The following is a 57,671-nucleotide window of genomic DNA, read 5'->3' as shown; positions in this document are numbered from 1 at the left end:
TCAGCCAAACGTACTGGCGCTGCCTTACATCGAACCCCACAACACCAGCGCCTGGGCGCAATACACCATTCGTGTCCAGAAACGCGATGCAGTGCAGGAAAAGCTCAGGCAGGCCGGTATCCCCAGCGCTGTGCATTACCCGATTCCGCTGAACAAGCAGCCAGCTGTGGCCGACAGTGCCACCTATTTGCCGGTGGGCGATAAAGTGGCCGAACAAGTGATAAGTTTGCCGATGAGTCCCGGTTTGACAGCATCGGAGCAGCGCCATATTGCGCAGAGCCTCGCAGCTAACGGGGCCAGCTTGCAGTGAACCCTCAGAACAGGCTTTTCGGCAACTCGGCGATTTATTTTGGGGCCAACATCCTCAATGCCGGAATTCCGTTCCTGCTTTTGCCGATTTTGACCCGGGTGCTCACGCCAGCCGACTACGGCATCGTAGCCATGTTTGGCATTGTGCTCAGCGTGTTTGGCGCATTCACCGGCCTGAGTGTGCACGGCGCCATAGGGGTTCGCTACTTCCAAATGGAGAAAAAGGAACTGGCCGAGTATGTCGGCACCTGTGTCGGAATTTTGGTGATTAGCACGTCCGTGCTCTTCCTGCTGATTGCTGTATTTGGGTCGTGGCTGGCAGGGGTCTCCGGCGTGCCCTCTGATTGGCTCCTGGCGGCGGTTGTGCTTTCCGGCTTCCAGTTCCTTGGCAATATTCGGCTTTCACTTTGGCAGGTTTTTGGGGAAGCAAAAAAATACGGGACGTTCCAGATAACTCAAAGCTTGCTTAATGCGGCTGTTTCGCTGGTCTTGATACTAATAGTTGGAATGGCTTGGGAAGGACGGGTTCTGGGCCAGTCTGTGGCAGTCATGCTGTTTGGGATAATTGCTCTGTGGTGGCTATTAAGGGATGGTCTGCTGCGGTTTCCCGGCGGCTGGCATGTGCACTACCGCGATGCCTTGAAATTTGGTGTTCCGCTGATACCTCATGTGATTGGCGGATTATTGATAGTCGCCGCTGACCGGTTTATTATTGTCAGGCTGCTCGATGTAGCTCACGCTGGCATATACATGGTTGCATTGCAGGTTGGGCAAGCTCTGGGCCTCGTAACTGAGTCTTTCAATAAGGCTTACGCACCCTGGCTCATGAAAAATCTATCAAAACCAACCGAGGCTTTGCGTGTAGCGATTGTCAGAGGGACCTATCTTTATTTTGTCTTGGTGTTTGCGGCCGCCGCAGCTTTTGGTCTCTCGGCGCCGATGTTTCTTGGTTTTCTGGTGGGCGAGTCTTTTCGGGCAGCAGGAGAGCTCGTAATTTATATCGCCCTGGGCTTTGCATTTGGTGGCTGTTATTACATGGTTACCAACTACGTTTTTTTTGAGAGCAAAACCAAGGTTCTTGCTGCGGTTACCTTTGTTTCTGGTCTTGTAAACATTCCTTTGATGTTCATTCTCGTTGAGCATAACGGCCTTGCTGGCGCGGGGCAGGCGTTCATGTGGACACATGCGCTTAGTTTTATTGGTACGTGGTGGCTTGCTCATAAAGTACACCCAATGCCTTGGTTGAAAGCACTCCGGTCAACGGCCGGCTGACGACCGCGTCTATACGAATTATTTAATACGACTCATGAAAAAAATCCTGATTACCGGCGCCGACGGCTTCATCGGCTCCCACCTTACTGAAGCGCTTGTGCGCGCGGGCTACGATGTTCGGGCATTCGTACTCTACAACTCGTTCAACTCCTGGGGGTGGCTCGACCACTGCGGGGCAGACGTCAAAGGCAAGTTTGAAGTGTTCGCTGGCGACGTGCGAGACCCCAACGGAGTGCGTACTGCCATGAAAGACTGCGACGCGGTGCTGCACCTCGCAGCTCTGATCGCCATCCCGTATTCGTACCATTCGCCCGACACCTACGTCGACACCAACATCAAGGGCACGCTTAACATCATCCAGGCGGCGCGCGACCTTGGCGTGAGCAAGGTGGTGCAGACGTCGACGAGCGAGGTGTACGGCACGGCGCGCTTCGTGCCGATAACCGAAGATCATCCGCTGCAAGGCCAATCGCCTTATTCGGCTAGCAAGATTGGTGCCGATCAAATTGCCATGTCGTTTTATTCATCGTTTGGTACACCAGTTACGCTGTTGCGGCCCTTCAACACCTACGGCCCACGCCAGTCCGCTCGTGCCGTGATCCCGACCATCATCACCCAGATTGCCCATGGGCAGCGTCAGATCAAACTCGGTGCGGTGTCGCCCACACGCGACTTCAACTACGTGGCCGACACAGTGGCTGGTTTTATCGCCGCCCTGGAGTCAGACCGTGGCGTTGGTGAAGTCATTAACTTGGGCAGTAATTTCGAAATATCTATTGGCGACACTGCCCACGCCATCGCAGAGGCCATGGGCACAACCATCGAAATCATTACGGACAAACAACGTTTGCGTCCTGAGAAAAGCGAAGTTGAACGCCTGTGGGCATCCAACACCAAAGCACGAGAACTTCTGAGCTGGCAACCCCAATACGGTAGCCGCGAAGGATTCTTGCGCGGCCTGACAGAGACCATCGCTTGGTTTCGCGAACGCGCCAACCTGTCGGCTTACAAAGCCGACCTCTACAACCTATGAGCCCCGTGGATATGCAACGCGATCTTCCTCAAGAAATCGTGCAAGCCATCTCCGCCGTGGTAGGCAATGGGCCGCTTGCCCTGCACGAGCCGCGTTTTCGCGGCAATGAATGGATCTACCTGAAGGAATGTCTCGATTCAACCTTTGTATCCTCGGTGGGCAAGTTTGTTGATCGTTTCGAAGATGACCTAGCGGCGTTTACCGGCGCCAAGCGTGCGGTAGCCGTGGTCAACGGCACAGCCGCACTGCACGTGGCACTGCGCCTGGCGGGAGTAGAAGCTGGGGACGAGGTGCTGTTGCCCGCGTTGACCTTCATCGCCACCGCCAACGCCGTGGCCTATTGCCAAGCAACACCGCATTTTGTTGACAGCGAGGAGCGCTCGCTCGGCATGGACGCCCACGCACTGCGAGACTACCTGTCGGCCACGACCGAGATGCGCGACGGCCACTGTATCAACCGCAGCACCGGCCGGATCATTCGCGCGATGGTGCCAATGCACACTTTCGGGCATCCCGTTGACATTGAAGCGTTGCTCGCGGTGGCGCACGACTTCCGCCTGCAACTCATTGAAGACGCCGCCGAATCGCTGGGCAGCACCGTGGGCGGACGCCACACCGGAACCTTCGGCCTGATGGGCACCTTAAGTTTCAATGGCAACAAAACCATCACGACTGGTGGCGGGGGCGCCATCCTCACCAATGACCTCGAATTGGGCGCACGCGCAAAGCACCTGACCACCACGGCAAAACTGCCGCATCGCTGGAACTTTCTGCATGACGAAGTGGGATACAACTACCGGCTGCCCAATCTGAATGCTGCGCTGGGCTGTGCCCAGCTTGAGCAGCTGCCTGGCTTTTTGAGAGAAAAACGTCATTTGTTCGATTGTTATCAGTCGAGTTTCGCCGGTATTCCAGGTGTTAGCCTCGTCGCTGAACCAGCGGGGTGCTGCAGCAACTACTGGCTGCAGACGCTGTTGCTCGACGAATCCCTTTCTGACCAGCGCGATGCTGTGCTGGCCGCCACTAACGACGCCGGCCTGATGACACGCCCGGTCTGGACGCTGATGCATCGTATGCCAATGTACTCCAGCACTCCGAAAGCGCCTTTGCCAGTGGCTGAATCGCTGGAGAGGCGCTTGATTAATATCCCTAGCAGTTCCGGTCTGGTTCCTGTCAACTCATGAGCAAACCAAAAATTATCTTGATCGGTGCCGGTGGCCACGCCCATGCGTGTATTGATGTGATCGAGCAGGATGGCGGATACCAGATCGCTGGGCTGATCGGCGTACCAGAGGAAATGAATACCCAACACCTCGGTTATCCGGTCATCGCCACGGACGGTGATTTACCGCAACTGACCAAAGATTATCAATATGCCTTTATCACCGTAGGTCAGATACAGACGCCCGACCACCGCATCCGCCTCTTTCAGCAAGCCATCGAACTCGGGTTTCAATTGCCAGCCATCATTGCGCCTAGCGCTCATGTCTCCTGTCACGCTACCATTGGCGCAGGTGCCATCGTGATGCACGGCGCCATTGTCAATGCTGGCGCCAGGGTAGGTAACAACTGCATCATCAATACCCGTGCGCTGCTTGAGCATGGTGCGACAGTCGAAGACCACTGCCATATCTCCACCGGCGCCATCCTCAACGGCGATGTGCATATTGGCGCAGGCAGCTTTGTTGGCAGTGGCAGCGTCATTAAAGAGGGCATTACGCTTGGGGAGCGCTGCATTGTGGGGATGGGTCTCTCTGTGCGGCACAACCAGGCAGCTCACGCCCGCTTTGTGGGTAACGATAACTCATGAAAAACCGAACACTCATCATCGCCGAAGCCGGTGTCAACCATAACGGCGACCTCGACTTAGCCAAGAAGTTAATTGATGTGGCGGCTGAGGCTGACGTAGATATCGTCAAGTTTCAAACTTTTAACGCCAACCGCCTAGTCACTCGTACCGCCGAAAAGGCTGCCTACCAGACCCAGACTACAGACAGCCAAGAATCACAACATGAAATGCTTCGCCGCCTGGAGCTCAGCGCTGACATGCACAAAGTTCTCATTGATCACTGTGCGTTGCGTAACGTAGGTTTTTTCTCCACTGGCTTTGATATCGAAAGCGTCGATCTACTGCTGAGTCTTGGCCAGGACCATTTCAAGATTCCTTCCGGAGAGATCACCAACCTGCCCTACTTGCGTCATATCGGCCAACTTGGCAAAAACGTTATCCTTTCCACTGGCATGGCAACGCTGGGCGATATAGAAGCTGCTATTGACGTACTGGAGCAGGCGGGCACAGCACGCTCCCAAGTAACGGTATTGCACTGTACAACCGAATACCCCACACCTATGAATGAGGTAAACCTGCGCGCAATGCAAAGCATTCATGCGGCCTTTGGTGTAGCGGTGGGCTATTCAGATCACACGCAGGGTATCGAGGTGGCGATTGCCGCCGTGGCCATGGGCGCTTCTGTCATTGAAAAACACTTTACCCTTGACCGCAGTCTGCCCGGCCCCGACCACCAAGCCAGCCTTGAGCCAGAAGAACTCAAAGCCATGGTGGCTGCCATTCGGAATATAGAAATCGCGCTGGGCGATGGCATCAAGCGCCTCACCCCGAGCGAAGCCAGGAACAAACCGGTCGCCCGTAAATCACTGGTGGCCAGCCAAGCTATAAAGGCCGGCGAGGTCTTTAGTGCGCAAAACATCACCACCAAGCGCCCCGGTACTGGCGTCTCTCCAATGCGTTGGGATGAAGTCTTGGGTAACGTCGCGCCACGCGATTTTGTGGCAGACGAGTTGATCGAGCTATGACCCGCAAAATTTGTGTCATCACCGGCACCCGAGCCGAATACGGCTTGATGCGCTGGGTCATGCAAGGCATCAAGGATGATCCCGAGCTAACACTACAGATTATTGCGACCGGTATGCACCTGTCGCCTGAGTTCGGCCTCACCTATCGCGAGATCGAGAAAGACGGCTTCCAGATCGACCGCAAGGTTGAAATGTTGACCAGTTCAGACACTCCCGTGGGCATCGCTAAATCCATGGGCCTAGGGTTGATCGGTTTTTCCGATGCATTGAACGAATTGCAGCCCGATCTGATCGTGGTGCTTGGCGACCGCTTCGAAATTTTTTCGGCGGTGACTGCCGCCTTGGTTGCCCGCATACCGGTGGCGCACTTGCATGGCGGAGAGAGCACTGAGGGGGCTTTTGATGAGGCGCTTCGTCATTCGATCACCAAGATGTCACACCTTCATTTTGTTGCAGCAGAAGAATACCGTCAGCGCGTTGTCCAACTTGGCGAACAGCCTGAACGCGTGTTTCTTGTCGGTGGCCTGGGCGTTGACAACATCAAACGCTTAAAAATTCTTGACCGTGCAACGCTAGAAGCGTCGCTCAACTTCAAACTCGGTCAAAAAAATCTGCTGATTACCTTTCATCCAGCCACTCTTGAGGCGACAACCGCCGTGGACCAGATGGCAGAACTACTGGCAGCCTTGGCCCCGCTAAGGGACACGCAACTTATTTTCACCATGCCTAACGCTGATACCGATGGCCGGGAGCTGATCAGGATGGTGGAGCAATTTGTTGCACAACACCCAAACGCCCGCGCCTACATTTCCCTTGGGCAACTGCGTTATTTATCGTGCATTGCCCAAGTTGATGGCGTGGTGGGTAATTCTTCCAGCGGCTTGACCGAAGTACCTAGTTTTAAGAAGGGAACAATCAACATCGGTGATCGCCAGCGGGGCCGATTGCACGCTGAAACTGTCATCAATTGCGAACCTAACCGATTAGACATAACTGCGTCTCTGCAAAAACTTTACTCCCCCGAGTTTCAAGCAAGTTTGAACCATGTTGCCAACCCCTACGGAGAGGGTGGTGCAAGTAAGCGAGTGGTTGAAACCATAAAGCAATATTCCATTGATGGCATAGCCAAGAAAGCTTTTTATGACCTACCTGAATGTTGACTTGGGGCGCAAAAAGTGAGCTCAACTGAAGAACGCTGGCGCGAGGCCATTCTCCCCGCTAATGCCACCATACAGCAGGCGATACGTAACCTCGACCAAGTCTCGATCAAGATCGTCTTGGTCGTCAACGACAGGGCGGAGCTAGAGGGTACGATTTCTGACGGCGATATTCGGCGTGGCTTGCTTAAGAGACTGGATCTCGATAGCCCGATCGCAAGCGTCATCCATCGCAATGCGCTGGTGGTGCCGCCTGAAATGGGGCGTGACATGGTCATGCAGCTCATGGTTGCGAATAAAATCCAGCAGATTCCCGTGGTCGATGAGCACCACCATGTCGTGGGCTTGCATCTCTGGGATGAAATCACCACCTTACCAACGCGTTCCAACCTGATGGTCATCATGGCCGGTGGGATGGGTACGCGACTACGCCCGCACACGGAAAACTGCCCCAAACCCTTGTTACCTGTGGCAGGCAAACCCCTTCTGGAGCACATCATCGAGCGTGCCAAGTTGGAGGGCTTTAGCCACTTTGTGCTAGCCATTCATTATCTGGGGCATATGATTGAAAATCACTTTGGCAATGGCGAGCGTTTGGGCGTACAGGTCGATTACCTGCGCGAGAAGTCCCCCTTGGGCACGGCCGGCGCACTGGGCTTGCTCAATCCATGTCCTGATGCTCCGTTCGTGGTCACCAACGGCGATGTTATTACCGATATCCGCTACGGCGAACTGCTCGATTTTCATATGCGCTACGACGCAGCCGCCACCATGGCCGTGCGTGTGCACGAATGGCAGCACCCCTTTGGCGTGGTGCAGACTAAAGGTGTCGAAATTGTCGGTTTTGAGGAAAAGCCCGTGGCCCGCAGCCATATCAATGCCGGCGTTTATGCCCTTGACCCGGGCGCGCTGAGTGTCTTGATTGATGATGCCCATTGCGATATGCCCACCCTGTTTGAGCGCCTCCAAGCGAAGGCCAAACGCACGGTGGCCTACCCAATGCATGAACCCTGGCTGGACGTGGGCAGGCCTAGTGATTTCGAGCTAGCCCCTCATGTGTTATCGAACTCAAGGTCCTGAGTTGGATAAGCGGGAACCCTTGTGGGTTGATATAGCAGAGTCAACAAGATTTTCGTACAGTCGTACGTCCGCTGGAAAATCCTTCGTTCACACATTGTGAAGAACGAATTCATAAGAAACTAAGAGGTACTACATATATGACAAGTTTTCCATTGCTGAGGCGCTGTGTGAAATGCGGTTTGCCTGAAACGTATGAAACAATCGAATATGACACGCGGGGCATATGCAATATCTGCCGTGGCGCTGCGCACAAGCAACAAGTAATCGATTGGGATGAACGAAAGCGACTTCTGGATAAATTAATCGAGAAATATCGTGGGAAAGCTGACTACGACTGCATTATCCCGTTTTCGGGTGGAAAGGACAGCACGTTTCAGTTGTACTATCTAATGAAAGAATATAATCTTAAACCCCTTGTGGTGCGTTTCAACCATGGCTTCATGCGACAAGTCGTGGAAGAAAACAACCAGCGGACGTTCAAAAAACTAGGCGTCGACGTGATCGACTTCCAGCCAAACTGGAAAATAGTCAAGCGTTTGATGCTCGAATCATTTATCCGTAAGACTGATTTCTGTTGGCATTGTCATACAGGCATTTACTCGTACCCTCTCCGGGTGGCCCTGATGTACAAGGTTTCTCTTGTATTCTGGGGCGAGACGCAGTCCGAGATTACCGCGTATTACGATTATCTTGATGATGAAATCGAATACGAAGACGACAAGAAATTTAATATGTTGCGGACACTGGGTATTACCGCTGAGGATATGCACGGCATGATTGATCGTCCGGATAGTCCGGTTGACAAACGTGACCTTATTCCTTATACCTATCCCGATGTCAAGGAGCTAAAAGCGCTGAATTATTGCTCAGTTCCTCTCGGAAGCTTCATTCCCTGGGATTACACCAAGAACACGGAGATCATCAAGCGTGAGCTCGGTTGGCAGGTCGACGAGATTGAGGGAGTGCCTCGTGAGATCAATGATCATGGTGAAAAAATAGAATGTTTTATGCAGGGTACGCGAGACTATATTAAGTTTCTCAAACGCGGCTATAGCCGCGTGGCGCAAATCAATGCATTTCATGTGCGTTCCGGTAGGATGGAGCCGGAAGAGGCTCGCCGTCTTAATGAGGAATTTGATGGGCGGAAGCCACCCTCACTAGAGGTTTTTCTTGAATATATGGGTCTTACGGAGCAGGAGTTCAATCAGTTCGTTGGGCAGATGGTGATTCCGCCACACCAGCCGAATTTTTCGAACATTCCGTTAGCCAAGCAATCTTGGGATTTTGCCCAGTGGTATCGGGAAGATAATCGGTAAAAACCATGATTGCAATCGTGGATTACGGTGTCGGAAACCTGGCATCTGTCCGAAATGCTTTCGATCATCTCGGATATCAAGCACATATCTGCAACGACCCGGAGAGGGCGCTGGAATTTGAGAGGTTGATTCTCCCGGGCGTGGGTTCATTCGGCGCGGCAATGGCGACGCTTGTTAACACCGGTTGGGCCAATTCTTTGAGGAAGTATGCTGCTACTGGTCGACCAATGCTCGGCATCTGTCTTGGCATGCAACTGTTGTTTGATCGTGGCGAAGAGCACGGGCCAACGCCCGGTTTAGGCCTGATTGGCGGTGCAGTTGTTCGCTTAAGGCCGTCTCCACCGAACAAGGTCCCACACGTGGGTTGGAACAATCTTTCTCGAATTGAGCCACATCCCGTATTTCGCGGGATCAAGCAGCATGTTGACTTCTATTTCGTTCACTCCTATCACTGTATTCCGGATAACCCGGACGACGTCATTGCAATCTGCAATTTTGGTGGTGACATCGTGGCGAGTGTGGCCAGTGGCAATGTAGTCGGCATGCAGTTTCATCCGGAAAAAAGTCAACCCTCTGGATTGCGGATCCTCAAGAATTTTGTCGAGTGGAATATGGAATGCTGAAGAAGCGCGTTATCCCGGTCTTGCTTCTGCGCGATGGCCGAATGGTCAAAGGCGTGCAATTCGCCAACTATCGAGATACGGGCAATCCTAAAACCGCTGTTCGCATCTACAGCGCACAGGATGCGGATGAGTTGGTGTTTCTTGACATTGCGTCCAGTAGGTATTCGAAAAAAAAACTTATTGATATCGTTAGAGAAGCTGCGACCGAGTGTTTCATGCCACTAGCTGCAGGCGGTGGTATCGAATCGATCGACGATGTGCGCCAACTTTTGTTGGCCGGCGCGGACAAAATTGTCGTGACGACAGCAGCAGTAACCAACCCGAGTTTAATCAGTGAAATTGCTGAACGCTTTGGCAGTCAATGTGTCGTTGCAGGTATTGACTACCGCCACGGTGAAAACGGTGCTCGAGTCTGGATTCGGTGCGGGACTGAAGCCACAGGCATCGACCCCGTAGACCATGCTCGTCATCTTGTGGCGTTGGGTGCAGGCGAGATTTTTCTAAATTCGATTGATCAGGACGGCGTAATGCAAGGCTATGATCTTGAGATTGCAGCGCTAATAGCGTCCGCAGTTCCCGTGCCTGTAATCGTATGCGGCGGCGCAGGAAACTTTATGCACTTGGTGTCACTTCTGAAGAATACGGCTGCATCTGCGGCGGCTTGTGCCAGCATTTTTCACTTTGGTGACAACAATCCGATACGCGCACGCTCCTACTTGCGCAATCTCGATATCCCTATGCGGATGCTCAAATAAAATGCAGTCTAGCTTGTCGCAAGCCAACCTACAGAGATATGTGATGCAGCTTCTTGCCCATCATCTGCCTGACGGCTATGTGAGCGATGCGGCGGATGCGAGACTGTTTGGGCGAGCGCTGGAGAGAGTTGCGCATTGCTTCGCACGCATAGAACGTAAATACTACCAGCGCGACAAAGCGGTACTGTTCGACCATCTCAACGGCGACCACATGGCGATACTGCTGTACTTCTTTGCCAATACGGTGTGGCGCGAGAATGGTGCAACTGAGCTGCCTACCCGTCTGTTCTATCTCAACAAAATACTGCATGGTCTGGACCTGTTCTATTCAGTGGCAATGCCGGATATTTTCATGCTGGTGCATCCACTGGGAACAGTGCTGGGGCATGCGCGCTACCAGGACTATTTAGTCGTTTACCAGAACTGTACGATCGGCGCAGTCACAGATGTTTATCCGAAATTTGGTACTGGAACAATTCTGTACTCGCGCACCAGCGTACTCGGCAACTGTAGGCTGGGCGATGACGTGGTGCTGGCAGCAAATTGCATGATTGTCAATCTTGACGTTCCTTCATCCACCGTGGTGGTCGGACAATATCCAGATCAACGCTTCCTGCATAACGAGAAATCTGTGCGCACACGCTGTTTTGATGCGCCTGCAAACTGATCTAAACGGAGATTATTTTGATTGAAAATTTGAAGATTCTTGGGTTGGTGACTGCACGTGGCGGATCGAAGGGTTTGCCTGGAAAGAATGTCCGCCTCCTAAGCGGTAAGCCACTGATTGCCTGGACCATCGATGCCGCCAAGGCGGCGGGGTGCTTAGATGCGATTGTGGTTAGCACCGATGACCCTGCCATTGCTGACGCAGCGCGGCAGGCCGGTGCCGAGGTGCCGTTCATGCGCCCGGAAGAGCTGTCTGGGGACACAGCTTCATCCATCGATGTTGTATTGCATGCGATGGACGTCTTAGCGGCGTCCGGCCGCCACTTCGACATCGTCGTTCTGCTGGAACCAACCTCACCATTGCGTGAACCGTCCGATATTGATCAAGGTTTGGCGCGCTTGGTCGAGTCTGGTGCTGGCTCGATTGTCAGCGTTTGCCGGGTGGAAAGCATGCATCCGGCTTTCATTTTCCGCCGTGAGGACAGTGACCGTTTGAGGCCGTACCTAGAGCGCCAGCCGACTGGCTTGCGTCGACAGGACATTGAGCCGCTGTATTTTCTAGAGGGCACGCTCTATGCATCTTATATCGACGTGCTGCGTGCGCAGCGCTCGTTCTATCATGCGGACACCATCGGCTACGAAGTGCCAAAGTGGAAATCATTGGAAATTGATGATATTGATGATTTTAAAATGCTGGAAGCTTTAATTGAAATGAAAGGGCTTAGCAAATGAATTTCCAAGAACGACTGCTCAAAGCTATACCTGGTGGCGCACATACCTATTCGCGTGGCTACGACCAATATCCTACTAATGTTCCGGAAATTTTGACTCGGGGTAAAGGTTCATATATTTATGACCATGAGGGTACTAAATATCTGGATTACGGCATGGCATTGCGTGCAGTAAATATAGGCTACGCTGAAGATGAAATTGATTCTGCCGCCATTTCCCAGATCAGAAACGGTAACAATCTGACGCGACCATCGATGATTGAATTGGAGGCATCGGAGTTGCTGATTGATTTGATCGATTCCGTGGATATGGTGAAGTTCACCAAGAATGGTTCCACTGCTGTTTCTGCCGCAGTCAAGCTTGCGCGTGCGTATACAGGAAGAGAGTTGGTGGCACGTTGCGCAGAGCATCCATTCTTTTCGTATGACGACTGGTTTATAGCTTCGACGCCGCTCACGCGTGGCATACCGCAAGAAACCATCGAGAAGATCAAGACGTTCCGCTACAACGACATCGTCTCATTGGAGGCATTGATAGCGCAGCACCCTGAGAAGATTGCCTGTGTAGTCTTGGAACCGGCTGCTATCGAAGAGCCCAAGGATGGTTTCTTGCAGCGAGTGCAAGAGCTATGTCGGGCGCACGGTATTGTCTTTGTGTTGGATGAAATGATCACAGGGTTCCGCTGGCACATGAAGGGAGCGCAACATACTTATGGTGTTACCCCGGATTTGTGCACCTTTGGTAAGGCAATGGCCAACGGTTTTTCGGTGGCCTGCATCGCGGGCAAACGAGAAATCATGGAGCTTGGTGCTATTGAGTTAGAAGGACGAGAGCGGGTATTCCTGTTGTCCACAACGCATGGCGCCGAGATGTGTGGCTTGGGCGCTTTTATTGCTACGATCCGATTCATGCAAAAGCATAAGGTCGTTGAACACTTGTGGGACTACGGTCGTAAACTAACCGCCATGATGCAGCGACAGGCGGAAGCTCATGGCATCGGACATAGCTTTAAGATTGGCGGTATAGCCTGTTCCCCTTACTACTTAACTTTGGATGAATCCGGCGCGAACTCGTTGGACCTTCGGACACTGTTCTCGCAGGAAATGATCCGTAACGGTGTGCTTATGCCTTGGATCGCTTTATGCTATCGGCACGATGAAGATGAGCTTGCTGTTACTGAACGTGCCATCGAACAATCTTTCAAAATCTATCGACTCGCACTTAACGAGGGTGTCGAAAAATATCTCAACGGTCCTGCCATCAAACCGGTTTTCAGGAAATACAACTGATGAATCTTGCAGTGTTATCACTTAATAGGCTGCTGAAATACCTCGGAGCGAAGTCCGCCGAGATGGTGCCTCAAGCGTTTATCTGAGGCAGCCTTTTTTTTTCACCAGATATAAGCCAAGTGATCACCATGCGCGGAGCCGACACTTTCACCGAACGCCTGTTTACGATGCGCCACCTGGAAGACTTCGTTCCAGCCGATCATCCTTTGCGGCCCATACGCCAGATGGTCAACGAGGCCCTGGTGAAGATGGATGCGCTGTTTGCCGGAATGTACGAGGCCGATATCAAAGGCGGCCGGCCCAGCATCGCCCCCGAGAAACTGCTGCGCGCCATGCTCTTGCAGGTGTTCTACAGCGTGCGCTCGGAGCGCCAGCTCATGGAGCAGACCCGGTACAACTTGCTGTTTCGCTGGTTTATAGGTCTTGCCATGGACGATGCCGTCTGGGTGCCCACAGTCTTCACCAAGAACCGCGAACGCCTGATAGCGCATGACGCGGTCATTGAGCTGTTCAACCATGTGCTCGAAGTCGCCGACAAACAAGACTGGCTCTCGGGCGAACACTTCAGCGTGGACGGCACACTCATCCAGGCCTGGGCGGGCCACAAGAGCTTTGTGCGCAAAGACGGCAGTGACGATCACCACGGCGGTGGCAGCTTCAAAGGCCAGACTCGCAGCAACGAGACGCACGAATCGACGACTGACCTTGACGCCCGGCTCTACCGCAAGGGCAAGACGGGCAGCGAGCTTCGCTTCATAGGCCATACCCTGACGGACAACCGCCATGGGCTGATAGCCAACGCCGTGGTGACCACGGCCGACGGGCACGCTGAGCGAGAAGCGGCCAAGGCGATGATCCATGATGCAAGCCAGGCAGCAGGCGATGCGAAAGCCGAGATCACGCTGGGCGCAGACAAAGGCTATGACGCGCAAGAGTTCATCGAGGCCTGCCTGGAGATGAAAGTAACGCCGCATGTGGCGCAGAACACTTCAGGCCGGCGCTCGGCAGTGCCCGATGCCATTGCACAGACAGACGGCTACGCCGTTTCGCAGCAAAAGAGAAAACTGATCGAGCAGGGCTTTGGCTGGGCCAAGACCGTGGGCCGGATTCGGCAGGTGATGGTGCGCGGGCTTGAGCGGGTCGATCAGATGTTTGTGCTGACGATGGCCGCGTACAACTTGACGCGTATGCGCACCCTGGGGCAAATCCGTCTGCAGGCGCAGTGAGGGGTAAAAACGGCGGCAGCAGAGCTTCAAACCAATAACAAAAAGCTCAAAAAGCACTGGAATCTCAAAATATGAAACAGAACCGCAAAAATAAACCGCTTCGAGTCAGCTGCTGCGCTGGCGCAGCAGGTATTTCAGCAGCCTGTTAAGCAGGTTTTAAAAATAACGATCTCGATATTAATGTAGGTGGTTTATTTATCCAAAATGCGAGAAAAAATGTTAAAAAACAAAGTCGTTATTATCACGGGCGGAGCGGGATTGATCGGCCAAGAATTTGTAAAAACGATAACAGAACAGCAAGGCATAGCGATTATTGCGGATATCAATGAAGAACTTAGCGTTCGAGTGAAAGAGAAACTCAGTCAGGAACTTCATTCATCTCGCATCGACTCTATCCACCTTGATATCACTTCCAAGGCGTCGATAACGGCAATGATTGAGAGGTTGCAGGATCGTTATGGACGAATCGATTCACTTGTAAATAATGCTTATCCTCGAAATAGAAATTATGGGCGTCATTTTTTTGACGTTGATTTCACTGACTTCTGTGAAAATCTAAATCACAATCTGGGTGGATACTTTCTGACAAGCCAGCAGTTAGCACGTTTTTTTCAGAAACAAGGTCATGGGAACATCGTCAACATCGCATCAATTTATGGTGTCGTGGCGCCAAAATTCGAGGTTTATGAAAACACGTCGATGACTATGCCGGTTGAATATGCGGCGATCAAATCGAGCATCATCCACCTGACAAAATACATGGCAAAATATTTTAAAGGCATGAATATCCGCGTCAACACACTCAGCCCGGGCGGTATTTTTGATAATCAACCAATGCCATTTCTTGAGGCATATCGTAAACAATGTATTAACAAAGGTATGCTTGATAAATCGGATATCTGCGGAACGTTGGCATATCTGTTAAGCGATATGTCAGCGTACGTGAACGGGCAGAATATTGTTGTTGACGACGGATTTGGTCTTTAATCGTAAGGGAAAAATGACGCAAATCAACAGCCTAGAAGCGAATCGTTCGCGGGATGAAATTTCGCTCAATGATATTTTACGGATTGAAGATTCCGCCGAGGTGTTGGGAATTTGCTGCCCCGATACTGGTATACCGCTGTGGTCGACGATACGGTCCACATTCATACGTCTGATGATGGGCGATCTGCTCTACGGGACGCCTCTCGTTGTCGAGGGGGGGGCGCTACGTTCTCGATCAAGGCTAAGAACCGCAGCAATGATCTCTCGTTCCTTTGCGCATAACGCTTTACATCTCTGGTCGCTCAATCACCATCCAATCGTGCTGATGGCGACCGGTGCACGTCTGATCGAACGCAATGGATCATACTTTAATTGTTTAAGTGATTATTTTGTCGCAGCAGCTCCAAATCAGACTTTTGTGATTGAGGATTTATTCGGCTGGAAATGGCCTTTTCCTCGCCATCACACCAATGTATTACTGCATACTCCTTTGCGGGTCGAGGGGGCGTTGAGTGGACGGCTAAGAACTGGCGGCTATCGGGAGTCAGCTCGGGCATTGGTCAATTTGGTCAGTCAACGAGCAGAAAATATGCTCGGTTGGAATATTAACGAAGTGCGACGCCAATGGCTTCAAAATATCTGCACCAGTGGTGCTGCTTCATTATTGCCGCGTTACCGAACCTATCGATCTTTTTTCAAAAAAACAAATGCGCATCTGCTGATTAAGGAAGAGGCCTGTTACGGCAGTGCGGATAATGCGAGCGCCATTCTTGCAGCTAGGCATTTAGGTATGGTGACGGCCGAGTATCAGCATGGCGCGGTTTCCGCAGGGCATGATGCTTATAACTACGCGCCTGCTATTTTGAATGATCATCGTTATAGACAGATATTTCCCGACTATTTTTTAACGTTTGGATCCTGGTGGGGTGAGCAAATCAATGCGCCCGTGCAAAAGGTTGTAATTGGCAATCCCCATCGATCTGAGACGCTCGGAGCTTCGGCTTGTGTATCAGAAAAGGAACAGCATATTCTGGTGCTCGGCGATGGACGAGAGACTATCCGTTACTTGGAGTTCTGTGAGCGCCTCACTGCCACATTGGGGAGCATCGCTGAAGTGGTGTTTCGGCCCCATCCGGAAGAGCGCGCCAGCGTTTGGGCCAAATATCCGGATGGGTTCGCGGGGAACGTTCGGGTTGACGCCCACCAGGATATTTACAGCTCTTTCCGGGAGGCGGGATCGGTGGTGAGCGAGGTTTCTACTGGATTGTTTGAGGCTATTGGTCTGGTTCCCAAAGTGTTCATTTGGGACACACCCAAGGCCCGGTTCGGCTTTCCCGTGCACCCATTCCAGGGTTTTTCGGATGTGAATGAACTGGCGCGCTTGGTACTCGACGAAAATGCGGGGCGGGTTAGCACACAGCAGATACAGAATATCTGGGCACCCAACTGGCAGCGCAATTATCTTGATTTCATTGAACAGGCGGTTCGGTAATGATCTCTGTTCTTGATTATGGCGCTGGTAATGTTGGCTCTGTTATTCGTATGATCGAACGCGCGGGCGGCACGGCGCAGCGCATCGCCTCACCCGAGGAGGTGCTGGCAGCGCGAAAGTTGGTGATTCCTGGTGTAGGAGCCTTCAACCATGGTATGGCGCAGCTAACCTCCCGCAAGTTGCTTACGGCATTGAGTTCGTCCGCGCTTGAGGCTCGTATTCCGATTTTGGGGATTTGTCTCGGCATGCAGTTGATGTGTCGATCAAGCGAAGAAGGAGCTTTGCCCGGGTTGGGCTGGATCGACGCCGAAGTTCGGCGTTTCCCTGCGTCGGAAGCACGGGAATTGCGGGTGCCGCATATGGGCTGGAATACCTTACGAGTGCTTCGGGAGAATCCCCTTGTTTCTTCGGACGATGAGGAGCAGCGCTTTTATTTCGTGCACTCGTATCGAGTGAGCTGCAATGACTCCGCCGACCCGATCGCGTTGACACATTATGGCGATGATTTTGTCGCCGCCTTTCAGCGCAATAATATTTTTGGCGTTCAGTTCCATCCCGAGAAGAGTCATCGCTTTGGCATGGCGTTGATGCGCCGCTTTGTGGAGTTTGAAGTTGCTTAAACATCGAGTCGTCCCAGCCCTGCTCTTGCGAGATGGCGGCCTGGTAAAGACGCGTCAGTTTAGGGACGCCAAGTATGTTGGCGACCCGATCAATGCTATCCGCATCTTCAACGATAAGGAAGTCGATGAATTGATGGTTCTTGATATCGTCGCCTCCAAGCGCGGCCAGGAGCCTGATTACGCCATGATCGAGCTGTTTGCCGGGGAGTGCTTTATGCCGCTTTGCTACGGCGGCGGTGTGCGCTCGGTGGAGCAGGCCGCGCGGATTTTCGATCTTGGGGTAGAGAAGATTTGTCTACAGTCCGCCGCGCTGGATGACATGACTCTCATCTCGCGCATTGCAGAGCGCTTTGGCAGCCAGAGTGTGGTCGCATCGGTAGATGTGAAACGAAACTGGCTGAAAAGGCCTGAACTGTACGAAAGTCGCTCGGGTAAGGTCCACAAGCTGGCTTGGCTGGATTTCGCCCGGCAAGCGGTGACGGCTGGCGCAGGGGAGGTATTGATCAACGCAGTTGATCGGGATGGCGAAATGAAAGGTATGGATATTGACCTGATTCGTGAAGCCGGCACCACGCTTTCAGTACCCATGATTGCTCTTGGCGGCGTTGGCAGCCTTCAAGACATCAAGGCCGGCGTCAGCGCGGGGGCGAGCGCGGTTGCGGCCGGTGCATTTTTTGTATTTCACGGGCCGCACAGGGCTGTGCTGATTACTTACCCCCTTTACCAAGAACTCGAAATTTTGTTAAGTAATCAATGAAGAACAAATCGTATCAAGTATGCACACGCTGTGTGATGGACACCTCAGCATCTGACATTTATTTCGATGAACACGGCGTATGCGATTACTGTACAGAGTTCTTGGCGCGCTCCGGTCATATATTGCACAAAGACCCGTTCCAACGCACGCAAGAACTAGATGCTTTTGTAGCCAAAGTCAAAGCAGCAGGAAAAGGCAAACCTTACGATTGCGTCATAGGTGTTTCCGGTGGCGTGGACAGTTCATGGGTCTTGGTTCAAGCGGTCAAACTTGGCTTGCGACCCCTTGCTGTGCATATGGATAACGGCTGGAACTCAGAATTGGCGCAGAACAATATCGCCAATTTGGTGCGCGGGTTGGGCGTTGATCTTTATACGCATGTTATCGATTGGAGCGAGTATAAAAGATTAATGCAGGCCTTTTTCGATGCCAATGTGATCGATGTAGAGTTGCTCTACGATAACGCAATGCTTGCCGTCAATTACCAGCAAGCGGGAAAGTACAAAACAAAATTCATATTATCGGGATCGAACCAAGCGACTGAGGGTATGCGAATGCCGGAGGGGTGGAATTGGCTAAAATTCGACAAAAGACATATTAAAGCTCTGGGAAAGCGAGGCGGGGTGACACGACTCGAAACATTTCCGACGATAGGTACGATGAACTTTATATGGTTTGAGTTTGTGCGCAGAATCCATTGGACACCGTTTCTGGATTATTTTGACTTTAATAAAAACTCAGCTATGGAGGCACTGCAAAGTAACTATGGCTATAAACCCTACCCGTACAAGCACTACGAGTCCATCTTTACTCGTTTTTACCAAGGCTATATCTTGCCCAACAAGTTTTTGGTTGATAAACGAAGACTTCACCTAAGCACGCTTGTTGCGTCTGGTCAAATGAAAAGGGATGAAGCTTTGACAGGTTTGGAGGGAATTCCTTACCCATCGGCGGAGTCATTGGAAGAAGACAAACGGTATTTTCTTAAGAAAATGGGGTGGCAACAAGAGCGACTGGAAAAATATATTGCAAACTCCAATGTCCAGCACTCTGAATATTCATCCGAAAAACCTGTTTGGGACTTTTGCTTAACAGTCTATAAAATGGTTAATTCACTCGTCAAAAAAAACTAACTGCCGTTTGGTGCTTTTACATTGGAAAAATACTTTACTGACTTTCTATGTACAAATATCTGATTGCTTTGGTTCTTGGGACGCCACTAATTGGAATTTGGTTGGTTGAACGCGGTGAATACGCTTTATCGGTAGGCATCGGGGGTTATCCCAGTGGTGCCACAGTTGCTTATGCGCTGTACGTTGTTAATATTTTAGTGGTTGCACTAATGTTTTCTTTCTTTTGTAATAAACAGAATACTGTTAGTCGGCCTCCAACTACGGCTAAAGCCGAAAAAGTTTTTCGCCAATTTTCAAAATTATTTCTAATATTAACATTGCTCTTTTTGCTTCTAATGTTATTCGGCTTTGGCGCGATTAATGTTTGGATTGGGAGTATTCCAAAGGGCGAGTTTCGTGCTGGGCTTGGTACCTTTGGTGCCTTCCCAAATCTAATGACGAAGTTTATTGTTCCTGCATTACTCGCTTATTCGACATTATTGTTTTTACGGACCACAAAAAAAAACTCGAACAAGATTTACTTATTTTCAAATATGGCAGTGGCTTTTTTAATTGGATCGACGTGGGGATTTAAAACAACATCTGCGGCGATGTTGTTACCGGCATTCTTGGTGATGTATTGGAGTATTCGGATAGTGACAATGTTAAAGCTTGCGGGTTTTGTTGTTTTTACGATGTTGATTTTTTTCTTCATATTCGATTCTGAAATTGAAGGCTCCACTGATGTATTCAGTTATCTGCTAAGTAGGGTGACCGTAATTCAAGGTGATGTTTCTTGGTATATTTGGACTATATATGCTGATGGCGAGGAGTTTCCGAGATATTTTCCAACATTGCTAGCTGCTATTGGTGATACCACTCTTACGTTATTTGGGCTGGATAGAAATGACCAATATAATTGGATGCTTTTTCACTACGATTGGATGATTAGTTATCTCGCTGGTATCCCGTTGGAAATAATAGCAGCTGGACACAGCATAACGGGGACTCCATTTTCGGAAGGTCTTGTTGCAGGTGGTGTGTTTGGTGTTTTTGTCATTTCTTCTGTTGCCGGGGCAATTGTGGGACTTATGTATCGCTGGTTGGGGCATCTTCTGCATAATGGAAATGATATTGGGGCCACGATTTGTGCAACGTACTTTTGCTTCAATGTGCTCCCTTGGCTGAACGGTGGCGCTATAACACAGTTATTCCATATATCAAACATAGTCGGGTTGATTGCAACAGTCTTGCTTATTCTGATCATGCAAAAAAGAAAAACTATTTTAAATAATAGAGACGCCCCCCGTGGGAGAATTGCAGTTTGAATATATTATATATTCATCCAATAGGAGCGTTTGGCGGTGCCTCAAGAAGTTTGCTTGAATTGCTGAGGGCACTTTCTGGTGGTTTTGTTCAGCCGTATGTTGTTTCCCAAAAGGGGCAGTTTGCAGCCATTCTAGAAAAAGAGAACATTTCAGTTGTCACAGCCGCTGGGCTAACACAATTTGACAACACCTTCTTTAGCTATTACCGAGGCTTGAGGTGGTTAGTGCTAATGCGTGAGCTGGCTTTTTTGTTACCGACCTTCATTGCGTTGCGAGCCGCAAAACGGAAGTGGGGCGCCGTTGATATTATTCATGTGAACGAATTAACTGCGATACCCGCGGCAATCATGGCTAAGCGTTTGTTTAAGGCTCCAATTGTCATGCATGTGCGCTCAGTGCAACGGCCAATGACAGATGGACTACGCGGAAGATTATTGAAGCATCTGATACGTCGCTACGTTGATCAAGTAGTGGCGATTGATTGCACGGTTCGAGAGAGTTTGCCAAAGGACTTATCCGTCGAAATTGTACGCAATGGCTTTCCTTTGTCTGACGTTCCACGCACTAGCAGTAGTCAAAACTCCTATCGGAGATTTTCTCCGGAGAAACCACTACGTGTGGGCTGTGTGGGAGGTCTTCTGAAGTTAAAAGGCGTTTACGAATTTGTTGAGACCGCGCGTCTTTGCACTCAGGCCGGTCTCGCGGTGGAGTTTCTCCTGGTAGGAGAAAACCCAAGAAAACTGCGAGGGATTAAAGGTTATCTATTAAAACGATTCGGATTTGCTGCAGACGTACGCGCGGAACTGGAATCTATGATTAATAAATATGGCTTGGGTGAAAGTGTAAAGATCAAAGGCTTTACGGCTGACGTGAAAAGAGTTTACGATTCTATCGATATATTATGTTTTCCTTCACACCTGAATGCTTGTGGACGTCCCGTTTTCGAGGCCGCATTTTCACGTGTGCCCAGTATTGTGGCCGTAGACAATCCATTAGAAGATACGATAGTAAATGGTCAGACGGGTATTTGTATCTCTGCTAAAGATCCGTTGGCAATTGTTGACGCCGTCACCTTTTTTTACACTCATCCAGAGGAATTGGATCGCATGGGAGAAGCTGCCTATCAACTGGCTGTAAAAAACTTTGATATCGCTGCAAATGTAGTAAAGATGGTTGATATCTATAAGCACCTTATCAGCAAGAGTGCTTCGCACGATATATGGGGGGATTGTTCAGAATTTTCCGAAAAAGATGCCTGCGAAAGACTGAGGTCATAGGCCGGCCATGAGAGTCCTGGTCTTGAGTCAGTATTTCTGGCCGGAGACATTCCGCATTACCGAGGTCGTGCAGTCGCTGCGCGACACCGGTTGCGCCGTGACAGTGCTGACCGGGCAGCCGAACTATCCCGATGGTGTAGTCCCGCCCGGCTACTCGGCGGCGGCACTACGCACACAGATCCGCGACGGTCTGACGATCCACCGCGTGCCCCTGGTGCCGCGCGGCAGTGGCTCCGCACTTCGCCTTGCACTGAATTACTTGTCGTTCGTGGTGTCGGCTGCCGTGTTTGGGCCCTGGTTGTTGCGTGGTCAACGCGTCGACGCGATTCTCGTTTACGCACCTTCGCCAATCCTGCAGGTGATACCGGCCGTGTGGCTGAGGTGGATCAAAGGGGCCAAGCTGGTCACTTGGGTACAGGATCTCTGGCCAGAGAGCCTGAGTGCGACAGGGTTTGTTCGTAACCAGAAGGTCCTGGGCGCCGTGTCGGCGATCGTGCGTTGGATTTACCGGAAGAACGATTTGTTGCTGGTGCAGTCGCAGGCCTTCGTCGAGCCGGTGGTGCGGATGGCAGGCTGCACGCCAGTGGCTTACCACCCGAACCCGGGCGAATTGGCATTCTCGAAGCCCGACACAGATAGCGCGTGCCCACTACAACTTGAGCCCGGATTTAATGTCGTTTTCGCGGGCAACCTGGGTACCGTGCAGGCGCTTGATACTGTGCTCGCCGCTGCACAGTTGCTGCGCGAAGAGTCAGATGTGCGGTTTGTACTGGTCGGTAGCGGTAGCCGCAGCGAATGGCTGCAGCAGGAGACTCGGCGGCTCGGTCTGGACAATGTCGGGATGCCCGGCCGCTACCCACCGTCGGATATGCCAGGCATTCTGGCCCAAGCATCGGCCGTTTTAGTCAGTTTGGTCCGAGACCCTATCATGAGCCAGACGGTGCCGAGCAAAGTACAGGCCTATCTGGCTGCGGGACGGCCAATTATTGCCTCGCTGGACGGTGAGGGCGCGCGTGTGGTGGTAGAGTCCGGCGCCGGCGTAGCCTGTCCGGCGGAGGATGCACAGGCTTTGGCAGAAGCAGTGATACAACTGCGTGATGCTTTGCCCGAAGAAAGACAACGAATGGGGAAGTGTGGGAGCTTGTATTACGAACAGCATTTCGAGCCGAAGTTGCTCGCCCGGCGACTGGCTCAAACTCTTTCCGAAATTGTGAGCGAGAGGCTGGCGGCTGGCACAGAGACAAAAAATGGTTGAACAGAAAAGAACTATGTCAGATAAGAAGACCAAGGTGTTGGTGCTCGGTGCCTCAGGCATGCTGGGCAACGCTGTGCTGCGCTTGTTTGCACAAAGTCCGGGGTATGAGGTGTTGGCGTCGGCTCGCTCAACCAGCGCCCTTCGATTGTTGCCGGAAGAACTGTCCGATCGTGTGATCTTCGGGGTGGATGTGGAAAACATGGACAGTTTGATCGGCTTGTTTGCCAAGGCGCGGCCGGATGTGGTCATCAACTGCATTGGCTTGGTCAAACAGCTCGCCGAAGCGGATGACCCGCTGGCGGCCATTCCCATCAATTCGTTGCTGCCGCATCGGCTGGCCCGGCTTTGCGATGTGGCTGGCGCCCGGCTGGTTCACATGAGTACGGATTGTGTGTTTTCTGGTGCCAAGGGTATGTACACCGAGGCTGATATGTCTGATGCCAAGGATCTGTACGGGCGGAGCAAGTATCTCGGCGAGGTGGATTACCCGCATGCCATCACGCTGCGCACCTCCATCATCGGTCATGAGTTGAGCGGCGCGCACAGCCTGGTGGGATGGTTTCTGGCGCATCAGGGTGGTGTCAGAGGGTTTCGGCGTGCGATTTTTTCTGGCTTGCCCACGGTGGAGTTGGCGCGGGTGATTCGGGATCATGTGCTTGTGCATCCCGAATTGCATGGTGTCTATCATGTGTCTGCGGAGCCGATCAACAAGTTCGACCTCTTGACATTGATAGCCAAGGCTTACGGCAAAACCATAGACATCACGCCAGATGACAGGCTTGCAATTGATCGTTCCCTCGACTCATCCAGGTTCCGGGAAGTGTCCGGTTACCAGCCCCAGCCCTGGCCGGAACTGGTGCGTCGGATGCATGAATTCGCTTGATCAAGATTAGCTACAGAGGAAAGAATGTTCAAGGACAAGGTATTGCTTATCACAGGCGGAACGGGTTCATTCGGCAATGCGGTGCTCAACCGTTTTTTGCATTCGGACTTTGCCGAAATTCGCGTTTTCAGTCGCGATGAGAAAAAGCAGGAAGACATGCGCATTGCGCTCAAGAGCGACAAGGTCAAGTTCTACATTGGTGATGTACGGGAGTACGACAGCGTGCATGACGCGCTGCGTGGTGTGGACTATGTGTTCCACGCCGCTGCTTTAAAACAGGTTCCATCGTGCGAGTTCTATCCCATGGAAGCACTGCGTACCAATGTGCAAGGTGCTGAAAACGTGATGCGGGCCGCCATCGCCAATGAGGTGGAGCGCTGCGTGGTGCTCAGTACTGACAAGGCGGTGTATCCGATCAACGCCATGGGCATCTCCAAGGCCATGATGGAGAAGGTGATGGTGGCCAAGTCGCGCCTGCCGGGCAAGACGGTATTGTCGGCCACTCGCTATGGCAACGTCATGGCTTCACGTGGTTCAGTGATTCCGTTGTTCCTTGATCAGTTGCAATTGGGCAAGCCGCTGACTATCACCGATCCGAACATGACGCGCTTTCTGATGTCTCTTGATGAGTCCGTTGATCTGGTGTTGTATGCCTTTGAAAACGCAAAGCCAGGCGATATCTTTGTGCAAAAGGCACCGGCGTCTACGGTGGGCGATCTGGCGCAAGCCATGAAGGAGCTCTTGCGTGACACCAACGACATCAAGATCATTGGCACCCGTCATGGCGAGAAACTTTATGAATCACTGGTGTCACGCGAGGAAATGGCGCGCGCCGACGACTTGGGGGGCTACTACCGGATTCCTGCCGATTCGCGCGACCTGAACTATGACAAGTATTTTGTAGAAGGTGAAACCGAAATTTCCGAAATTGACGATTACACCTCGCACAATACACATCGCCTGGATGTTGAGCAAGTCAAAAAAGTGTTGATGAAGCTAGAGATTATTCGCGAGGCCGTTCATGCGTAAGCTCAAGGTCATGACGATTGTGGGTACCCGGCCCGAAATCATCCGTCTGTCGCGTGTCATCGATAAACTGGATCGGCACTGCGAGCACGTACTAGTGCATACCGGGCAAAACTACGACTACGAGCTCAATGAAGTGTTTTTCAGTGACCTGGGTATTCGCAAACCCGACGCATTTTTGGAGGCTGCAGGTGCTTCAGCGGCTGAGACCATTGGTCAGGTGATTATTGCGGCCGATAAAGTAATGCAGGCGCACGTGCCCGAGGCTTTGCTGCTGCTTGGCGACACCAACAGTTGCCTCGCTGCCATTTCAGCCAAGCGCCGAAAGATTCCCATCTTTCACATGGAGGCCGGTAACCGCTGTTTTGACTTTCGGGTTCCCGAGGAAATTAACCGGCGCATTGTTGATCACACTTCAGACATTAATCTCACATATAGCGATATTGCGCGAGAGTATTTGCTCCGCGAGGGGTTGCCACCTGATCAGGTGATCAAGACCGGTAGCCCGATGCGCGAAGTGATTGAGTATTACCGTTCGGGAGTAGAAGCGTCTACCGTCCTGTCCCGCCTCGACTTGAGAGAGGACCAATATTTCCTGATCAGTTCGCACCGTGAAGAAAATGTGGATGCACCGGAAAACCTGCGACGATTGTTTAATGTTTTGAATGCGCTAGCGGGGCAGTTCCGCTTGCCGGTGATCGTGTCTACCCACCCCCGCACCCGAAAGCGCATGGACGCCATGGGGCTCACTGCCAACGCCTTGGTGCAGTTCCATAAGCCGTTTGGTTTTCTCGATTATGTTCGGCTCCAAACGGGAGCGCGCGCGGTGTTGTCAGACAGCGGCACGATCACAGAAGAATCTTCAATTCTTAACTTTCCGGCTCTGAATTTACGCGAGATGCACGAACGGCCTGAAGGATTCGAAGAGGCTGCTGTCATGTTTGTGGGCATGGATGTTGACCGCATGCTGCAGGGGCTGGACGTATTGGCGACTCAGCCGCGCGGGGCACAGCGCGTCTTGCGCATGGTGAATGACTATGCGCCAGAAAACGTATCAGACAAGATTGTTCGAATTATTTTGAGCTACACGGATTTTGTGAACAGAAAAGTATGGAGGAAGGCGTGAATCCCGGCGAGGGTATCCGGGCATGATTCTTGTAACTGGGGCGACAGGCTTTGTCGGCAAAGCAGTGGTGCGGCGCTTGCTGGCTGAAGATGCGTCGCGGCGCGTGGTCGTTGCTTTGCGGCGAGATAACCAGCAGTGGCCAGAGAGAGTGCTTCCCCGAGTGACGGGTGACTTGGAACCCTCTACCGAGTGGTCCGTTGCGCTTGAGGGCGTTTCTGCTGTTGTGCACTGTGCTGCGCGCGTGCATGTGATGGCTGATACGGCTGCCAATCCGCTGGACGAGTTTCGCCGGGTCAATGTGCAAGGCACCTTGAATCTGGCCCGGCAAGCTGCCGCAGCCGGTGTGCGGCGGTTTGTTTTTGTCAGTTCCATCAAGGTCAATGGCGAGGCAACTCAGCTTGGGCGTTCGTTCACGGCAGACGATGCGCCTGCACCGCTGGACGCGTATGGGGTTTCGAAGATGGAGGCCGAGCAGGGTTTGCATGAGATTACTTCGCAGACGGGCATGGAAGTGGTTATCATCCGCCCGCCCTTGGTCTACGGTCCAGGGGTCAAGGCCAATTTTGCCGCCATGATGCGCTGGCTTGCGCGCGGTGTGCCCCTGCCACTGGGCGCCGTTCATAACCAACGTAGTCTGGTGGCGCTGGACAACCTGGTTGATTTGATCGTGACGTGCCTCACGCATCCTGCTGCGGCCAACCAAACCTTTCTGGTATCCGATGGTGAAGATGTTTCCACCACCGAGCTGTTGCGTCGCATGGGCCAGGCCATGGGTTGCCCTGCGCGTTTGATTCCTGCGCCGGTCAGTTGGCTGAAATTGGCGGCAGCTCTGGTGGGAAAGCAGGATGTGGCACAGCGACTGTGCGGGTCTTTGCAGGTGGATATTGAGAAAACACGGCGATTGTTGGACTGGACGCCGCTGTCGCTGGACGAGGGACTCAGAAAAGCAGCAAAAGGATGTGGGCGTGAAGCGGGTCTTTGATTTGTTGCTGGCCTTGGCCGCCGCTGTGGTTTTAGTCGTACCGGTATTGCTGGTGTGGGTGATGGTACGTTTGACGTCTCCCGGCCCCGCTTTGTACTGGTCCGACCGGGTAGGGCGCCACAACAAAATTTTCAAAATGCCCAAGTTCCGCAGCATGCGGGTGGGCACGCCGGCGGTGGCCACGCATTTGCTGGCCGACCCCAAGGTCCATCTGACGTTGATCGGCAGTTTTTTGAGGAAGAGCAGCCTCGACGAGTTGCCCCAGCTGTGGAGCATCCTGGTCGGCGACATGAGTTTTGTCGGCCCCCGGCCTGCGCTGTTCAACCAACATGACTTGATTGCGTTGCGCACGCAGCAGGGTGTGCATGAGCTGGTGCCGGGGCTGACGGGGTGGGCGCAAGTCAATGGCCGCGACGAGCTGCCCATACCCGACAAGGTAAAGCTTGATGTTGAGTATCTCCAGCGTCGATCACTTTGGTTTGACGTGCGTATTGTCTGGCTCACTTTTGTGAAAGTGCTGCAGCGTGACGGCGTATCGCATTGAAGGCAAACCGTTGATACTGAAAAGCCCCGGAATGCGCCTGGCTCTGGTGTGTCTGGTTGCCGCGTCGGTGGGGCTGTCTATGGCCATCATCAGCATCAGCAAGGTCTTGCTGGTTGTGACTTTGCTGGTCGTGCTGTTGCGGGGCAACCGGGCGGCCTCAAGCGGTGCAGCCTTGCAGCACATGTGGACTCCGCTGTTGGCGACTGTCGTTGTACTGGTTTTTGCGGTCAGTCTTCTGTGGACTTCTGCCCCCCTGGACAATGCGCTTGGTGCGATCGGCAAGTACGGAAAATTTCTGCTTATTCCTGCACTTTTAGCATTGATTCAGACCCGCCGTGAGGCTGTTTATGCATTGATCTTCTTTCTGGGGGGACAAATATTCTTGCTTCTTGGTTCTTGGGCACTGCATTTTCATGTGCCGGTTCCATGGGCCACTTCAAACATGGCGACAACTGCCTCTGCTGTCTTTTCCAGCTATCTTGACCAGAGCATCATGAGCGCGGTGGTGGCGGCCGTTTTCTGGCATCTAAGAACCTTTGCACCGAATCGTTTTTTGTTTTACGCAGCCATCACGGTATCGGCACTGGCCTTGGGGTGCGTGTTTGTTGTTTTTACCGGGCGCACCGGGCATGTCGTAGGAATAGCGGTGTTGTCGCTGGCCATTTTTTTTGCTTTGCCCAAAAGGTATCGGTTCGCTTCCCTGTTGGTGCCGCCGTTGGTGCTGGTGGTGGTATTTCTCAGCTTTGACAAAGTGGCGCAAAGATTGTCTGCTGTCAAGTCGGAGGTAGTAGCTTATTCCGCCAAGACTGGACAGGAGAGCTCATCCGGCACCAGATTAAAGTTCTGGACAACTTCTGGGGAAGCGATTTCCCAGAAACCCCTGATGGGTTCCGGTGCTGGGAGCTGGGTGACGGAGTACAACAGAATCGAGCAGCTGAAAAGTCCCCTTCATCAGAGCTTTGGTGCTCAATCACACGGCAACCCTCATCAGGAGTTTCTTTTGTGGGGTGTGCAGCTGGGGGTGGGCGGAATACTCCTCTTGTTCTCATTTTTTGGGGCGATCTTGTTTGACCTGCGCAAGATGGACCGTCCCATTGCCCGTGCAGGTCAGTCGGTATTGCTGGCTCTCGCCGTGTCCTGCCTGTTCAACTCATCCCTGTACGATGCCTACATCGGCGATTTTTTCTGTGTGTCGCTGGGTGTCCTGTTGGCTTACGGCTTTCATGGTCGTGAGGTAACACTAGGGCAGCATAGCGGGGACGTGCAGCACGCTAAATATGAAGATCGGTTGATAAAAACATGAAATCAGGGAAGCGAGCTTGGGCGTGGGAGCCGGTTGGGGTACGTCGAAAGCGCCCTTTTCTCCAGCCTGTGTCGGGCAATGCTCATGCGTAGCCAGGTGCTTAGTTGGTCGCGCGTGACCAAATGGTTATTGGTCATGCTGCTTGATGTTGCAATGGCTCTGACTGCCATGTGGATGGCGTTTTCGCTGCGGCTGGACACGCTGCACTGGCCCTCAGGAATGCAGTGGGTGGCCTACGCTTTGGCGCCTGTGCTGGCCGTTCCGGTGTTCATCAAATTCGGGCTTTATCGCGCCATTTTCAGGTACACCGGCCTCGCTACTCTGGTGGCGACTGCGCAGGCGGTCGCGGTGTATGGCGTCTTGCTCTTTGCCTTGTTGCTATGGCAGCAGTGGCCAGGCATACCGCGCACCATTGGCGTGTTGCAGCCCGTGATTTTTCTGGTGCTGGTGGGCACCAGCCGCGCGCTGGCGCGGTTCTGGTTGTCGGACTCTGGCCGCATGGCCCGCCAGGTGGAAGGGCGTCTGCTGATTTATGGCGCGGGCAATGCCGGCGTGCAGACGGCCACCGCGATTGGCATCACAGGGCAATACAAACTGGTGGGTTTTATTGATGATGATGCCTCGAAGATGCGGCGCAGCATCAATGGTGTTCCGGTGTTTGGCCTGATCGACGTACCCGCGGTTGTGGCCCGGCATCAGGTGACTGACATCTTGCTGGCATTGCCCCGTGCATCGAGGGAGCGCCGAAATAGCATTATCGAAAGCTTGCGTGGCTTGCCGGTTCATATCCGTACCTTGCCGGCCTGGGCCGATTTGGCCAGCGGTCGGGTGACGGTAAGAGATTTTCGTGAGCTGGATGTGGAAGATCTGTTGGGGCGCACCCCGATTCCGCCTGACGGGCGGTTACTCGCGCGGGATATCACTGGCAAGGTCGTGTTGGTGACCGGTGCGGGCGGCAGCATTGGCAGCGAGTTGTGTCGCCAGATTCTTCTGCAAGGACCGCGCCAATTACTGCTGGTGGACCACAGCGAGTACGGGCTTTACGCGATCCACCAGGAGCTTCAGGCCATATGTGCCACCGGAGCCTCCGTGCCTGAGCCGAGGGTTGAGCTTGTGCCTCTGCTCGGAAGTGTGGTGAGCTACGACCGGATGTCGGCCCTGTGCCAGCTTTACCAGCCAGCCATTGTTTACCATGCAGCCGCCTACAAACATGTGCCCATGGTGGAGGGCAATGCCGGCGAAGGCATTGCCAACAACGTGTTCGGCACGCTTAACATGGCTCGCGCCGCACTTGAGAACTCGGTCGACCGTTTCGTACTGATTTCGACCGACAAGGCGGTGCGCCCCACGAACGTCATGGGGGCCAGCAAACGAATGGCCGAGTTGGTGCTGCAAGCGCTGGCGGACGAAAGAACCCCCGTCTTCATCGACTCCCGTCCTGGCTTTGGCAACGCTCATGCCAACAAGACCTGCTTCACCATGGTGCGATTTGGCAATGTGCTTGGCTCAAGCGGCAGCGTCGTCCCGCTTTTTCGCCGACAACTTAACGATGGCGGACCGCTGACGGTGACTCATGCCGAGGTCACCCGGTATTTCATGACCATTCCCGAAGCGGCGCAGTTGGTTCTTCAGGCCGGCGCCATGGCTGTGGGTGGTGATGTCTTTGTGCTGGACATGGGCGAACCAGTGAAAATAATCGATCTGGCGCGCCGCATGGTTGAGCTGTCAGGGTTAACTGTGCGGGAAGAAGGTGCGGATACTGGTGATATTGAGATCAAGGTCACAGGATTACGACCCGGAGAAAAACTTTTTGAGGAGCTGCTGATCGGCGACAACCCTGAATGCACGGCGCACCCCCGGATCATGAAAGCCCATGAGCCTTTCCTGTCGTGGTCGGAGCTGGCGCCTGAATTGCAGGCATTCCGGATCGCTGCGCAAGTCAACGATGTTGAAGCCATCAAGGCTATGCTCAAGCGCCACGTGCAGGGATACCAGCCAAGTTAGGGGCTACGTGTGCTCCGGGATGCATGCGGCACAATTCATCCTTATTTCCCCATCCAAGGCCAGCCGCAATGACTACCACCTCCCACCCCGACCCCGACCTCTCCCACGTCGGGCCGCGCGACAAGGCCGAGATCCTGGCGCAGGCGCTGCCTTACATCCGCAAGTTCCATGGCAAGACCCTGGTCATCAAATACGGCGGCAACGCCATGACCGATCCGGCGCTGCAGGCGGATTTTGCCGAGGATGTGGTGTTGCTCAAGCTGGTCGGCATGAACCCGGTGGTGGTGCATGGCGGCGGGCCGCAGATCGAGGCCGCGCTGAATCGGCTTGGCAAGAAGGGCCATTTCATCCAGGGCATGCGGGTCACCGACGAGGAAACCATGGAGGTGGTCGAATGGGTGCTGGCCGGCCAGGTGCAGCAGGACATCGTGGGCCTGATCAACCAGGCCGGCGGCAAGGCGGTGGGCCTGACCGGCCGCGACGGTGGCCTGATCCGTGCGCAAAAGCTCAAGATGGTCGACAAGGACGACCCGGCCAAGGAACACGACATCGGTTATGTCGGCGACATCGTTTCCATCGACCCCAGCGTGGTGAAGGCGCTGCAGGACGATGCCTTCATCCCGGTGATCAGCCCGATCGGTTTTGGCGAGCAGAACGAAAGCTACAACATCAATGCCGACGTCGTCGCCGGCAAGCTGGCGATTGTGCTGAAGGCTGAAAAACTGGTGCTGCTGACCAACACGCCAGGCGTGCTCAACAAGGCCGGCGAGTTGCTGACCGACCTCAGCGCGCGCGAGATCGACGAGCTGTTTGCCGACGGCACGATTTCGGGCGGCATGTTGCCCAAGATCGAAGGTGCGCTGGATGCCGCCAAGAGCGGCGTGAATTCCGTGCACATCATCGACGGGCGCGTGCCCCATGCCATGCTGCTGGAGATCCTAACGGATCAAGCCTACGGCACCATGATCCGATCCCACTGACGCGCCCATGAAGCTACTGCGCGTCTGCCATGCGTTGTTGCGCGGTGCTCGCAATCCTCATGTGCCTCAAGCACATTCCGGTTGCTGTGCTCCGTGCGCCTAGCCTGACAGCCGCTCGCTACGCTTCCTGAACGCGTCTCAACTTGCTCGAGGTCCATGAGGCTCCTTTTAGTTGAAGACGACGTCATGCTCGCCAGCGGCATCAAGCTGGGGCTCAGCGACGCCGGTTATGCGGTGGACTGGGTCGGCAGCGCCGAGCGCGCGGAGGAAGTGCTGCTGGCGGAGAGTTTTGATGCGGCCATCATTGACATCGGCCTGCCGCGTACCGATGGCCTGGAGCTCACGCGGCACCTGCGCAGCCGCGGTGTGGCGATGCCGGTGCTGATCCTGACCGCGCGCGACGCGCTGGAAGACCGGGTGCAGGGGCTGGATCTGGGCGCCGACGACTACATGGTCAAACCCTTTGAGCTGCCCGAGCTGCTGGCCCGCCTGCGCGCCTTGCTGCGCCGCTCCCAGGCCGCCACCAGCGCCATCCTGAGTTTCGGCAGCCTGGAGCTCGATTCCGCAAACCGCCAGGCGCGCGCCAACGGCCAGCTGATCGAGCTCGGCCCGCGCGAATGGACGGTGATGGAGTACCTGCTGATCCACGCCCCCAAACCCGCCAGCAAGGAAAAGCTGCTGGCTGCCCTGACCGGCTGGGACAAGGAAATCACGCCCAACGCCATCGAGGTGTATATCTCGCGCCTGCGCGGCAAGCTTGAGCCGCATGGCGTGGCCCTGCGCTCCATCCGCGGCTTCGGTTACCGGCTGGAGCTGGTGGATGCAGCGCCGGCCGGCGGCTGAGCCGCGGCAGGCCTTGCCGAGCGCCGCCATGAGCCCGCCCCCCGGCGCCTCCGCAGACCAGCCGGACACCGCTGCCGAGAGCCTGCCGGCCGCCATGAAATCCGGCCTGCAGCGTCGCTTGCTGCTGCTGCTGCTCCTGCCGCTGAGCCTGTTTGCGCTGGTCAGTGTTTACTTCGATTACCAGGCCGCCGGCAATGCCGCCCTGCAGCAGGACCAGCAACTGACCCGGCTGATCCCGCTGCTGGCTGATTCGGTGCTGGCGCCCGGCGTCCCGGGCGGTGCGCCGGTGATGCTGCTGGCGCCGCCGCTGGAAGAATTCTTCAAGGCGCACAGCGGTTTTGCCGGCTACCGGATTTCGGACGAAGCGGGCAACTTCCTGGCTGGCGAGCGCTGGATCAGCGTGGTACTTCCCGCCACCCGCGAGCCCGAGCTGCACAGCATGGAAGAAAAGGGCGTGACCTACCGGATTGCGGTGCAGCGCGCCCGGACCGCCGCCGGCGAGCTGATTCTGCAACTGGCCGACGGTTCCGACGCGCGCCAGCAGTGGGTGCGTTCGGTGATGTTCAAGGTGTTGCTGCCGAATCTGGTGCTGGTGCTGGCGGCTGGGTTTGCGGTTAACTGGGCGGTCACCCGCGCGCTCAGGCCCTTGCTGGCGCTGAAGGACGCGGTCGAGCGCCGCTCGCCGCGCGATCTCAGTGCCATCGATCCCGGCAGCACGCCAGCAGAGGTCCAGCCGCTGGTGGCCTCGTTGAACCGGCTGTTTGCGCTGGTCAACGACCAGGCCGAAGGCCAGCGCCGCTTTGTGGCCGATGCCGCGCACCAACTGCGCACTCCGCTGGCCGGGCTGCAGGCCCAGGTGGAAGCCTGGGCCCAGGCGGCAGGCGCACCGGCCGCGGGCGGGCGGCTGACCCTGTCGGCGGAAAAAATCACTGCCCTGCGCAGCGCCACCCGGCGCACCTCGCAACTGGCCAACCAGTTGTTGGCCCTGTCGCGCGCCGATGCCTCCAGCATGGCGAGCCAGCCGCGGCAGCGGGTGGACCTCAAGGATTTGTGCGAGGCAGTGCTGGCCCTGCACCTGGACGCCGCGCACGCCAAAAACATCGATCTGGGGCTGGACGCCGGTTTTGCCCAGGTGGCCGGCCATGAGTGGATGCTGCGCGAACTGGTGAGCAACCTGGTGGACAACGCTGTGAAATACACCCCGGCCGGCGGCACCGTGACCCTGCGTTGCCGGCAACGGGAGGACCCGGCATCCGGCCGTACGCAGGTGGTGGTGGAGGTGGAAGACGACGGGCCCGGCATCCCCGCTGGCGAACGGGCGCGCGCGCTGGAGCGCTTCTACCGCGTGCCTGGCACCACCGGCGAAGGCAATGGCCTGGGGCTGGCGATTGCCGACGAGATCGCGCGCCTGCATGGCGCGCAACTCTCGCTGGCGTCGGCCGGTGTGCAGGGCGGTCTGCGCGTGCGGCTTGTCATGCCGCTGGCGGCCTGAAAACGCACCGGCGCCAGCCTTTCCGTCCCGACGGACCCTTCTGGCGGGCGCTGCAGATGCCCCTATAAGCTGTGAGAGAATCCAGTCAGTCTTTAGCTTTTGAAACATCTCTTACAACGCCGCCTATGTCCGAGTTCGAGTCTGAAGTGAGCCCTGACCTCCCCGCAGCAGCCGCGACGCGCAAGCGGCCCAAGCCGGGCGAGCGCCGCGTGCAGATCCTGCAGGCGCTGGCGACCATGCTCGAGCAGCCGGGTGCGGAGCGCATCACGACTTCGGCGCTGGCCGCGCGGCTCGATGTCAGCGAGGCCGCGCTCTACCGCCACTTCGCCAGCAAGGCGCAGATGTTCGAGGGGCTGATCGAGTTCATCGAACAAACCGTGTTCACCCTGGTCAACCAGATCACCGAACGCGAAACCGACCCGGGCGTGCGCACCCGCAAGCTGGTCATGATGCTGCTGCAGTTCGCCGAGAAAAACCCCGGCATGACCCGCGTCATGGCCGGCGACGCCCTGGTGTTCGAGAACGAGCGCCTGCAGGAGCGCATGAACCAGTTTTTCGACAAGCTCGAAACCAGCCTCAAGCAAAGCCTGCGCGAAGGCGCAGCCTCCGAGGGCGCGGCCATGCCGACGGTGCAGGCCCAGGTCCAGGCCTCGGTCATCGTGGCTTTCATGATGGGCCGGCTGCAGCGTTATTCACGCTCCGGCTTCAAGCGCCTGCCGTCCGAACACCTGGACACCAGCCTGGGCATGCTGCTGGGCTGATCCGTCGGGCGCTAAGGCGCTATCAAATCAGGAGCTGTTTGCGCTTGCCAGTCGTGGGCTGGAGGGCGATTCGGCTCATCAAATCCGGGCAAAGAGGCTATTCGCCGTCCAGCCCCGCCTGCAGCTTTACCAGCGCGCCCAGCACCCCCAAACGGCCGATGGCGTCCAGGCGGCGCGTGACGAGTGCCAGCCAGCGCTGATCATTCGACAACACCTCGTCCCAGATCGCCGGCAGCCTGCCCAGCGCCTGCACGCTGGCCGCCGCATCGCCGGCATGCGCCAATGCCAGCGCCTGCAGCTCGCCGGCCATCGGGTCGTGCATGGCATAGGACTGCCCCAGCTCGTCGCTGCCGCGCAGATAACGCATCCAGGCTGCGGCCGCAAATGCCAGGTGGTCCACCGGCAGGCCGGCGCGCAGCGCGCCCAGCACCGAGGGTGGCCAGCGCTGCGGGATTTTCTGCGAGGAGTCGTTGGCGATCTGGTGCACGCTGTGCTGCAGGGCCGGGTTGGCAAAACGCGCCAGCAGCGCGTCGCGGTAAGCCGGCCAGTCCGGGCGTGCCAGTTGCGGGCCGACCTCCTGCGTCATCAAGCCATGAATGAAGCTGCGCACCGCCGGCTGCATGATGCACTCGCCGATCACCGGCCAGCCCGCCACCGCGCCCATACAGGCCATGGCGGTGTGGCTGCCGTTGAGCAGGCGCAGCTTGGCGGCTTCGAAAGGCGCGACATCATCCACCACGGTGACGCCGGCAGCGGCCAGGGTATCGGCGTCGGAGGCATCGGCGAAGCGGCGCTCTATCACCCACTCCCAGAAGGCTTCCGTGCCGAGCGCAGCTTCGTCGGCCACACCCAAGGCTTCGCGCGCCGCGGCCAGGCGCTGAGGCGTCGCCGCGGGCACGATGCGGTCCACCATGCTGTTGGGGAAGGCGCAGTTGCCGGCCACCCAGTCCGCCAGCGCCGGGCCCACTGTTTGGGCGGCGGCCAGACACAGCGCCTGCAACTGGCGGCCGTTGCCCACCAGGTTGTCGCAGGACGCGATGGTCAGGCCGGGCAGACCCGCCGCCAGGCGCGCGGACAGGCCCTGAACAATCAACTGAGCCAGTTCGGGCCTGTAGCCTTTTTCGGTGACGGTCAGCGTGAGCCAGCGTGTGGACGGCGCGGCGATGGACTGAACCACCCAAGCCGGCGCGCGCGCGGCCACGGCGGTCTGCCAGATCGCGCCGCCAACCTGCCATTGGCTGCCGGCGCTGCTGGCCACCTGTACCGCGTAGAGGCCGTCCTGCGCCTGCAGGCTGTCGGCGAGTGCCGTGCTGCGCATGGCCACGCCGAACACGCCCCAGCGCGTATCGCCTCGCTGTAGCAGTGTGTCGAATACCAGCGCCTGATGTGCGCGGAAAAAAGCGCCCAGGCCCAGGTGAACCACGCCGGGCGCGCCGCTGCGCGGGTAGCCGGGAACATGGATGCTGCGGGCGGCGAGGGCGGGCAGGGCGGCGCTGTTCAGTCGGCCTGCCATGTCAGCAGAATTTGGAATCATTTTGGCTTCCAGCCCATGCGTGGCATGGGCAGACAGCTATCAATTTCATAGTAAAACCGGAGCTCACTCCGGCAGCGACACACCGACCTTGCGGCCGGCCGCCACGATTTCCCGCCAGGTCTCCTTGTCGACCTCTATGCCGCTGTCCTGGCGCTGCAGGCGTTTGGCGCGCTCCGGGTCGCCGGCGATGAGCACGGCGTCGGTGCCGGGTGCGGCCGGTGCGGCTTTGAGCCAGTCGGCAAAAGCCAACGCCTCCTGCTCGAAACTGGCCTGGGTGCCCAGCTTGGCCGGATCGATCAGGATGGTCAGCATGCCGTTGATGACGGCGCGTATGGCTGGGTCGGCCGGTTTGTGCGCAGTGCCGCTGCCGGTCAGCGCCCCGCCCAGCAGTTCGCAGGCAACCGCCATACCGTAACCCTTGTGTTCACCAAACGCCATCAGCGCACCGAACAGGCCATTGCTCTGTGGCACCACCACCACGCCGGGGTTGGTGGTGGCGCGGCCAAACTCGTCGATCAGCATGCCGGGTGCTACCTGCTGGCCTTCGTTGTGGGCGACGCGCATCTTGCCTTGCGCAACGCGGCTGGTGGCGAAATCGAGGATGAAGGGTTCACGCCCCGCTAGCGGAATGCCGATGCAGCAGGGGTTGGTGCCATAACGCCCGTCGGCGCCGCCGAAAGGCGCGACCACCGGGCGCGACAACACGTTGACGAAGTGCATGGAGACCAGGCCTTGCGCCACCGCCATCTCGGCAAAGTGGCCGATGCGGCCCAGGTGGTGCGAATTGGCCAGCGTCATGATGCAGCTGCCGTGGGTTTTGGCGCGTTCCATGCCGAGCGCCATGGCCAGCTGGCCGACCACCTGGCCGTAACCGCGCTGGCCGTCCAGCGTGAGCAGCGAACCGGTGTCCAGCAGCACGCGCAGGCTATTGTTGGGGATCAGCCCGCCCTCGAGCACCGCGTCCACATAACGCGGCAACATGCCGACGCCGTGGGAGTCGTGGCCGCTCAGGTTGGCGAAGACGAGGTTGGCGGCGACAGCGCTGGCTTCTTCGTCGCTGCTGCCGGCCGCTATCAAAACAGTAGCTACCTGCGCTTGCAGGGCGAGGGCTGGAAGTATTTTTTGCATAAAGAATGGCTGTTTACATCACGGCGCCGACCTGCCAGGGCACAAACTCGTTTTGCCCATAACCGTGCGCCTCGCTTTTGCTTTTGTCGCCGGACGCCGTCGCCAGCACCAGCTCGAAGATGCGCTGGCCCATCTCGGCCACCGTGCTGGCGCCGTCGATGATTTCGCCGCAGTTGATGTCCATGTCTTCTTCCTGCTTGCGCCACAGGGCCGAGTTGGTCGCCAGCTTCAGGGAAGGCGAGGGCGCGCAGCCGTAAGCCGAGCCGCGGCCGGTGGTAAAGCAGATCAGGTTGGCGCCGCCGGCCACCTGGCCGGTAGCACTGACCGGGTCGTAACCCGGCGTGTCCATGTAGACAAAGCCATGCGCGCCCACCGCTTCGGCGTATTCGTAGACCGCCTCGAGGTTGCTGGTGCCGCCCTTGGCTACGGCGCCCAGCGATTTTTCGAGAATGGTGGTCAGGCCGCCGGCCTTGTTGCCGGGCGAGGGGTTGTTGTTCATCTCGCCGCCGTTGATCTCGGTGTAGTGCTCCCACCACTTGATGCGTTCAACCAGCTTTTCGCCGACCTCGCGTTTGACGGCGCGGCGCGTCAGCAAATGTTCGGCGCCGTAAACCTCGGGCGTCTCCGACAGGATGGCGGTGCCGCCGTGGGCCACCAGCAGGTCCACCGCCGCGCCCAGCGCCGGGTTCGCGCTGATGCCGGAATAGCCGTCGGAGCCGCCGCACTGCAGGCCGATGGTGATGTGGGCCGCGCTGCAGGGCTCGCGTTTGATGTCGTTGGCGCGCGGCAGCATCTCCTTGATCAGGCTGATGCCTTTGTCCACCGTCTTGCGGGTGCCGCCGGTGTCCTGGATGTTGAAGACGCGGAAGTTGTCGCCTTCGCGCAGCGCGCTGTGCGCCAGCCAGGCATTGATCTGGTTGGCCTCGCAGCCCAGGCCGACCACCAGCACCGCGGCAAAGTTGGCGTGGGTGGCGTAGCCGGTCAGCGTGCGTTCCAGGATCTGCATGCCCATGCCCTTGTCGTCCATGCCGCAGCCGGTGCCGTGCGTCAGCGCGACCACGCCGTCGACATTCGGAAACGCCGCCAGCGCCGACGGGTTGGTCTGGCGCGAAAAGTGATCAGCGATCGCGCGCGCGGCGGTGGCCGAGCAGTTCACGCTGGTCAGCACGCCTATGTAGTTGCGCGTCGCGACGCGGCCATCGGCACGTTTGATACCCATGAAAGTCGCCTCCCGCCGGGTCGGCGCAGGCTTGACGTCCGCGCCATAGGCATAGTCGCGCGCAAAGTCGCCCTTGTCCGGGCCCATGTCGAGGTTGTGCGTGTGCACATGTTCGCCCGCCGCAATCGGCTGGCTGGCAAAACCGATGATCTGGTTGTAGCGCCGCACCGGTTCGCCGGCCGCAATGGCACGGGTAGCAACCTTGTGGCCCGGCGGGATCAGGCCGCGTACGGTGACGTTTTCGGCCTGCGCGCCACCCACCAGTTGTGATCTGGCGATGAGCACATCGTCGGCGGGATGAAGTCGTATGAAGGGGGTCATAGGTTTGGGCAATGGTGATGTGAGTTTCAAAATCAGGGCATGGTTCTGCAGTTCCAGCTTGGGAGGTTGGGGCGGATGGCTACGCGAATGTCCCCCGCGTGGCTTATGGCCACTGCTCCTCCTTGATTTCGCTTCGCCACCCGCCCCAACCTCCCAATCGGGTGATGGGGTTGGCTCGCGTGGCACGATAAGCTGCTGGGCCCGCCGGATCATGCCGGTGCGGCGCTCGGCGCAGCGGCATCAAGGAGGAGGCCGCAGGTCGGGGGACAGCCGCGTAGCTGAGCGCCGCGTCGGTTGTATCGCTGGGCTTGGCTGGCATGGCCGTCAGTCTTTCAGTAAAACATCTTCGGCAGCCATAACACCAGCTTGGGGAAGTAGGTGATGATGACCAGCGAGCCCAGCAGGGGCACCAGCCACGGCAGGATGGCCATCGTCGTGCGCTCCACCGAGAGCCTGGCCACCCGCGCAAGCACAAACAGCACCATGCCCATGGGCGGGTGCAGCAGGCCGATCATGAGGTTGAGCACCATCACCAGGCCGAAGTGAACGAGGTCTATGCCCAGCTGCTGGCAGATCGGTACCAGGATGGGCACGAGGATGGTGATGGCGGCCGTGGGTTCGAGGAAGCAGCCGACAAACAGCATCAATAGGTTGGCCAGCAGCAGAAAGACCCAGGGCTCCTTGGTAAAACCCAGCACCCACTCCGAGATCGCCGCCGTCACGCCGGTGGCGGTCAGCATCCAGCCGAAAATGCTGGCGGCGGCGACGATGAACAGCACCGTGGCCGTGGTTTCCACGGTGTCCAGCGAGACCTTGATGAACATCTTCCAGTTCAGCGTGCGGTACCAGGCGAAGCCCAGCACCATGGCCCACAGGCAGGCGGCAATCGCGCCTTCGGTGGGCGTGAAGATGCCGGTGGTCATGCCGCCTATCAGCAGCACCGGCGTCATGATGGGTAACACCGCCTGGAATTTGAAGAATTTGTCAGCGGCAAAAAGGACAATCAATCCGGCGAACACCGTGATCTGCGCCGGAAACCCGGCCTTGACGATCAGCAGCCACAACACCAGCGGCCAGCCAGCGACGACCAGGGTTTCGGCCAGGGCCTTGATCACGCGCGGCCATTCAAACTTGACGTCGGCGCCCCAGCCGTTGCGGTGCGCAAAATACGCCACCGTCAGCATCATGAGCAGGGCCATCAGCAGGCCCGGCAGGATGCCGGCCAGGAAGAGGGCGCCCACGCTGACGTTGGCCATCATGCCGTAGATCACAAACGGCAGACTGGGCGGGATGATGGGGCCCAGCGTGGCCGATGCGGCCGTCACGCCGACGGCAAATTCCTTGCTGTAGCCGTGCTCCGTCATGGCCTTGATTTCGATGGTGCCCAGACCCGCCGCGTCGGCAATCGCCGTGCCGCTCATGCCGGCAAACACCACCGAGCCGACCACGTTGACATGGCCCAGCCCGCCTTTCATCCAGCCCACCAGCGCCAGCGCATAGTTGTAGATGCGGTTGGTGATGCCGGCATTGTTCATCAGGTTGCCAGCCAGGATAAAGAAGGGCACAGCCAGCAGCGGGAAGCTGTCGATGCCGCTGACCATGCGGTGGATCACCACAAAGCTGGGCAGGTTGCCGGTCCACCAGATGTAGATCAGCGAAGAGCCGGCCATCGCGATGGCGACCGGGATGCCGCCGCTCATGAGCAGGAGAAAAATGATTTTGAGCATGGTGGATGTGTGTTATTTGTCGTCCATCGAGGACTCGGGGCGCTCCAGGACGCTGTAGCCGCGCCTTCGGTGAAACAGCGCAATCTGTACCGAGCGGAAGGTCATGGCGGCAAAGCCGAGCATGCAGATACCGTAGATCCAGTTCATCGGCAGATCGACCATGGTCATGCGCGAATTGCTGCCGAGCTTGAGCATCATCATCCCGGTCAGAACGGTGGCGACCGCGAAGAAGCCGATGCGCACCAGATCCACCACCGTCGCCATCGCACGGCTCACCGGCCTGGGCATGAACTTGTAGAAAAAGTCGACCTGGATGTGGTTGTTCTTGATCACGCCGATGGTGGCGCCGGTGAACACCACGGCGATCAGCAGGTAACGCGCGATCTCCTCGGTCCAGGCGGCCGAATCGTTCAACACGTAGCGGGTGAAGAACTGGTAGAACACCGTAGCGCCCAGGATCCAGAAGAAGCCCAGCGCCACCCAGCCTTCCAGTGTGGTGCCAGAGAGGTCCACGGCTTCGTCCTGCGCGTGGAACTCGCCGTCGGCCCCCATCACGGGGGCCATCTCGTCAATTGATGGGGTCATGGATATGCCTGCAAGTTACTAATCAAAAGACAGGACAGCACGGAGACGGCTTTGCCGGGCCGCTGGTGTCGCCCCCTGGGGGAGGCGGCTCACGGCAGTGAGCCGCTTCGGGGGGTTATTTGATATTTACCACGCGGTCCCAGTCCTTCTTGTCCAGTTTCATGGACTCGAAGGTGATGGCCTTGAGCACGCGCTGCTGGAAGTCGGCACGGTCCACCGTCACGACGTTGTTGCCTTTCTTCTTGAACTCCTCGACCAGCTCGCCTTCGCGCTTCCTGATGTCGTTGGTGGCGTTGACCGCGGCTTCCTGCGTCACGTCAGACAGGATCTTCTGCTCGGCCGGCGACAGCTTGCCCCAGAGGCTGGGTGCAATCACGGTCAGCAGGGCGTCGGCGATGTGGCCGGTCAGGATGATGTTTTTCTGCACCTCATAGAACTTCTTGGCTTCAATGGTGGGCAGCGGGTTTTCCTGTGCATCCACGGTGCCGTTCTGCAGCGCCAGGTAGACCTCGGCAAAGGCAATCGGCGTCGGGTTGGCGCCGCAGGCGCGTGGCAGGGCGGTGTAGGCCGGGGAATCCGGCACGCGCATCTTGATGCCCTTCATCTCGTCGCAGTTCTTGAACAGTTTGTTGCTGGTGGCATGGCGCGCGCCGTAGTAGGTCAGGGCGGTCACGGTGTTGCCGGTGGCTTTTTTGTAGCCTTCGGTCAACTCCTTGAACACGTCGCTTTTGCCATACTTGATCACGTGGTCGGCATCGCGGAAGGTGAAGGGGTAGTAGCTGACGGCCAGGCGCGGGTAGGAGTTGGAGGCGAAAGAGGCGCCCGTCAGGATGATGTCCACCGTGCCCAGTTGCAGGCCCTGGTTGATGTCGCTTTCCTTGCCCAGGCTGGAGGCCGGAAAAACCTGGATTTCATACTTGCCGTTGGTGCGTTTCTTGAACTCTTCACCGGCCCAGACCGACCACTTGTGGTAGGGCTCGGAGGTTTCATACACGTGGGCCCATTTCAGTTTGGTTTGGGCATTTGCTACGCCAAAAGTGGCTGTAACCCCCGCAAATATGGCGCAAGCAGCTATTGTTTTAATAGCAAATTGTTTTCTTGTCAGTGCTTTCATGGTGTCTCCTCTTGGTGGTTTACTGGCTTCAAAGGGAAACGATGTACAAGCCAGCCGTACATCGCGGTTCATGGGTCACCCGGTCTTCGCCAGGCTGGCAAAAGGCTCCTTGAGCTGCCGCGCCTGGCGCCAGCTCACGCTGAAACGGGTGTGCGAGTTGTCCATGTGGGCATGCATGGCCAGGCGGGCGGCCGCAGCGTCGTGGTCGCGCACCGCCTGCAAAATGGCTTCGTGCTCGCTGATGGCGGCGCACCAGGACTCCATGTTTTCAAAGTAACCACCCAGCCGCTCGAACAGCGGGCCGCGCCGCGAGTCCCAGAAACGCTGCACGGTTTCGATCAGCACGACGTTGTCCGACGATTCGACAATCGCTGTGTGAAAGGCCCGGTCTCCTTCCAGTGGCAGCACGCCGCGGTTGGCGTCCTTCTTCATGACTTCCAGCGCCTTGGTCATTGCGGTGATGTGTTTGCGTTTGGCCTGCAGCGCCGCGATCGAGGCGATTTCACCTTCAATCACACGGCGCGCGCGTATCAGCTCCAGCGGTCCCCATTCGTCGGGGGCAATCTGCGGCCGACTGGCAGCGGCTGCAGCAGCGTGGCTGCTGCGGTCCAGCACATACACGCCCGAGCCGGTGCGCACTTCGACCCAGCCCTCGACTTCCATGGCAATCAGGGCTTCACGCACCGACGGCCGGCTGACCCCCAATTGCCGTGCCAAGTCTCGCTCCGCCGGCAAGCGTGTGCCCACCGCAAACTCGCCCGACACAATCAGCGTGCGCAGTTGCCCCGCAATCTGGCGGTACAGGCGTTGGGGCTCGACGGTTTGCAGTGGCATGGGTGAGGTATGGCAACTTAAGGGTTAGCCAGAATTGGACAAGTGGTAAGGCCAATTCATAATCCCATGAATTCCCCGGCACCCGTATCCGGCAAAACCCTGTGCGGCTTGTCCGACCGTCGGCGTATCGCATCCCCAAAGGAAACACAGATGAGACTTCAAGGAAAAACCGCGCTGGTCACCGCCGCTGGGCAGGGCATCGGCAAAGCCAGCGCACTGGCCATGGCGGCAGAAGGCGCGCAGGTCTGGGCCACCGACGTCAACGAGAAGCTGCTGGCTGCTTATGACGGGGTGGCCAACATCCACGCCGTGGCGCTCAATGTGCTCGACAAGGCGGCGATCGCCAGGGTGATCGCCGACATGCCGGCGCTGCATGTGCTGTTCAACTGCGCCGGCTTTGTGCATGCCGGCTCCATCCTGCAGGCCACCGACGAGGAGTGGGAGTTCGCCTTCAACCTCAATGTGCGCTCGCAGTACTGGACCATCCAGGCGGCGCTGCCCAAAATGCTGGCCAACAACAACGGCAAGGGCGGCGGCAGCATCATCAACATGGCCAGTGTCTGCAGCATCAAAGGGTTGCCAAGCCGCTTCATCTACAGCGCGTCCAAGGCTGCAGTCATCGGTCTGACCAAAAGTGTGGCGGCTGACTTCGTGATGCAGGGCGTGCGCTGCAATGCCATCTGCCCCGGCACGGTCGATACCCCGTCGCTGCAAGACCGCATCAATGTGTTTGAGGACCCGGTTGAGGCGCGCAAAAACTTTGTGGCGCGCCAGCCCATGGGCCGCCTTGCGCAGGCCCATGAAATCGCACCGCTGGTGACTTTTCTGGCCAGCGATGAGTCGGCCTTTGTCACCGGCCAGTCCTACAACATCGACGGCGGCATGACGATATGAACCAGCTTGACCTGGCGAGCCGCCATGCGGTGGTCACCGGCGGCGCGGCGGGCCTGGGCTTTGCAATTGCGCAGCGCCTGCTGGCTTCGGGCGCCACCGTGACGCTGTGGGACCGGGACAGCGATGCGCTGGCCCGTGCGGCCGGGGAACTCGGTGCGGGTGTACGCATGGTCGCGGTCGATGTGGGCGACCACGCCAGCGTGGTGCGCGCCGTGCAGCAGACGGTGGCACACACGTACGCTGTCGACGTGCTGGTCAACAGTGCCGGCGTCACCGGCCCCAATGTCAAGGTCTGGGACTACCCGCCCGAGGCCTGGCAGCAGGTGATGCAGGTCAACCTCAACGGCTTGTTTCACTGCTGCCGCGAGATTGTTCCGCTGATGCGCGCCCGCAACTACGGCCGCATTGTCAATATCGCCTCGGTCGCTGGAAAAGACGGCAACCCGAACGCCAGCGCCTACAGCGCCAGCAAGGCCGCGGTGATTGCGCTGACCAAGTCGCTGGGCAAGGAACTCGCCGACACCGGCGTTCGCGTCAACTGCGTGACGCCGGCCGCCGTCAAGACCGCAATCTTTGACCAGATGAGCGCCGAACACATTGCCTTCATGCTGTCGAAAATCCCCATGGGCCGCTTCGGCACGCCGGAAGAAGTCGCTGCCATGGTGGGCTGGCTGTGCACTGAAGAATGTTCCTTTTCGACCGGCGCGGTCTTCGACCTCTCGGGCGGCCGCTCCACATACTGAATTGTTTAACCAGAAGGAAAATCATGAAACTCGTTCGTTACGGCAATCCCGGCAAGGAAAAACCCGGCCTCATCGATGCCGATGGCAAGCTGCGCGACCTCAGTGCGGTGGTCAAGGACATCGGCCCGGACCAGCTCGGCGACGCCGCGCTGGCGAAGCTGCGCCGGCTCAAGACGGCCACGCTGCCGCTCGTGAAGGGTTCGCCGCGCCTGGGCAGTCCGGTGGCCGGTGTGGGCAAGTTCATCGCCATCGGCCTGAACTACGCCGACCACGCGGCCGAATCGGGCCTGCCGATACCGCCCGAGCCCGTGGTGTTCATGAAGGCCACCAGTTGCATCCAGGGGCCCAATGATGCGGTGATGCTGCCCAAGGGCTCGGTCAAGAGCGACTGGGAGGTCGAGCTCGGCGTGGTGATCGGCAGCCGCGCGCGTTATGTGTCGCAAAAAGATGCGCTGAATTTTGTCGCCGGTTATTGCACCATCAACGATGTCAGCGAGCGCGAGTTCCAGATCGAGCGTGGCGGCACTTGGGACAAGGGCAAGGGCTGCGACACCTTCGGCCCGCTGGGCCCGTGGCTGGTCACGCGCGACGACGTGCCGAATCCGCAGAAACTCGCCATGTGGCTGGACCTCAACGGCACGCGCATGCAGACTGGCAACACCAGGACCATGATCTTCAGCGTGGCCAAAATCGTCAGTTACTGCAGCCAGTTCATGACCTTGCTACCCGGCGACGTGATTACCACCGGCACGCCGCCCGGCGTCGGCCTGGGCATGAAGCCGCCGATGTACCTGAAAAAAGGCGATGTCATGACCTTGGGCATTGAGGGCTTGGGCGAGCAGCGTCAGCTCGTGGTTCCCTTCAAGCTATAAGCCCGCAGCAGGCGCCCGCCAGCACCGCATGGCGGGTAAACTGCTGCGCATGATCGCCGCATCCGACCTGCCGTTTTTCTCTGGCAACACGCCAACGGCGCGCTTGATGCGGGAAAAGGACTGGTCCGGCTCGCCGCTGGGCCTGCCGCAGCAGTGGCCGCAGCCCCTGCGTTCGGTAGTGAGCCTGATGCTGGGTTCGGCCTTCCCCATGTTTGTGGCCTGGGGGCCGTCGCTGCACACGCTGTACAACGATGCCTATGGCGAGATCATGGGCGCCAAACATCCGGCGGGAATCGGCGCGCCGTTCCTGGATATCTGGCATGAAATCCGTTCCGACCTGGAGCCGCTGGTCGGGCGCGCCATGGGCGGCGAAGCATTCTTCATGGAAAACCTGCCCTTGCGCCTGCGCCGGCGCGGCTACGACGAAGACACTTGGTTTACTTTTTCGTGGTCGCCGGTGCTGGGCGACGGTGGCACCGTTGACGGGTTTTTCTGCGCCTGCACGGAAACCACCGGCATGGTGCTGGCCGAGCGCCATCAGCGTGCGGAGCAGGAGCGGCTGCAGTCGCTGTTCAGCCAGGCTCCCGGCTTTGTCGCCATCATGCGCGGGCCCGACCATGTGTTTGAAATCGCCAACCAGGCCTATGTGCAACTGACCGGCTTTCGCGACGTGATCGGCAAGCCCCTGGCCCTGGCGCTGCCCGAGGTGGTCGAGCAAGGTTTTGTCACCCTGCTCGATCAGGTGTTACGCACCGGGGCGCCTTATGTGGGCCGGTCCGTGCGCCTGATGCTCAATCGTGAACGCGATGCGCCGCCCACCGAAGCCTACCTGGACTTTGTGTATCAGCCGCTGCGGGATGCGATGGGTGCGATCAACGGCGTGTTTGTGCAGGGCCACGAGGTGACCGAACTGCAGCGCACCCAGCAGACGCTGCTGGCTTTTTCCAACAGCATTCCCGCCATCGCGTGGGTGGCCGCAGCCGATGGCCCGCTGGAGCGCTTCAATTCGCAGTGGCAAGCCTATACCGGCCAGACCGAGCAGAGCGCCCTGGGCCACGGCTGGACGGCAGCGCTGCACCCGGACGACCGTGCCGTGGCCCGGCAGACCTGGGACAGCGTCCGCGCCGGCAATCAGGCGTGGCAGGTCGAATACCGCTTGCGCGGCTCGGACGGCGCTTATCGCTGGTTCCGCGCCCATGCTGTGCCTCAGCTTGACGCGACCGGCCGGGTGCTGCGCTGGTTCGGTACCACCACCGACATCGAAGACTCAAGAGCTGCGGCGCAAGTGCTGCAGCATGCCGACCGTCAAAAAGACGAATTTCTCGCCACCCTGGCGCACGAGCTGCGCAATCCGCTGGCGCCGATTCGCACGGCTGTGCAGCTCTTGACTGCCCCCGGCTCGACGGCAGAAGTGCGCGAACGCGCAACGGCTGTCATCGGGCGTCAGGTCGGCCACATGGCGCACCTGCTCGACGACCTGATTGACATTGCGCGCATTACAAGGCGACGGCTTGTGCTCAAGAAAGAGTGGGTGTCGGTGGATGAACTGGTTGAAACAGCGCTGGAGACCGCGCGGCCGCTGGCACACAACAAGAAACAGACCTTGAGTGCCCGCGTTGCCAGCCCCGGGCTGCACCTGGTCGCCGACCCGGTCCGGGTGGCGCAAATTCTTTCCAACCTGTTGAACAACGCCTCGAAATACACCGATGTGGGTGGGCGTATCGCGCTGGAGGTGGCGCTTGAGGGTCAAGGCTTGTGCTTCAGCGTGACAGACAGCGGTATCGGCATGAGCGAGTCGGCCATCGGTAATGTTTTTGCCATGTTTGCGCAGGAGCAGTCGGCGCTGGACCGATCAGAGGGGGGCTTGGGTATTGGCCTGGCCCTGGTCAAGGGCTTGGTCGAGCTGCACGGCGGCAGCGTCTCGGCGCACAGCGGGGGCGCCAACCAGGGCAGCCGATTTGTGGTGACGCTGCCCGGTGCGGCGCTGGCGCTGGCCACCGCGCCGGTAAGCGATGCATCGACCGCGCAAACCGGCTGCGCCCGAACGGTGCTGCTGGCGGACGACAACCGCGATGCGGTCGATGTGCTGGCAGACCTGTTGCGCCTGGACGGCCACCTTGTTTACACCGCCAGCGACGGACTGCAGGCCGTCGAACTGGCTGCGCAACTGCGACCCGATGTACTGGTGCTGGATATCGGCATGCCGGGCATGAACGGTTATGAGGTGGCCCGCCACGTCCGCGCCCAGCCCTGGGGCAGCCGTCCGCTGCTGATTGCCGCCACCGGATGGGGCCAGGACGACGACCGGCAAAAGGCGCTGGCGGCGGGTTTTGATCTGCATCTGACCAAGCCTTTCGACCCGCTGCAGCTATCGGCGGTCATCTCCGAGCGAGTTTTCTGAGGGATTGCGGGTTTACCCTCGATTTGCTTAGACGTTGGCCTCTATAAATCCCATTTTTTTTGCAGGGACGGTAGGGTGAGCATTGGTTTTGCGGCAAAATAGAACGGTCGTTCTTTTTTGTCTGGCCTCCATGTCCGTTACCGAACTTCCTGTCAAGTCTGCCCGCCCGGGAGCGCGCGAGAACGCCCGTGCGGCGCCAGTCGGCATGCAGAAAGGCCAGCAGACCAAAGCCGCCATTGTGGATGCCGCGCTGGGCCTGGCCACGCAGATCGGCCTCGAAGGCCTGAGCATAGGCGCACTGGCAGAAGTCATGGGCATGAGCAAATCAGGGGTGTTTGCCCACTTCGGCTCGCGCGAAGAGCTGCAGATTTCCGTGATCCGCGAGTATTTCGCGCGTTTCGAGGAAGAGGTGTTTTACCCCGCCCTCAAGGAAGCTAGAGGCCTGCCGCGTGTGCAGGCGCTGTTCGGCAACTGGATGAAGCGTGTGGCGGTCGAGTTGCAGTCGGGCTGCATTTTCATCAGCGGCGCGGTCGAATTTGACGACCGACCGGGACCGGTGCGCGACGCACTGGCGACCTCGGTGCAGACCTGGCTGGCCGCCATGTACCGCGCCGTCGAGCTGGCCAAGGAGGCCGGCCATTTGCGCGCCGACGCCGACGAACGCCAGATTGCCTTCGAAATCCACGGCCTGATCCTGGCGCTGCATTACGAGGCACGTTTTCTCAAAACGCCGGGTTCCATCGAGCGGACCCTGCAGGCTTTTCAGAGCATTCTGGCGCGTTACGGCAACGGCGGCGCGCTTGCATCGCCGCTGCCCAAGCCTGTCTAGGCTTTCCTCTTTTTCCATTTCATTTTCCCTTTCAAAGGACATAGCCATGCCCCAATATTCCCCGCCGCTGCGTGACATGCAATTTGTCATGCACGAAGTGCTCAAGGTCACCGAAGAGCTCAAGCCAATTGCCAAGTATGCGGACGCCGACGTGGACACCATCAATGCCATCCTCGAAGAAGGAGGCAAGTTCGCCAGCGAGGTCATTCTTCCGCTCAATATCAGCGGTGACGAAGAGGGTTGCAAGCTGGACCCGGTGACACACGCCGTCACTACGCCGAAAGGCTTCAAGGAGGCCTACAAAAAATACGTCGAAGGCGGCTGGCCCGCGCTGAGCGGCGACCCTGAATTTGGCGGCCAGGGCTTGCCGCTGGTGGTCAACCAGTGTTTCTACGAAATGCTCAACAGCGCCAACCAGGCCTGGACCATGTACCCTGGCCTGACCCATGGCGCCCATGCCGCCCTGCACGCCCATGGCACCGATGAGCAGAAAAAGACCTATCTGCAAAAAATGACCAGCGGCGAATGGACCGGCACCATGTGCCTGACCGAGCCGCACTGCGGCACCGACCTGGGCCTGATGCGCACCAAGGCCGAGCCGCAGCCCGACGGCACTTACAAAATTACCGGCAACAAAATTTTCATCAGTGCCGGTGAGCACGATATGGCGGGCAACATCATCCACCTGGTGCTGGCCCGCCTGACCGATGCGCCGCCAGGCATCAAAGGCGTCAGCCTGTTCATCGTGCCCAAGTTTCTGGTCAACGCAGATGGCACGCTGGGTGCACGCAACGGCATCTACTGCGGTGGCCTGGAGCACAAAATGGGCATCCACGGCAACGCGACCGCGCAAATCGTCATCGACGGCGCGATCGGCACGCTGGTCGGCCAGCCCAACAAAGGCATGCAGGGCATGTTTGTGATGATGAATGCGGCGCGCCTGGGCGTCGGCAACCAGTCGCTGGGCCTGACCGAGGTGGCCTACCAGAACGCGCTGGCTTATGCCAAAGACCGCATCCAGATGCGCTCGCTGTCGGGCGTGAAAGCCAAGGACTTGGCCGCAGACCCGATCATCGTCCACCCCGACGTGCGCAAGATGCTGCTGACGGCCAAGGCCTATGCCGAAGGCGGCCGGGCCCTGGCGATTTATTGCGCAGTGCTGCTGGACAAGGAGCACTACCACCCCGACGAGAAAGTGCGCAAGGACAGCGGCGAAATCCTGTCGCTGTTGACGCCCATCGTCAAGGCCTTCTTGACCGACAACGGCCACATTGCGACCAACGCTTGCATGCAGGTTTTTGGCGGCCATGGTTACATCAGGGAATGGGGCATGGAACAGTTTGTGCGCGACAACCGCATCAACATGATTTATGAAGGCACCAACACCATCCAGTCGCTGGACTTGCTGGGCCGCAAAATCCTCGGCAACAACGGTGCGACCCTTAAAAAATTTGGCTTATCTGTTGGTGCGCTGGTGGCTGAAGAAGGCGTCAACGAAAAGATGGCCGAGTTCATCAACCCACTGGCCTTGCTGGCCGACCAGATGACCAAGTTCACGACCGAGATCGGCTTCAAGGGCTTCCAGAACCCCGACGAAGTGGGCGCTGCGGCGGTGGATTACCTGCGTGTCGCCGGCCATCTGGTGTTTGGTTATTTCTGGGCGCGCATGGCGCAGGTGGCGCTGCGCGAAGTTGCGGCCGGAAACGCAGATAGTTTTTACCTTGCCAAGTTGCAGACGGCTCGCTTTTACTTCGCCAAGCTGTTCCCCGAGACCGCCACACTGATGCGCACCGCGCGCAGCGGCAGCCAGGTGTTGATGGACACCGACGCCGCCCTCGCCTGATGCCCCTTTTTCTTCAACTCTTCAAGCCTTTTACCCCTGGAGCCCTTATGAAACGTGCACTGACAGCTATTATTTTTGTAGCAACTTGCGGTTATGGATTTGCCCAGATGACGCCTGTGGGCCTTTGGCGCAACCTGGACGACAAGACCGGCGAGGCGAAAGCCGAGATCCGGATTGTTGAAACCAGCGGGGTGCTGAGCGGAAAAGTCGACAAGCGCATCCGCAAAGACATCAAGCCAGACGATGTCTGCGATCAGTGCAGTGACGACCGCAAGGACAAACCGATCCTCGGGCTTGAAATCATTCGTGGCGCCAAAAAGGCCGAAGGCAAAGATGTGTGGGAGGGCGGCAAGATTCTGGACCCCGAAAACGGCCGCAACTACGGCCTGCGCATGACGCCCATCGACGCGGGCAAAAAACTTGAAGTCCGGGGCTCGTTCGGCCCCTTCGGCCGCACCCAGACCTGGGTCCGAATTCAGTAGATGGCACACCCCGCCTGCGGCTCACTTCGTGTAGCCGCATCCCCCCTTGCAGGGGCGACACCTGTGGCCCGGCATAGCCGGTTCCACGCTGTCACTGGCTTGGGAGCCACGTTGAGTAGCGAGGGTGCGCAGCAAGCCGAGATAAGTAGTCAATAAGGAACGAAACCATGTCCCGCTTTCAAGTCAAAAAAGTCGCTGTGTTAGGCGCCGGTGTGATGGGTGCGCAAATTGCCGCCCACCTGGTCAATCTCAAGATTCCGGTGGTGCTGTTTGACCTGCCTGCGAAGGAAGGCCCGAAGAACGGCATTGTGACCAGGGCAGTTGAAGGGTTGAAAAAGCTCAAGCCCGCACCTCTCGGCGTGCCGGAAGACGCGGCCCTGATTGGTCAGGCCAACTACGAAGAACACATGGATGTTCTGAAAGAGTGCGACCTGATCATCGAGGCGATTGCCGAGCGCATGGACTGGAAGACCGACCTGTACCACAAGATCGCGCCTTTCATCGGTGAAGGCGCGATCGTGGCCAGCAACACCTCGGGCCTGTCGATCACCCAACTCAGCGAGGCCTTGCCCGCATCGATCAAGCCGCGTTTTTGCGGCATCCACTTTTTCAACCCGCCGCGCTACATGACGCTGGTTGAGCTGATCAACACACCGACCACCGAACCCAAGGTGATGGACGATCTGGAAGCCTTTGTAACCAGCGGCCTGGGCAAAGGTGTGATCCGCGCACACGACACACCCAACTTCATTGCCAACCGCGTCGGCATCGCCGGCATGTTGGCCACCATCAAGGAGGCTGAGACTTTTGGTTTGAGTTATGACGTGGTCGATGACCTGACGGGCAAAAAACTTGGACGCGCCAGCTCCGGCACTTTCCGCACCGCCGACGTGGTGGGTCTGGACACCATGGCCCATGTCATCAAGACCTTGCAGAACAACCTGGGACCCGTTGGCAGCGGAAAAGTGGAAGATCCGTTTTCTGACATCTACGGTACGCCGCCTGTGCTGGCCAAGCTGCTCGAAGCGAAAAACCTGGGCCAGAAAACCGGCGCGGGTTTTTACAAGAAGGTGGGCCGCGACATCATGCGCCTGGACCCGGAGAGCATGGAGTATGTGGCCGCTGGCGCCAAGGCCAACGAGGTGGTCGGTCGCATGCTCAAAAAGCCTGCTGGCGAACGCCTGAAGTTGCTGCGCGACGCCGAAGGCGCCGAGCCGCGTTTTCTCTGGGCCATATTGCGCGACCAGTTTCACTATGCCGCCGTGCACCTGGAAAGTATTGCCGACAGCGCGCGCGACATTGACTTTGCGATGCGCTGGGGCTTTGGTGCCAAGCAGGGTCCGTTCGAGTTGTGGCAAGAGGCTGGCTGGCTGCAGGTGGCGAACTGGATCAAGGAGGACATTGACTCGGGCAAGGCCATCAGCAAAGCGCCCTTGCCCGCGTGGGTGTTCAAGGGCCCGGTGGCTGACGCCGGTGGCGTGCACACGCCGGAAGGCTCGTGGAGCGCGTCGGCCAACAAGTTCATCGCGCGCCGCGAATTGCCGGTGCATCAGCGCCAGTTCTTCCCCGAAAACGTGCTGGGCGCCAACGCGCCTTCATTCACGACGGCCGGAACCACGCTGCATGAGGACGATTCCATCCGCCTGTGGACGCTGGACGGCGAACAGGGCGACGTGGTGATCGCCAGCATCAAGACCAAGATGCACGCGATCGGCCCGGATGTGGCAGAAGGCTTGGGCCTGGGCGTGGACCTGGCCGAAAAAAGTTACAAGGGTTTGGTCATCTGGTCCAACGACGAGATGTTTTCTGCCGGCGCCGACTTGCAGGCCATGTTGCCTGCTTTCATGATGGGCGGGGCCAGCGCGATTGAAGGCGCTGAGGCCGAGCTGCAGAACGTGATGCTCAAACTGCGGTACGCATCAGTGCCGGTCGTCTCTGCCATCCGTGGCCTGGCGCTGGGCGGCGGCTGCGAGCTGGCGGTGTATTCAGCCAAACGTGTGGCCGCGATGGAGAGCTACATCGGCCTGGTGGAGGTGGGCGTGGGCCTGGTGCCAGGTGCTGGTGGTCTGGCCTACATCGCGCGCCGCGCAGCTGAAAACGCAGCCGCCTCGACCAACAAGGACATCCTGCCTTTCCTGACTGAAGGTTTTACCGCTGCGGCCATGGCCAAAGTCGGCACCAGCGCGATTGAAAGCCGCAAGATTGGTTACCTGCTGGACAGTGACGTGATTGTTGCGAACAAGGACGAGCTGTTGTTTGTCGCGCTCAACGAGGCGCGCGCGCTGTTTACCTCGGGCTACCGCGCGCCCTCCAGAAGGCCTTTCCCGGTCGTGGGCCGCAGCGGCCTGGCCACCATCAAGGGCCAGCTGGTCAATATGCGCGACGGCGGCTTTATCAGCGCACACGACTTCCACATTGCCAGCCTGATTGCCAATGTGGTCTGCGGCGGCGACGTGGATGCCGGCTCGCTGGTGACAGAGGAGTATTTGATGACGCTGGAGCGCAAGGCCTTTTGCTCGTTGCTCGAACACCCGAAAACCCAGGAGCGGATCATGGGCATGATGAGCACCGGCAAACCTGTGCGTAATTGATATGCACACCCCCGTCGGACGCTCACTGCGTGTAGCGCCTTCCCCCCTTGCAGGGGGCAACGCCTACGGCCCGGCGAAGCCGGTTCCGCGGCGTTCGCTGGTTGGAAAGCAACCATGAGCGATCACACACCCAACCGCCTGGAGCGGCAGCTAGAACGGCTGTCTGAAGTGCCGGCTTTTGCGCGGCCCTGGTTTCGCAGCGTGGTGTTGCGCCGCGCCGTGCCTTTCGCCGGCACGGCCGGGCTCGACTTTTTGCAGATGACCCGCCACCAAGTGGAGATCGGCATCAAGAACGAGAAGAAGGTGCAAAACCACATTGGTGGCATCCACGCCTCGGCGATGAACCTGCTGGCAGAAACTGCCACAGGCATGGTGGTCGGCATGAATGTGCGCGACGACTGCGTCCCGTTGGCCAAGGAGCTGAAGATGGCGTTCAAAAAGCGCGCCACAGGCGCCTTGCGCGCGGTGGCCACCCTCAGTGATGCGCAGCGCGCCTTGATGCAGGCCAGTGACAAGGGCGAAGTGACTGTGCCGGTGACTGTCACCGACGAGGTCGGCGTGAACCCGGTCGAATGTGAGTTTGTCTGGGCCTGGATTCCGGCCGGCCCGAGGAAGCCAGTGCCGTGATGGCTTCGCAGACCTCCGCTCCGTCCGGCCCCCTCTCCCGCACGCGGGAGAGGGCTGGGGTGAGGGTACGCGCACGCGCGTTGCGCAAGGTTTCAACGGATGCGGAAGCCCTGCTTTGGTCGAAGTTGCGTGGCCGGCAACTGGGCGGCCTGAAGTTTCGCCGCCAGCACCCGGTCGGTCATTATTTCGCAGACTTTGTGTGCGTGGAACTGGCGCTGGTGATAGAGCTCGATGGTGGCCAGCACGCTACCGACGCAGGTATCTCCAGCGACCAAAAACGCAGCAACGACATGGCAGCGCTTGGTTTTCAAACACTTCGATTCTGGAACAACGACGTGCTGCTTCAGACGGAAGCAGTACTGGAAAAAATACTGCAAGTCGCGCAGACCCTCACCCCAGCCCTCTCCCGCAAGCGGGAGAGGGTGGAAACGGGCGCTACGCGCGGTCACACGGCAGCCCTCACCCCGGCCCTCTCCCGCAAGCGGGAGAGGGAGCAAGAAGGGCCCGAATCCTGTACCCAGTCCCCTCTCCCGCTTGCGGGAGAGGGTTAGGGTGAGGGCAGCAGCCTTTGTCCTACCAAGCCAACTTATTGAGAAACAAGGAACTACCCATGAAACAAGTCCAGGAAGCCTACATCGTTGCCGCCACGCGCACGCCCATTGGGCGCTCGCACCGGGGCTTTTTCCGCAACACCCGACCCGACGAGCTGCTGGTGCGCGCGCTGCAGGCCGCGCTGGCGCAAGTGCCTTCGCTGGACCCCAAGGCGATTGAAGACATCATCTGCGGCTGCGCGATCCCCGAGGGCCCGCAGGGCCTGAACATCGCGCGCATAGGCGCGGTGCTAGCCGGCCTGCCGACCAGCGTGGGCGGCATCACCGTCAACCGCTTCTGCGCTTCGGGACTTTCCGCAGTGCAGATGGCGGCCGATCGCATCCGTGTCGGTGAAGCCGATGTGATGATTGCTGCCGGCACCGAAAGCATGAGCATGGTGCCGATGTCGGGTAACTCACCCTCGCTCTCGCCGGCCATGTTTGGCAACGACGAGAACATCGGCATTGCCTACGGCATGGGGTTGACGGCCGAAAAAGTCGCGCAGCAGTGGAAAGTGTCGCGCGAGGCGCAAGACCAGTTTGCACTCGAGTCGCACCTGAAGGCGATCAAGGCGCAGCAGAGCGGTGAGTTCAGCGCCGAGATCACGCCGGTCGAGGTCACAGACCGTTCGCCCGATCTGGACAGTGGTGAGGTGATTGGCAAAACCCGCACCGTGAGCCTGGACGAAGGCCCGCGCCCTGACACCTCGCTGGAAGGCCTGGCCAAACTCAAAACGGTTTTTGCCGCGCGGGGTTCGGTCACTGCGGGCAACAGCTCGCAAACGTCCGACGGCGCCGGCGCGCTGATCCTGGCCAGCGAAAAAGCGGTGAAGGAATTTGGCCTGAAGCCGCTGGCGCGTTTTGTCAGCTACGCCGCCAAGGGCGTGCCGCCGCACATCATGGGTATAGGCCCGATAGAGGCGATTCCGGCTGCGCTGCGTTATGCGGGCCTGCAGCAGGACGACATCGACTGGTACGAGTTGAACGAAGCCTTTGCCGCGCAGTCGCTGGCCGTCATCAACACGCTGGGCTTGAACGCCGCGAAGGTCAACCCCATGGGCGGCGCGATTGCACTGGGCCATCCGCTGGGCGCCACCGGGGCGATCCGCGCGGCAACCGTGATTCATGCGCTGCACCGCCATCAGCTCAAGTACGGCATGGTGACGATGTGTGTGGGGATGGGACAAGGCGCCGCCGGCATCTTCGAACGGGTGTAGGGCTCCTGCGCGGGCGATCTGCGGCGTTGGTCCGGTGCTCCCCATCCTCATGTACCTGAAGTACGTTGACGACCGCGGTTGCGGCGATGCGCGGCCGGCCCGTCCGGTGGACCGCGTCACCGGCATGACTGCCTGATACCACCAGCGACGGCATACTCCAGTCATGATCTCCCACCCCTTTGATACGGCTGTCGCACTGCAGCCCCAGGCCGATGGTGCTTTTGTGGGCCACACCAGCGTCGCCTATGCCAACATGGTTGGGCCCTTCGGCGGCGTCACGGCGGCGCAGGCCTTGAATGCCGTGCTTCAGCATCCGCAGCGTCTGGGCGATCCGATTTCTCTGACCGTCAACTTTGCCGCCGCCCTGGCCGACGGGCCGTTCACCGTGATTGCCCGGCCGGCGCGTACCAACCGCTCCACCCAGCACTGGGTGATCGAGATGCAACAGAACGGCGAGACGGTGCTGACCGGCACCGCCTTTTTTGGCTTGCGGCGCGAGACCTGGGGTGCCGACGAACACACGATGCCGGAAGTTCCTGCACCGAGTGATGTGCCGCGTGCCAGCGGCCTGGCGCGGGTCGAATGGGTCAAGCGTTATGAAATGCGTTTTGCCGAAGGCGCGATTCCTGCCGAATGGAACGGCGCCGACCTGGGCATCAGCCGCACCCGCCTGTGGCTGCGCGACGACCCGCCGCGCCCGCTGGACTTTGCTTCGCTGACTGCGTTGTCGGACGTGTTTTTTCCCCGAATCTGGCGCCGCCGTCCGCTGCTGGTACCGATTGGTACCGTCTCGATGACGGTGTACTACCATGCTGATGCGGCGCTGCTGCAGGCCACCGATAGCGGCTACCTGCTGGGGCAGAGCCAAGCCCAGGCTTTTTGCAACGGCTACTTCGACCAAACCGCGCAGTTGTGGAACGAGTCCGGCAATTTACTGGTAATTCCATTTCTACTTCATAAATGAAGTAATCAAGGAGCTCACAATCCAATCCCAAGAGACAATGGTGCGCACAGTTTCAGGGTTTTGCTCCAAAGTTCTGAGTCCCAGTGCAAGCTGCTCCTCCAGCGCGTCAAGG

The 57,671-nt window shown here is 57.7% G+C and carries 53 protein-coding genes (1 of these 53 running past the window's edge); 46 read left to right on the top strand and 7 right to left on the bottom strand.

Annotated features, from left to right (window positions below):
- The 34 genes from Q8O29_RS20185 to slmA form a co-directional block, all read left to right on the top strand.
- Window positions 1-310, top strand: partial view of a DegT/DnrJ/EryC1/StrS aminotransferase family protein gene (locus Q8O29_RS20185; RefSeq protein WP_305566033.1) — the 3' end only. 812 nt of this gene lie to the left of the window's left edge; only the last 310 of its 1,122 coding nucleotides appear in the window; the start codon falls outside the window, past its left edge; its stop codon occupies window positions 308-310.
- Entirely contained in the window at window positions 307-1,581 is a 1,275-nt protein-coding gene (locus Q8O29_RS20180; RefSeq protein ID WP_305566015.1) for a lipopolysaccharide biosynthesis protein, read from the top strand. The genes Q8O29_RS20185 and Q8O29_RS20180 overlap by 4 nt, the downstream gene beginning before the upstream one ends.
- Window positions 1,582-1,615: 34 nt before the next feature.
- Window positions 1,616-2,614 carry an NAD-dependent 4,6-dehydratase LegB gene (locus tag Q8O29_RS20175; RefSeq protein WP_305566014.1) on the top strand — a complete coding sequence of 333 codons (999 nt, stop codon included), beginning with the start codon at window positions 1,616-1,618 and terminating at the stop codon, window positions 2,612-2,614.
- 11 nt (window positions 2,615-2,625) lie between these two features.
- Complete coding sequence (locus Q8O29_RS20170; RefSeq protein ID WP_305566013.1) at window positions 2,626-3,798, top strand: LegC family aminotransferase; 1,173 nt, start codon at window positions 2,626-2,628, stop codon at window positions 3,796-3,798.
- On the top strand, window positions 3,795-4,424 hold the full coding sequence (locus Q8O29_RS20165; RefSeq protein WP_305566012.1) for an acetyltransferase: 630 nt from the start codon (window positions 3,795-3,797) through the stop codon (window positions 4,422-4,424). Before Q8O29_RS20170 ends, Q8O29_RS20165 begins: the two co-directional genes overlap by 4 nt.
- Window positions 4,421-5,428, top strand: coding sequence for an N-acetylneuraminate synthase (gene neuB / locus Q8O29_RS20160; protein ID WP_305566010.1), 1,008 nt, complete (start codon window positions 4,421-4,423; stop codon window positions 5,426-5,428). The genes Q8O29_RS20165 and neuB overlap by 4 nt, the downstream gene beginning before the upstream one ends.
- The gene (gene neuC / locus Q8O29_RS20155; protein WP_305566009.1) at window positions 5,425-6,588 is read left to right on the top strand and encodes a UDP-N-acetylglucosamine 2-epimerase; all 1,164 of its coding nucleotides are present in this window, start codon (window positions 5,425-5,427) and stop codon (window positions 6,586-6,588) included. Before neuB ends, neuC begins: the two co-directional genes overlap by 4 nt.
- Before the next feature lie 15 nt (window positions 6,589-6,603).
- Window positions 6,604-7,665, top strand: a complete 1,062-nt coding sequence (locus Q8O29_RS20150; protein WP_305566008.1) for a nucleotidyltransferase family protein — start codon at window positions 6,604-6,606, stop codon at window positions 7,663-7,665.
- Between the two features lie 137 nt (window positions 7,666-7,802).
- On the top strand, window positions 7,803-8,981 hold the full coding sequence (locus Q8O29_RS20145) for an N-acetyl sugar amidotransferase (RefSeq protein ID WP_305566007.1): 1,179 nt from the start codon (window positions 7,803-7,805) through the stop codon (window positions 8,979-8,981).
- A gap of 5 nt (window positions 8,982-8,986) precedes the next feature.
- A complete protein-coding gene (gene hisH, locus Q8O29_RS20140) occupies window positions 8,987-9,604 on the top strand; it encodes an imidazole glycerol phosphate synthase subunit HisH (protein ID WP_305566006.1) in 618 nt (205 codons plus the stop codon).
- Complete coding sequence (hisF, locus tag Q8O29_RS20135) at window positions 9,598-10,359, top strand: imidazole glycerol phosphate synthase subunit HisF (protein WP_305566005.1); 762 nt, start codon at window positions 9,598-9,600, stop codon at window positions 10,357-10,359. The genes hisH (Q8O29_RS20140) and hisF overlap by 7 nt, the downstream gene beginning before the upstream one ends.
- 13 nt (window positions 10,360-10,372) lie before the next feature.
- Entirely contained in the window at window positions 10,373-11,026 is a 654-nt protein-coding gene (locus Q8O29_RS20130; RefSeq protein ID WP_305566003.1) for a hypothetical protein, read from the top strand.
- A gap of 17 nt (window positions 11,027-11,043) precedes the next feature.
- The gene (locus Q8O29_RS20125) at window positions 11,044-11,757 is read left to right on the top strand and encodes a cytidylyltransferase domain-containing protein (protein WP_305566002.1); all 714 of its coding nucleotides are present in this window, start codon (window positions 11,044-11,046) and stop codon (window positions 11,755-11,757) included.
- Window positions 11,754-13,046, top strand: a complete 1,293-nt coding sequence (locus Q8O29_RS20120) for a glutamate-1-semialdehyde 2,1-aminomutase (RefSeq protein WP_305566000.1) — start codon at window positions 11,754-11,756, stop codon at window positions 13,044-13,046. Before Q8O29_RS20125 ends, Q8O29_RS20120 begins: the two co-directional genes overlap by 4 nt.
- Window positions 13,047-13,174: 128 nt before the next feature.
- On the top strand, window positions 13,175-14,272 hold the full coding sequence (locus Q8O29_RS20115) for an IS5 family transposase (protein WP_305565999.1): 1,098 nt from the start codon (window positions 13,175-13,177) through the stop codon (window positions 14,270-14,272).
- 216 nt (window positions 14,273-14,488) lie between these two features.
- Window positions 14,489-15,259 carry an oxidoreductase gene (locus tag Q8O29_RS20110; RefSeq protein WP_305565998.1) on the top strand — a complete coding sequence of 257 codons (771 nt, stop codon included), beginning with the start codon at window positions 14,489-14,491 and terminating at the stop codon, window positions 15,257-15,259.
- A gap of 13 nt (window positions 15,260-15,272) precedes the next feature.
- On the top strand, window positions 15,273-16,751 hold the full coding sequence (locus Q8O29_RS20105) for a hypothetical protein (RefSeq protein ID WP_305565997.1): 1,479 nt from the start codon (window positions 15,273-15,275) through the stop codon (window positions 16,749-16,751).
- Window positions 16,751-17,371: an imidazole glycerol phosphate synthase subunit HisH gene (gene hisH, locus Q8O29_RS20100; RefSeq protein WP_305565995.1), complete on the top strand. Its 621-nt coding sequence runs from the start codon at window positions 16,751-16,753 to the stop codon at window positions 17,369-17,371. Before Q8O29_RS20105 ends, hisH (Q8O29_RS20100) begins: the two co-directional genes overlap by 1 nt.
- Window positions 17,358-18,128 (top strand): AglZ/HisF2 family acetamidino modification protein, encoded by a 771-nt coding sequence (locus Q8O29_RS20095; protein WP_305565994.1) that lies wholly within the window; start codon window positions 17,358-17,360, stop codon window positions 18,126-18,128. Before hisH (Q8O29_RS20100) ends, Q8O29_RS20095 begins: the two co-directional genes overlap by 14 nt.
- Complete coding sequence (locus Q8O29_RS20090; protein ID WP_305565993.1) at window positions 18,125-19,261, top strand: N-acetyl sugar amidotransferase; 1,137 nt, start codon at window positions 18,125-18,127, stop codon at window positions 19,259-19,261. Before Q8O29_RS20095 ends, Q8O29_RS20090 begins: the two co-directional genes overlap by 4 nt.
- 47 nt (window positions 19,262-19,308) lie before the next feature.
- A complete protein-coding gene (locus tag Q8O29_RS20085; RefSeq protein ID WP_305565992.1) occupies window positions 19,309-20,568 on the top strand; it encodes an oligosaccharide repeat unit polymerase in 1,260 nt (419 codons plus the stop codon).
- Entirely contained in the window at window positions 20,565-21,845 is a 1,281-nt protein-coding gene (locus Q8O29_RS20080) for a glycosyltransferase family 4 protein (RefSeq protein ID WP_305565991.1), read from the top strand. The genes Q8O29_RS20085 and Q8O29_RS20080 overlap by 4 nt, the downstream gene beginning before the upstream one ends.
- 7 nt (window positions 21,846-21,852) lie before the next feature.
- Window positions 21,853-23,100: a glycosyltransferase family 4 protein gene (locus tag Q8O29_RS20075; RefSeq protein WP_305565990.1), complete on the top strand. Its 1,248-nt coding sequence runs from the start codon at window positions 21,853-21,855 to the stop codon at window positions 23,098-23,100.
- A complete protein-coding gene (locus tag Q8O29_RS20070) occupies window positions 23,093-23,983 on the top strand; it encodes an SDR family oxidoreductase (RefSeq protein WP_305565989.1) in 891 nt (296 codons plus the stop codon). The genes Q8O29_RS20075 and Q8O29_RS20070 overlap by 8 nt, the downstream gene beginning before the upstream one ends.
- A gap of 24 nt (window positions 23,984-24,007) precedes the next feature.
- The gene (locus tag Q8O29_RS20065; RefSeq protein WP_305565988.1) at window positions 24,008-25,012 is read left to right on the top strand and encodes a polysaccharide biosynthesis protein; all 1,005 of its coding nucleotides are present in this window, start codon (window positions 24,008-24,010) and stop codon (window positions 25,010-25,012) included.
- Complete coding sequence (wecB, locus tag Q8O29_RS20060; protein WP_305565987.1) at window positions 25,005-26,135, top strand: non-hydrolyzing UDP-N-acetylglucosamine 2-epimerase; 1,131 nt, start codon at window positions 25,005-25,007, stop codon at window positions 26,133-26,135. Before Q8O29_RS20065 ends, wecB begins: the two co-directional genes overlap by 8 nt.
- 22 nt (window positions 26,136-26,157) lie before the next feature.
- The gene (locus Q8O29_RS20055; RefSeq protein ID WP_305565986.1) at window positions 26,158-27,117 is read left to right on the top strand and encodes an SDR family oxidoreductase; all 960 of its coding nucleotides are present in this window, start codon (window positions 26,158-26,160) and stop codon (window positions 27,115-27,117) included.
- The gene (locus Q8O29_RS20050; protein WP_305565985.1) at window positions 27,101-27,661 is read left to right on the top strand and encodes a sugar transferase; all 561 of its coding nucleotides are present in this window, start codon (window positions 27,101-27,103) and stop codon (window positions 27,659-27,661) included. The genes Q8O29_RS20055 and Q8O29_RS20050 overlap by 17 nt, the downstream gene beginning before the upstream one ends.
- Window positions 27,642-28,964 carry an O-antigen ligase gene (locus tag Q8O29_RS20045; RefSeq protein ID WP_305565984.1) on the top strand — a complete coding sequence of 441 codons (1,323 nt, stop codon included), beginning with the start codon at window positions 27,642-27,644 and terminating at the stop codon, window positions 28,962-28,964. Before Q8O29_RS20050 ends, Q8O29_RS20045 begins: the two co-directional genes overlap by 20 nt.
- A gap of 84 nt (window positions 28,965-29,048) precedes the next feature.
- A complete protein-coding gene (locus Q8O29_RS20040; protein WP_305565982.1) occupies window positions 29,049-30,968 on the top strand; it encodes a nucleoside-diphosphate sugar epimerase/dehydratase in 1,920 nt (639 codons plus the stop codon).
- A 68-nt stretch (window positions 30,969-31,036) separates the two neighbouring features.
- Entirely contained in the window at window positions 31,037-31,948 is a 912-nt protein-coding gene (gene argB, locus Q8O29_RS20035) for an acetylglutamate kinase (RefSeq protein ID WP_305565981.1), read from the top strand.
- 156 nt (window positions 31,949-32,104) lie between these two features.
- Window positions 32,105-32,791, top strand: coding sequence for a response regulator transcription factor (locus Q8O29_RS20030; protein ID WP_305565980.1), 687 nt, complete (start codon window positions 32,105-32,107; stop codon window positions 32,789-32,791).
- Between the two features lie 94 nt (window positions 32,792-32,885).
- A complete protein-coding gene (locus Q8O29_RS20025; protein ID WP_305566031.1) occupies window positions 32,886-34,283 on the top strand; it encodes a sensor histidine kinase in 1,398 nt (465 codons plus the stop codon).
- A 125-nt stretch (window positions 34,284-34,408) separates the two neighbouring features.
- Complete coding sequence (slmA, locus tag Q8O29_RS20020; RefSeq protein WP_305565979.1) at window positions 34,409-35,044, top strand: nucleoid occlusion factor SlmA; 636 nt, start codon at window positions 34,409-34,411, stop codon at window positions 35,042-35,044.
- Between the two features lie 97 nt (window positions 35,045-35,141).
- Here slmA and Q8O29_RS20015 read toward each other — a convergent pair whose 3' ends face one another.
- The 7 genes from Q8O29_RS20015 to Q8O29_RS19985 all read right to left on the bottom strand — a co-directional run bounded on the left by Q8O29_RS20015 (window position 35,142) and on the right by Q8O29_RS19985 (window position 43,506).
- Window positions 35,142-36,578 carry a mannitol dehydrogenase family protein gene (locus Q8O29_RS20015; RefSeq protein WP_305565977.1) on the bottom strand — a complete coding sequence of 479 codons (1,437 nt, stop codon included), beginning with the start codon at window positions 36,576-36,578 and terminating at the stop codon, window positions 35,142-35,144.
- 63 nt (window positions 36,579-36,641) lie between these two features.
- Window positions 36,642-37,706 carry a malate/lactate/ureidoglycolate dehydrogenase gene (locus Q8O29_RS20010; protein WP_305565976.1) on the bottom strand — a complete coding sequence of 355 codons (1,065 nt, stop codon included), beginning with the start codon at window positions 37,704-37,706 and terminating at the stop codon, window positions 36,642-36,644.
- Between the two features lie 13 nt (window positions 37,707-37,719).
- A complete protein-coding gene (locus Q8O29_RS20005) occupies window positions 37,720-39,246 on the bottom strand; it encodes a UxaA family hydrolase (protein ID WP_305565975.1) in 1,527 nt (508 codons plus the stop codon).
- Between the two features lie 332 nt (window positions 39,247-39,578).
- Window positions 39,579-40,973, bottom strand: coding sequence for a TRAP transporter large permease (locus tag Q8O29_RS20000; protein ID WP_305565974.1), 1,395 nt, complete (start codon window positions 40,971-40,973; stop codon window positions 39,579-39,581).
- A 12-nt stretch (window positions 40,974-40,985) separates the two neighbouring features.
- The gene (locus Q8O29_RS19995) at window positions 40,986-41,558 is read right to left on the bottom strand and encodes a TRAP transporter small permease (RefSeq protein WP_305565973.1); all 573 of its coding nucleotides are present in this window, start codon (window positions 41,556-41,558) and stop codon (window positions 40,986-40,988) included.
- A gap of 115 nt (window positions 41,559-41,673) precedes the next feature.
- Window positions 41,674-42,672 (bottom strand): sialic acid TRAP transporter substrate-binding protein SiaP, encoded by a 999-nt coding sequence (locus Q8O29_RS19990; RefSeq protein WP_305565972.1) that lies wholly within the window; start codon window positions 42,670-42,672, stop codon window positions 41,674-41,676.
- 75 nt (window positions 42,673-42,747) lie between these two features.
- On the bottom strand, window positions 42,748-43,506 hold the full coding sequence (locus Q8O29_RS19985; protein WP_305565971.1) for a FadR/GntR family transcriptional regulator: 759 nt from the start codon (window positions 43,504-43,506) through the stop codon (window positions 42,748-42,750).
- Window positions 43,507-43,656: 150 nt separating this feature from the next.
- Between Q8O29_RS19985 and Q8O29_RS19980 the strand changes: the two genes are divergently transcribed.
- The 12 genes from Q8O29_RS19980 to Q8O29_RS19925 all read left to right on the top strand — a co-directional run bounded on the left by Q8O29_RS19980 (window position 43,657) and on the right by Q8O29_RS19925 (window position 57,559).
- On the top strand, window positions 43,657-44,400 hold the full coding sequence (locus tag Q8O29_RS19980) for an SDR family oxidoreductase (protein WP_305565969.1): 744 nt from the start codon (window positions 43,657-43,659) through the stop codon (window positions 44,398-44,400).
- On the top strand, window positions 44,397-45,143 hold the full coding sequence (locus tag Q8O29_RS19975) for an SDR family NAD(P)-dependent oxidoreductase (RefSeq protein ID WP_305565968.1): 747 nt from the start codon (window positions 44,397-44,399) through the stop codon (window positions 45,141-45,143). The genes Q8O29_RS19980 and Q8O29_RS19975 overlap by 4 nt, the downstream gene beginning before the upstream one ends.
- 23 nt (window positions 45,144-45,166) lie before the next feature.
- Complete coding sequence (locus Q8O29_RS19970) at window positions 45,167-46,015, top strand: fumarylacetoacetate hydrolase family protein (RefSeq protein ID WP_305565967.1); 849 nt, start codon at window positions 45,167-45,169, stop codon at window positions 46,013-46,015.
- 49 nt (window positions 46,016-46,064) lie between these two features.
- Window positions 46,065-48,416 (top strand): PAS domain-containing protein, encoded by a 2,352-nt coding sequence (locus tag Q8O29_RS19965; RefSeq protein ID WP_305565966.1) that lies wholly within the window; start codon window positions 46,065-46,067, stop codon window positions 48,414-48,416.
- Window positions 48,417-48,546: 130 nt separating this feature from the next.
- Window positions 48,547-49,245 (top strand): TetR/AcrR family transcriptional regulator, encoded by a 699-nt coding sequence (locus Q8O29_RS19960; RefSeq protein ID WP_305565965.1) that lies wholly within the window; start codon window positions 48,547-48,549, stop codon window positions 49,243-49,245.
- A 46-nt stretch (window positions 49,246-49,291) separates the two neighbouring features.
- Window positions 49,292-51,088 (top strand): acyl-CoA dehydrogenase C-terminal domain-containing protein, encoded by a 1,797-nt coding sequence (locus Q8O29_RS19955; RefSeq protein WP_305565963.1) that lies wholly within the window; start codon window positions 49,292-49,294, stop codon window positions 51,086-51,088.
- Between the two features lie 47 nt (window positions 51,089-51,135).
- The gene (locus Q8O29_RS19950; protein ID WP_305565962.1) at window positions 51,136-51,570 is read left to right on the top strand and encodes a DUF2147 domain-containing protein; all 435 of its coding nucleotides are present in this window, start codon (window positions 51,136-51,138) and stop codon (window positions 51,568-51,570) included.
- Between the two features lie 167 nt (window positions 51,571-51,737).
- On the top strand, window positions 51,738-54,161 hold the full coding sequence (locus Q8O29_RS19945) for a 3-hydroxyacyl-CoA dehydrogenase/enoyl-CoA hydratase family protein (protein WP_305565960.1): 2,424 nt from the start codon (window positions 51,738-51,740) through the stop codon (window positions 54,159-54,161).
- Between the two features lie 114 nt (window positions 54,162-54,275).
- Window positions 54,276-54,788, top strand: a complete 513-nt coding sequence (locus Q8O29_RS19940; RefSeq protein WP_305565959.1) for a DUF4442 domain-containing protein — start codon at window positions 54,276-54,278, stop codon at window positions 54,786-54,788.
- A complete protein-coding gene (locus Q8O29_RS19935) occupies window positions 54,788-55,339 on the top strand; it encodes an endonuclease domain-containing protein (protein WP_305565958.1) in 552 nt (183 codons plus the stop codon). Before Q8O29_RS19940 ends, Q8O29_RS19935 begins: the two co-directional genes overlap by 1 nt.
- Window positions 55,340-55,398: 59 nt before the next feature.
- Complete coding sequence (locus Q8O29_RS19930; RefSeq protein ID WP_305565957.1) at window positions 55,399-56,595, top strand: acetyl-CoA C-acyltransferase; 1,197 nt, start codon at window positions 55,399-55,401, stop codon at window positions 56,593-56,595.
- Between the two features lie 163 nt (window positions 56,596-56,758).
- Complete coding sequence (locus Q8O29_RS19925) at window positions 56,759-57,559, top strand: acyl-CoA thioesterase II (protein WP_305565955.1); 801 nt, start codon at window positions 56,759-56,761, stop codon at window positions 57,557-57,559.
- Window positions 57,560-57,671: the final 112 nt, after the last annotated feature.

This window comes from Polaromonas sp. (assembly GCF_030689685.1).
In the GTDB taxonomy this organism is placed as follows: Bacteria; Pseudomonadota; Gammaproteobacteria; order Burkholderiales; family Burkholderiaceae_C; genus Polaromonas.
Note: the sequence above shows the minus strand (reverse complement) of the source record. Positions and strands in the feature narration are given on the sequence as shown.

Bases quoted from the DNA above. Each gene is read 5' to 3' on its own strand.
- Q8O29_RS20175 (WP_305566014.1), top strand. From the start codon at position 1,616: ATGAAAAAAATCCTGATTACCGGCGCCGACGGCTTCATCGGCTCCCAC.
- Q8O29_RS20170 (WP_305566013.1), top strand. From the start codon at position 2,626: ATGCAACGCGATCTTCCTCAAGAAATCGTGCAAGCCATCTCCGCCGTG.
- Q8O29_RS20165 (WP_305566012.1), top strand. From the start codon at position 3,795: ATGAGCAAACCAAAAATTATCTTGATCGGTGCCGGTGGCCACGCCCAT.
- neuB (WP_305566010.1), top strand. From the start codon at position 4,421: ATGAAAAACCGAACACTCATCATCGCCGAAGCCGGTGTCAACCATAAC.
- neuC (WP_305566009.1), top strand. From the start codon at position 5,425: ATGACCCGCAAAATTTGTGTCATCACCGGCACCCGAGCCGAATACGGC.
- Q8O29_RS20145 (WP_305566007.1), top strand. From the start codon at position 7,803: ATGACAAGTTTTCCATTGCTGAGGCGCTGTGTGAAATGCGGTTTGCCT.
- hisH (WP_305566006.1), top strand. From the start codon at position 8,987: ATGATTGCAATCGTGGATTACGGTGTCGGAAACCTGGCATCTGTCCGA.
- hisF (WP_305566005.1), top strand. From the start codon at position 9,598: ATGCTGAAGAAGCGCGTTATCCCGGTCTTGCTTCTGCGCGATGGCCGA.
- Q8O29_RS20120 (WP_305566000.1), top strand. From the start codon at position 11,754: ATGAATTTCCAAGAACGACTGCTCAAAGCTATACCTGGTGGCGCACAT.
- Q8O29_RS20115 (WP_305565999.1), top strand. From the start codon at position 13,175: ATGCGCGGAGCCGACACTTTCACCGAACGCCTGTTTACGATGCGCCAC.
- Q8O29_RS20110 (WP_305565998.1), top strand. From the start codon at position 14,489: ATGTTAAAAAACAAAGTCGTTATTATCACGGGCGGAGCGGGATTGATC.
- Q8O29_RS20105 (WP_305565997.1), top strand. From the start codon at position 15,273: ATGACGCAAATCAACAGCCTAGAAGCGAATCGTTCGCGGGATGAAATT.
- hisH (WP_305565995.1), top strand. From the start codon at position 16,751: ATGATCTCTGTTCTTGATTATGGCGCTGGTAATGTTGGCTCTGTTATT.
- Q8O29_RS20090 (WP_305565993.1), top strand. From the start codon at position 18,125: ATGAAGAACAAATCGTATCAAGTATGCACACGCTGTGTGATGGACACC.
- Q8O29_RS20085 (WP_305565992.1), top strand. From the start codon at position 19,309: ATGTACAAATATCTGATTGCTTTGGTTCTTGGGACGCCACTAATTGGA.
- Q8O29_RS20075 (WP_305565990.1), top strand. From the start codon at position 21,853: ATGAGAGTCCTGGTCTTGAGTCAGTATTTCTGGCCGGAGACATTCCGC.
- Q8O29_RS20070 (WP_305565989.1), top strand. From the start codon at position 23,093: ATGGTTGAACAGAAAAGAACTATGTCAGATAAGAAGACCAAGGTGTTG.
- Q8O29_RS20065 (WP_305565988.1), top strand. From the start codon at position 24,008: ATGTTCAAGGACAAGGTATTGCTTATCACAGGCGGAACGGGTTCATTC.
- wecB (WP_305565987.1), top strand. From the start codon at position 25,005: ATGCGTAAGCTCAAGGTCATGACGATTGTGGGTACCCGGCCCGAAATC.
- Q8O29_RS20055 (WP_305565986.1), top strand. From the start codon at position 26,158: ATGATTCTTGTAACTGGGGCGACAGGCTTTGTCGGCAAAGCAGTGGTG.
- Q8O29_RS20040 (WP_305565982.1), top strand. From the start codon at position 29,049: ATGCGTAGCCAGGTGCTTAGTTGGTCGCGCGTGACCAAATGGTTATTG.
- argB (WP_305565981.1), top strand. From the start codon at position 31,037: ATGACTACCACCTCCCACCCCGACCCCGACCTCTCCCACGTCGGGCCG.
- Q8O29_RS20030 (WP_305565980.1), top strand. From the start codon at position 32,105: ATGAGGCTCCTTTTAGTTGAAGACGACGTCATGCTCGCCAGCGGCATC.
- Q8O29_RS20025 (WP_305566031.1), top strand. From the start codon at position 32,886: ATGAAATCCGGCCTGCAGCGTCGCTTGCTGCTGCTGCTGCTCCTGCCG.
- slmA (WP_305565979.1), top strand. From the start codon at position 34,409: ATGTCCGAGTTCGAGTCTGAAGTGAGCCCTGACCTCCCCGCAGCAGCC.
- Q8O29_RS20015 (WP_305565977.1), bottom strand. From the start codon at position 36,578: ATGATTCCAAATTCTGCTGACATGGCAGGCCGACTGAACAGCGCCGCC.
- Q8O29_RS20010 (WP_305565976.1), bottom strand. From the start codon at position 37,706: ATGCAAAAAATACTTCCAGCCCTCGCCCTGCAAGCGCAGGTAGCTACT.
- Q8O29_RS20005 (WP_305565975.1), bottom strand. From the start codon at position 39,246: ATGACCCCCTTCATACGACTTCATCCCGCCGACGATGTGCTCATCGCC.
- Q8O29_RS20000 (WP_305565974.1), bottom strand. From the start codon at position 40,973: ATGCTCAAAATCATTTTTCTCCTGCTCATGAGCGGCGGCATCCCGGTC.
- Q8O29_RS19995 (WP_305565973.1), bottom strand. From the start codon at position 41,558: ATGACCCCATCAATTGACGAGATGGCCCCCGTGATGGGGGCCGACGGC.
- Q8O29_RS19990 (WP_305565972.1), bottom strand. From the start codon at position 42,672: ATGAAAGCACTGACAAGAAAACAATTTGCTATTAAAACAATAGCTGCT.
- Q8O29_RS19985 (WP_305565971.1), bottom strand. From the start codon at position 43,506: ATGCCACTGCAAACCGTCGAGCCCCAACGCCTGTACCGCCAGATTGCG.
- Q8O29_RS19980 (WP_305565969.1), top strand. From the start codon at position 43,657: ATGAGACTTCAAGGAAAAACCGCGCTGGTCACCGCCGCTGGGCAGGGC.
- Q8O29_RS19975 (WP_305565968.1), top strand. From the start codon at position 44,397: ATGAACCAGCTTGACCTGGCGAGCCGCCATGCGGTGGTCACCGGCGGC.
- Q8O29_RS19970 (WP_305565967.1), top strand. From the start codon at position 45,167: ATGAAACTCGTTCGTTACGGCAATCCCGGCAAGGAAAAACCCGGCCTC.
- Q8O29_RS19965 (WP_305565966.1), top strand. From the start codon at position 46,065: ATGATCGCCGCATCCGACCTGCCGTTTTTCTCTGGCAACACGCCAACG.
- Q8O29_RS19960 (WP_305565965.1), top strand. From the start codon at position 48,547: ATGTCCGTTACCGAACTTCCTGTCAAGTCTGCCCGCCCGGGAGCGCGC.
- Q8O29_RS19955 (WP_305565963.1), top strand. From the start codon at position 49,292: ATGCCCCAATATTCCCCGCCGCTGCGTGACATGCAATTTGTCATGCAC.
- Q8O29_RS19950 (WP_305565962.1), top strand. From the start codon at position 51,136: ATGAAACGTGCACTGACAGCTATTATTTTTGTAGCAACTTGCGGTTAT.
- Q8O29_RS19945 (WP_305565960.1), top strand. From the start codon at position 51,738: ATGTCCCGCTTTCAAGTCAAAAAAGTCGCTGTGTTAGGCGCCGGTGTG.
- Q8O29_RS19940 (WP_305565959.1), top strand. From the start codon at position 54,276: ATGAGCGATCACACACCCAACCGCCTGGAGCGGCAGCTAGAACGGCTG.
- Q8O29_RS19935 (WP_305565958.1), top strand. From the start codon at position 54,788: ATGGCTTCGCAGACCTCCGCTCCGTCCGGCCCCCTCTCCCGCACGCGG.
- Q8O29_RS19930 (WP_305565957.1), top strand. From the start codon at position 55,399: ATGAAACAAGTCCAGGAAGCCTACATCGTTGCCGCCACGCGCACGCCC.
- Q8O29_RS19925 (WP_305565955.1), top strand. From the start codon at position 56,759: ATGATCTCCCACCCCTTTGATACGGCTGTCGCACTGCAGCCCCAGGCC.